General features: G+C 60.6%; 50 protein-coding genes (1 of these 50 running past the window's edge). 30 read left to right on the top strand and 20 right to left on the bottom strand.

All coding sequences use genetic code 11. The features are described from left to right. The 3 genes in view from MA884_RS19890 to zwf are tightly spaced (at most 17 nt apart) and all read right to left on the bottom strand, a layout consistent with a single transcriptional unit that may run on beyond the window. Positions 1 to 173: the beginning of a bifunctional 4-hydroxy-2-oxoglutarate aldolase/2-dehydro-3-deoxy-phosphogluconate aldolase gene (locus MA884_RS19890; RefSeq protein ID WP_256232085.1), read on the bottom strand. It extends 493 nt beyond the left edge of the window; the window shows 173 of its 666 coding nt (coding positions 1–173); the start codon lies at positions 171 to 173; its stop codon lies off the left edge, out of view. Positions 174 to 190: 17 nt separating this feature from the next. Then, entirely contained in the window at positions 191 to 904 is a 714-nt protein-coding gene (gene pgl / locus MA884_RS19885) for a 6-phosphogluconolactonase (protein WP_256232084.1), read from the bottom strand. Next, on the bottom strand, positions 891 to 2,360 hold the full coding sequence (zwf, locus tag MA884_RS19880; RefSeq protein ID WP_047228356.1) for a glucose-6-phosphate dehydrogenase: 1,470 nt from the start codon (positions 2,358 to 2,360) through the stop codon (positions 891 to 893). Before zwf ends, pgl begins: the two co-directional genes overlap by 14 nt. Before the next feature lie 196 nt (positions 2,361 to 2,556). Between zwf and MA884_RS19875 the strand changes: the two genes are divergently transcribed. Further along, positions 2,557 to 3,417 carry a MurR/RpiR family transcriptional regulator gene (locus MA884_RS19875; RefSeq protein WP_171061416.1) on the top strand — a complete coding sequence of 287 codons (861 nt, stop codon included), beginning with the start codon at positions 2,557 to 2,559 and terminating at the stop codon, positions 3,415 to 3,417. A 139-nt stretch (positions 3,418 to 3,556) separates the two neighbouring features. Here the strand turns inward: MA884_RS19875 and MA884_RS19870 are convergent, their stop codons facing one another. From MA884_RS19870 to edd, 11 genes are all read right to left on the bottom strand, one after another. Then, positions 3,557 to 4,411, bottom strand: coding sequence for a D-hexose-6-phosphate mutarotase (locus tag MA884_RS19870; RefSeq protein WP_256232083.1), 855 nt, complete (start codon positions 4,409 to 4,411; stop codon positions 3,557 to 3,559). Positions 4,412 to 4,693: 282 nt separating this feature from the next. Next, a complete protein-coding gene (locus MA884_RS19865; protein ID WP_256232082.1) occupies positions 4,694 to 6,046 on the bottom strand; it encodes a carbohydrate porin in 1,353 nt (450 codons plus the stop codon). 224 nt (positions 6,047 to 6,270) lie between these two features. Then, positions 6,271 to 7,431: an ABC transporter ATP-binding protein gene (locus MA884_RS19860; protein WP_256232081.1), complete on the bottom strand. Its 1,161-nt coding sequence runs from the start codon at positions 7,429 to 7,431 to the stop codon at positions 6,271 to 6,273. A gap of 2 nt (positions 7,432 to 7,433) precedes the next feature. Further along, on the bottom strand, positions 7,434 to 8,279 hold the full coding sequence (locus tag MA884_RS19855; RefSeq protein ID WP_047228360.1) for a carbohydrate ABC transporter permease: 846 nt from the start codon (positions 8,277 to 8,279) through the stop codon (positions 7,434 to 7,436). After that, positions 8,272 to 9,180, bottom strand: coding sequence for a carbohydrate ABC transporter permease (locus MA884_RS19850; protein ID WP_256232080.1), 909 nt, complete (start codon positions 9,178 to 9,180; stop codon positions 8,272 to 8,274). The genes MA884_RS19855 and MA884_RS19850 overlap by 8 nt, the downstream gene beginning before the upstream one ends. A 109-nt stretch (positions 9,181 to 9,289) precedes the next feature. Beyond that, the gene (locus tag MA884_RS19845; protein ID WP_256232079.1) at positions 9,290 to 10,591 is read right to left on the bottom strand and encodes an ABC transporter substrate-binding protein; all 1,302 of its coding nucleotides are present in this window, start codon (positions 10,589 to 10,591) and stop codon (positions 9,290 to 9,292) included. 116 nt (positions 10,592 to 10,707) lie between these two features. Continuing rightward, positions 10,708 to 11,967 carry an AGE family epimerase/isomerase gene (locus MA884_RS19840; RefSeq protein ID WP_256232078.1) on the bottom strand — a complete coding sequence of 420 codons (1,260 nt, stop codon included), beginning with the start codon at positions 11,965 to 11,967 and terminating at the stop codon, positions 10,708 to 10,710. A 248-nt stretch (positions 11,968 to 12,215) separates the two neighbouring features. Next, positions 12,216 to 13,685 (bottom strand): ATP-binding protein, encoded by a 1,470-nt coding sequence (locus MA884_RS19835; RefSeq protein WP_256232077.1) that lies wholly within the window; start codon positions 13,683 to 13,685, stop codon positions 12,216 to 12,218. After that, positions 13,675 to 14,406 (bottom strand): response regulator, encoded by a 732-nt coding sequence (locus MA884_RS19830; RefSeq protein WP_024616920.1) that lies wholly within the window; start codon positions 14,404 to 14,406, stop codon positions 13,675 to 13,677. The genes MA884_RS19835 and MA884_RS19830 overlap by 11 nt, the downstream gene beginning before the upstream one ends. A 167-nt stretch (positions 14,407 to 14,573) precedes the next feature. After that, complete coding sequence (locus MA884_RS19825; RefSeq protein WP_256232075.1) at positions 14,574 to 15,524, bottom strand: glucokinase; 951 nt, start codon at positions 15,522 to 15,524, stop codon at positions 14,574 to 14,576. Continuing rightward, positions 15,521 to 17,347 carry a phosphogluconate dehydratase gene (gene edd, locus MA884_RS19820; RefSeq protein ID WP_256232074.1) on the bottom strand — a complete coding sequence of 609 codons (1,827 nt, stop codon included), beginning with the start codon at positions 17,345 to 17,347 and terminating at the stop codon, positions 15,521 to 15,523. The genes MA884_RS19825 and edd overlap by 4 nt, the downstream gene beginning before the upstream one ends. A 219-nt stretch (positions 17,348 to 17,566) precedes the next feature. Between edd and gap the strand changes: the two genes are divergently transcribed. The 7 genes from gap to MA884_RS19785 all read left to right on the top strand — a co-directional run bounded on the left by gap (position 17,567) and on the right by MA884_RS19785 (position 25,705). After that, on the top strand, positions 17,567 to 18,568 hold the full coding sequence (gap, locus tag MA884_RS19815; protein ID WP_188252317.1) for a type I glyceraldehyde-3-phosphate dehydrogenase: 1,002 nt from the start codon (positions 17,567 to 17,569) through the stop codon (positions 18,566 to 18,568). A 177-nt stretch (positions 18,569 to 18,745) separates the two neighbouring features. After that, positions 18,746 to 19,252, top strand: coding sequence for an RNA polymerase sigma factor (locus MA884_RS19810; protein WP_256232073.1), 507 nt, complete (start codon positions 18,746 to 18,748; stop codon positions 19,250 to 19,252). 138 nt (positions 19,253 to 19,390) lie between these two features. Then, positions 19,391 to 20,296: a FecR domain-containing protein gene (locus tag MA884_RS19805; RefSeq protein WP_305519268.1), complete on the top strand. Its 906-nt coding sequence runs from the start codon at positions 19,391 to 19,393 to the stop codon at positions 20,294 to 20,296. Positions 20,297 to 20,414: 118 nt separating this feature from the next. Further along, positions 20,415 to 23,009 carry a TonB-dependent receptor gene (locus MA884_RS19800; RefSeq protein ID WP_256232071.1) on the top strand — a complete coding sequence of 865 codons (2,595 nt, stop codon included), beginning with the start codon at positions 20,415 to 20,417 and terminating at the stop codon, positions 23,007 to 23,009. A gap of 169 nt (positions 23,010 to 23,178) precedes the next feature. Next, positions 23,179 to 23,769: a biliverdin-producing heme oxygenase gene (locus tag MA884_RS19795; protein ID WP_256232070.1), complete on the top strand. Its 591-nt coding sequence runs from the start codon at positions 23,179 to 23,181 to the stop codon at positions 23,767 to 23,769. 175 nt (positions 23,770 to 23,944) lie between these two features. Next, the gene (locus tag MA884_RS19790; protein WP_256232069.1) at positions 23,945 to 24,331 is read left to right on the top strand and encodes a YbaN family protein; all 387 of its coding nucleotides are present in this window, start codon (positions 23,945 to 23,947) and stop codon (positions 24,329 to 24,331) included. A gap of 27 nt (positions 24,332 to 24,358) precedes the next feature. Continuing rightward, positions 24,359 to 25,705 carry a CoA transferase gene (locus MA884_RS19785; protein WP_256232068.1) on the top strand — a complete coding sequence of 449 codons (1,347 nt, stop codon included), beginning with the start codon at positions 24,359 to 24,361 and terminating at the stop codon, positions 25,703 to 25,705. A gap of 179 nt (positions 25,706 to 25,884) precedes the next feature. Here the strand turns inward: MA884_RS19785 and arcD (MA884_RS19780) are convergent, their stop codons facing one another. Then, entirely contained in the window at positions 25,885 to 27,312 is a 1,428-nt protein-coding gene (arcD, locus tag MA884_RS19780; RefSeq protein WP_256232067.1) for an arginine-ornithine antiporter, read from the bottom strand. 398 nt (positions 27,313 to 27,710) lie between these two features. Here arcD (MA884_RS19780) and arcD (MA884_RS19775) point away from each other — a divergent pair, with 398 nt between their 5' ends. The 6 genes from arcD (MA884_RS19775) to MA884_RS19750 all read left to right on the top strand — a co-directional run bounded on the left by arcD (MA884_RS19775) (position 27,711) and on the right by MA884_RS19750 (position 33,467). Then, the gene (gene arcD / locus MA884_RS19775) at positions 27,711 to 29,138 is read left to right on the top strand and encodes an arginine-ornithine antiporter (RefSeq protein WP_256232066.1); all 1,428 of its coding nucleotides are present in this window, start codon (positions 27,711 to 27,713) and stop codon (positions 29,136 to 29,138) included. Between the two features lie 33 nt (positions 29,139 to 29,171). Beyond that, positions 29,172 to 30,428 (top strand): arginine deiminase, encoded by a 1,257-nt coding sequence (gene arcA / locus MA884_RS19770; protein WP_256232065.1) that lies wholly within the window; start codon positions 29,172 to 29,174, stop codon positions 30,426 to 30,428. 69 nt (positions 30,429 to 30,497) lie between these two features. After that, complete coding sequence (locus tag MA884_RS19765; RefSeq protein WP_256232064.1) at positions 30,498 to 31,508, top strand: ornithine carbamoyltransferase; 1,011 nt, start codon at positions 30,498 to 30,500, stop codon at positions 31,506 to 31,508. A gap of 226 nt (positions 31,509 to 31,734) precedes the next feature. Further along, positions 31,735 to 32,664, top strand: a complete 930-nt coding sequence (gene arcC / locus MA884_RS19760; RefSeq protein WP_256232063.1) for a carbamate kinase — start codon at positions 31,735 to 31,737, stop codon at positions 32,662 to 32,664. Positions 32,665 to 32,729: 65 nt separating this feature from the next. Then, complete coding sequence (locus tag MA884_RS19755; RefSeq protein WP_256232062.1) at positions 32,730 to 33,089, top strand: DUF5064 family protein; 360 nt, start codon at positions 32,730 to 32,732, stop codon at positions 33,087 to 33,089. Between the two features lie 201 nt (positions 33,090 to 33,290). Continuing rightward, positions 33,291 to 33,467, top strand: coding sequence for a hypothetical protein (locus MA884_RS19750; RefSeq protein ID WP_256232061.1), 177 nt, complete (start codon positions 33,291 to 33,293; stop codon positions 33,465 to 33,467). 7 nt (positions 33,468 to 33,474) lie between these two features. On the opposite strand, the gene MA884_RS19745 is transcribed toward MA884_RS19750, so the two are convergent. Next, the gene (locus MA884_RS19745) at positions 33,475 to 34,368 is read right to left on the bottom strand and encodes a helix-turn-helix domain-containing protein (RefSeq protein WP_256232060.1); all 894 of its coding nucleotides are present in this window, start codon (positions 34,366 to 34,368) and stop codon (positions 33,475 to 33,477) included. A gap of 163 nt (positions 34,369 to 34,531) precedes the next feature. Here MA884_RS19745 and pobA point away from each other — a divergent pair, with 163 nt between their 5' ends. Together pobA and MA884_RS19735 are read left to right on the top strand one after the other, a co-directional pair. Beyond that, positions 34,532 to 35,722 carry a 4-hydroxybenzoate 3-monooxygenase gene (pobA, locus tag MA884_RS19740; protein WP_256232059.1) on the top strand — a complete coding sequence of 397 codons (1,191 nt, stop codon included), beginning with the start codon at positions 34,532 to 34,534 and terminating at the stop codon, positions 35,720 to 35,722. Positions 35,723 to 35,771: 49 nt separating this feature from the next. Further along, positions 35,772 to 37,307, top strand: coding sequence for an MDR family MFS transporter (locus MA884_RS19735; protein ID WP_371134794.1), 1,536 nt, complete (start codon positions 35,772 to 35,774; stop codon positions 37,305 to 37,307). 138 nt (positions 37,308 to 37,445) lie between these two features. On the opposite strand, the gene MA884_RS19730 is transcribed toward MA884_RS19735, so the two are convergent. Then, positions 37,446 to 38,795 (bottom strand): MFS transporter, encoded by a 1,350-nt coding sequence (locus MA884_RS19730; protein WP_256232057.1) that lies wholly within the window; start codon positions 38,793 to 38,795, stop codon positions 37,446 to 37,448. A 364-nt stretch (positions 38,796 to 39,159) separates the two neighbouring features. Between MA884_RS19730 and MA884_RS19725 the strand changes: the two genes are divergently transcribed. Beyond that, entirely contained in the window at positions 39,160 to 41,337 is a 2,178-nt protein-coding gene (locus tag MA884_RS19725) for a hypothetical protein (protein ID WP_256232056.1), read from the top strand. A gap of 275 nt (positions 41,338 to 41,612) precedes the next feature. On the opposite strand, the gene MA884_RS19720 is transcribed toward MA884_RS19725, so the two are convergent. Further along, positions 41,613 to 41,918, bottom strand: coding sequence for a DUF2288 domain-containing protein (locus MA884_RS19720; protein WP_256232055.1), 306 nt, complete (start codon positions 41,916 to 41,918; stop codon positions 41,613 to 41,615). A 337-nt stretch (positions 41,919 to 42,255) separates the two neighbouring features. Here MA884_RS19720 and MA884_RS19715 point away from each other — a divergent pair, with 337 nt between their 5' ends. The 9 genes from MA884_RS19715 (at position 42,256) to MA884_RS19675 (ending at position 49,998) form a co-directional block, all read left to right on the top strand. Next, positions 42,256 to 43,383: a branched-chain amino acid ABC transporter substrate-binding protein gene (locus MA884_RS19715; RefSeq protein ID WP_256232054.1), complete on the top strand. Its 1,128-nt coding sequence runs from the start codon at positions 42,256 to 42,258 to the stop codon at positions 43,381 to 43,383. Between the two features lie 230 nt (positions 43,384 to 43,613). Continuing rightward, a complete protein-coding gene (gene livH, locus MA884_RS19710; RefSeq protein WP_047228386.1) occupies positions 43,614 to 44,537 on the top strand; it encodes a high-affinity branched-chain amino acid ABC transporter permease LivH in 924 nt (307 codons plus the stop codon). Next, positions 44,534 to 45,790 (top strand): high-affinity branched-chain amino acid ABC transporter permease LivM, encoded by a 1,257-nt coding sequence (locus MA884_RS19705; RefSeq protein WP_256232053.1) that lies wholly within the window; start codon positions 44,534 to 44,536, stop codon positions 45,788 to 45,790. The genes livH and MA884_RS19705 overlap by 4 nt, the downstream gene beginning before the upstream one ends. Then, the gene (gene livG, locus MA884_RS19700; protein WP_047228388.1) at positions 45,787 to 46,554 is read left to right on the top strand and encodes a high-affinity branched-chain amino acid ABC transporter ATP-binding protein LivG; all 768 of its coding nucleotides are present in this window, start codon (positions 45,787 to 45,789) and stop codon (positions 46,552 to 46,554) included. The genes MA884_RS19705 and livG overlap by 4 nt, the downstream gene beginning before the upstream one ends. Next, the gene (locus MA884_RS19695; RefSeq protein ID WP_256232052.1) at positions 46,555 to 47,256 is read left to right on the top strand and encodes an ABC transporter ATP-binding protein; all 702 of its coding nucleotides are present in this window, start codon (positions 46,555 to 46,557) and stop codon (positions 47,254 to 47,256) included. Between the two features lie 301 nt (positions 47,257 to 47,557). Beyond that, a complete protein-coding gene (locus MA884_RS19690) occupies positions 47,558 to 47,863 on the top strand; it encodes a DUF2282 domain-containing protein (protein ID WP_256232051.1) in 306 nt (101 codons plus the stop codon). Between the two features lie 25 nt (positions 47,864 to 47,888). After that, on the top strand, positions 47,889 to 48,758 hold the full coding sequence (locus MA884_RS19685; RefSeq protein ID WP_256232050.1) for a DUF692 domain-containing protein: 870 nt from the start codon (positions 47,889 to 47,891) through the stop codon (positions 48,756 to 48,758). Then, positions 48,755 to 49,525 (top strand): DUF2063 domain-containing protein, encoded by a 771-nt coding sequence (locus tag MA884_RS19680; protein ID WP_256232049.1) that lies wholly within the window; start codon positions 48,755 to 48,757, stop codon positions 49,523 to 49,525. The genes MA884_RS19685 and MA884_RS19680 overlap by 4 nt, the downstream gene beginning before the upstream one ends. Then, entirely contained in the window at positions 49,522 to 49,998 is a 477-nt protein-coding gene (locus tag MA884_RS19675) for a DoxX family protein (RefSeq protein WP_256232048.1), read from the top strand. The genes MA884_RS19680 and MA884_RS19675 overlap by 4 nt, the downstream gene beginning before the upstream one ends. Before the next feature lie 126 nt (positions 49,999 to 50,124). On the opposite strand, the gene MA884_RS19670 is transcribed toward MA884_RS19675, so the two are convergent. Beyond that, a complete protein-coding gene (locus MA884_RS19670; protein ID WP_256232047.1) occupies positions 50,125 to 51,039 on the bottom strand; it encodes a LysR family transcriptional regulator in 915 nt (304 codons plus the stop codon). Positions 51,040 to 51,143: 104 nt separating this feature from the next. On the opposite strand from MA884_RS19670, the gene MA884_RS19665 reads away from it, so the two are divergent. From MA884_RS19665 to MA884_RS19655, 3 genes are all read left to right on the top strand, one after another. Beyond that, on the top strand, positions 51,144 to 51,743 hold the full coding sequence (locus MA884_RS19665) for a short chain dehydrogenase (protein WP_256232046.1): 600 nt from the start codon (positions 51,144 to 51,146) through the stop codon (positions 51,741 to 51,743). Between the two features lie 59 nt (positions 51,744 to 51,802). Beyond that, complete coding sequence (locus MA884_RS19660) at positions 51,803 to 52,477, top strand: COG3650 family protein (RefSeq protein WP_256232130.1); 675 nt, start codon at positions 51,803 to 51,805, stop codon at positions 52,475 to 52,477. A 74-nt stretch (positions 52,478 to 52,551) separates the two neighbouring features. Then, positions 52,552 to 54,165 (top strand): NAD(P)/FAD-dependent oxidoreductase, encoded by a 1,614-nt coding sequence (locus tag MA884_RS19655; protein ID WP_256232045.1) that lies wholly within the window; start codon positions 52,552 to 52,554, stop codon positions 54,163 to 54,165. Between the two features lie 154 nt (positions 54,166 to 54,319). Here MA884_RS19655 and MA884_RS19650 read toward each other — a convergent pair whose 3' ends face one another. Further along, a complete protein-coding gene (locus MA884_RS19650; RefSeq protein WP_256232044.1) occupies positions 54,320 to 55,414 on the bottom strand; it encodes a PLP-dependent cysteine synthase family protein in 1,095 nt (364 codons plus the stop codon). 268 nt (positions 55,415 to 55,682) lie between these two features. On the opposite strand from MA884_RS19650, the gene nhaA reads away from it, so the two are divergent. After that, the gene (gene nhaA, locus MA884_RS19645) at positions 55,683 to 56,873 is read left to right on the top strand and encodes a Na+/H+ antiporter NhaA (protein WP_256232043.1); all 1,191 of its coding nucleotides are present in this window, start codon (positions 55,683 to 55,685) and stop codon (positions 56,871 to 56,873) included. The last annotated feature ends 798 nt before the right edge of the window (positions 56,874 to 57,671 follow it).

Below are 57,671 nucleotides of genomic sequence, written 5' to 3'. Positions count from 1 at the left end.
CGCAAGGTCACTTCCAGCGCCGTCAGGCCACCGGCGGCCAGGGCATCGGCCAGCGGCAGGATGTCCTGCTCACGGGCAATGGTGATCACCGGCAGGATCCGCGCCTTGGCACAGAGGCTGTCGATCAGGGTAATTTTGTCCGCCATGGAAACGGTCGGGGATGGGTTTGTCATAGCGGCTGATCCTTGGTTCATGGGCACCAGTAAATCTCTAACGTTGGTTGCAAAAACGCGCGAACCGGCATTTCGGCGACGTTGTCACCGGCCACCGCAGCGTTCAGGGTGGTCAATTTCGACTGACCGGAAATCGACAGCACTTTGTGTTTCGCCGATGCCAGCAAGGCGCGACTCATGGTCAGGCGCTGGTGCGGCACGGTGGGCGCCAGCATCGGCCAGCAGCGGCGAGCGCCATTGGCATCCAAGGCCTGGGCCAGGTTCGGGCTGTTGGGGAACAGCGAGGCGGTGTGCCCGTCATCGCCCATGCCCAATACCAGTACGTCAATGGGCGGCAACTCGGCCAGCAAACGATCGGCCTGCTCGGCTGCGGCTTCCAGGTCAGCGCTGGCGCTGTACAGGCTCAGGAACTGGGCCTTGGCCGCCGCACCTTGCAGCAGATAACGCTTGAGCAGACCGGCGTTGCTGTCAGCGTGCTCAACCGGCACCCAGCGCTCGTCAGCCAGGCTCACCACCACGTTCGACCAGTCCAACGCCTGTTTGGCCAGGCTCTGGAAAAACGCCACCGGGCTGCGACCGCCGGAGACCACCAGGGTCGCCGTGCCGCGCGCCTCGATTGCCGCGCGTAATTGCTCGGCCACTTTCAACGCCAAGCCCTCGGCCAGCAGCACCGGGGTTTTGAAGGCGTGGGCGGTGACGCCCTGCGGCAGTTTCACTTCAGATATCGCCATACCATGACCTCCCATCCCGCGTGATCAGTGCAATGGAGCTCATCGGCCCCCAGGACCCGGCCGCATACGGCTTGGGCGCATCGCCGGATTTCTTCCACCCGGCAATCAACTGGTCACACCACGTCCACGCGGCTTCAATTTCATCTTTACGGACAAACAGGTTCTGATTGCCGTTCATGACTTCCAGCAACAACCGCTCGTAGGCATCGGGAATCCGCGCGCTACGGTAGGTGTCGGAAAAGTTGAGTTGCAACGGACCGCTGCGCAATTGCATGCCCTTGTCCAGGCCTTGCTCCTTGGTCATCACCCGCAAGGAAATGCCTTCGTCCGGTTGCAGGCGGATGATCAGTTTGTTGCTGATCTGCAAGCGCTGCTCGGGGGCGAAGATGTAGTGGGACGGTTCCTTGAAGTGAATAACGATCTGCGACAGTTTCTGCGGCATCCGCTTGCCGGTGCGCAGGTAAAACGGAACCCCGGCCCAGCGCCAGTTGCGAATGTCGGCGCGCAGGGCCACGAAGGTTTCGGTATCGCTCTGGGTGTTGGAGTTGGGCTCTTCCAGATAACCCGGCACCGACTTGCCTTCGCTGTGGCCGGCGATGTACTGGCCGCGCACCACCTGGGTGGTCAGGCCTTCCGGGCTGATGGGCGCCAGGGCCTTGAGCACTTTGACTTTCTCGTCGCGAATGCTGTCGGCGGACAGGTCGGCCGGCGGGTCCATGGCAATCAGGCAGAGCAACTGCAACAGGTGGTTCTGGATCATGTCGCGCAGTTGGCCGGCCTTGTCGAAATAGCCCCAGCGGCCTTCGATGCCGACCTTCTCGGCGACGGTGATTTCCACATGGGAAATGTAATTCTGGTTCCACTGGGTTTCGAACAGGCTGTTGGCGAACCGCAGCGCGATCAGGTTCTGTACCGTCTCTTTGCCCAGGTAGTGGTCGATGCGATAGGTGCGGTTTTCCGGGAAAAACTGCGCCACCGCGTCATTGACCTTGCGCGACGATTCCAGGTCCGAGCCGATGGGTTTCTCCAGCACGACACGGGTGTTTTCACACAAGCCGACCTTGGCCAGGTTCTCGCAGATTGCTCCGTACACCGCCGCAGGGGTGGCAAAATAGGCAATGACTTGCTGGGCCGAACCTGCCTGTTCGGCCAGGGCGACATAGTCCTCGGCCTTGAGGAAATCCACGTGCAGATAAGTCAGTCGCCCCAGGAAGCGTTCGACCACGGTTTCGTTCAGGTCCTTGTCGCCCACATAGCGGCGCAACTCAGCGGCGATGAACGCCAGGTGCTGCTGCTCGCTACCGGGTTCCCGGGCCAGAGCAATGATCCGCGTGTCCTCGTGCAGCAGGTCCGCGCCATCAAGCTGGTAAAGGGCAGGAAACAGCTTGCGCAAGGCCAGGTCGCCCAACGCGCCGAACAAGGCGAAGGTGCACGGTTCAACCGTAATCGAATGCATGATGTTTGTTCTTTTATCAAGTTAAGCTACAAATACCTTTTTTCAAGGCATCACTCAAGGAAAAATGTAGTAATAACCACAACATTTTCCGAAAATACCGATTCCGAGTGGTGGTACACCGGAGCCATCAGTAGGATAGGCCACCGCAAAGGGTCGTATCAAAGACCCGTCTTTCTAGGAATCTTGTATGGACCGCGTGCGAAATTTACTGGAACAGATCCAGAGTCGCCTTGAAGACCTGAACAAGGCAGAACGCAAAGTGGCCGAAGTGATCCTGCTCAACCCACAGCAGGCCACCCGCTTCAGCATTGCTGCCCTCGCCCAGGCCGCTTCGGTCAGCGAACCCACCGTCAACCGCTTCTGCCGCTCATTCGGCGTCAGCGGCTACCCGGAACTCAAGCTGCAACTGGCCCAAAGCCTGGCCAGCGGCGCCGCTTATGTCAGTCGGGCGGTGGAGGCCGACGACAACCCGGAAGCCTACACCCGGAAAATCTTTGGCAGTGCCATTGCCTCATTGGACAGCGCCTGCCAGGCCCTTGATCCCAATTTGATCAGTCGCGCCGTGGATCTTCTGATCCAGGCCAGGCAGATCCACTTCTTCGGCCTCGGTGCTTCGGCACCGGTGGCACTGGATGCGCAGCACAAGTTTTTCCGCTTCAACCTGGCGGTGACCGCCCACGCTGATGTGCTGATGCAGCGCATGATCGCGTCAGTGGCCCATACAGGGGAGCTGTTCGTGATCATTTCCTACACCGGACGCACCCGCGAGCTGGTGGAAGTGGCGCGTATCGCCCGGGAGAACGGCGCGTCGGTACTGGGGCTGACTGCTGAAGGTTCGCCCCTGGCCAAGGCCAGCACCCTGAGTCTGAACATCCCGCTGCCCGAAGACACCGACATCTATATGCCGATGACCTCGCGGATCATCCAGCTCACCGTGCTGGACGTGCTCGCCACCGGCATGACCTTGCGCCGCGGCGTGGACTTCCAGCCGCATTTGCGCAAGATCAAGGAAAGCCTCAATGCCAGCCGGTATCCGGTGGGGGATGAGTTCAACTGACCTGACTTGGGTGTTTGATCGCCTGACAGGCCGTCATCGCGAGCAGGCTCGCTCCCACAATGGATCTGCGCCCAATGAAGATCTACTGTGGGAGCGAGCCTGCTCGCGATGGGGCCAACTGCTACACCCCAACCCTTGATTATGCCCCCACCCGCGCCTGCAAACTCAAATGCGCCCGCTCCCCCGGGGCCAGGCACAAGCTGTCGGTGCCGCCGCTGGCCGCTTCGACGCAGACGAATTCGCTGACTTCATCCCAGCTCACCCCCAACAAAGGCCGGGCCCCGGGATGCCATACCACGGTATCGGCGCTGGCACCGGTGTCGATGCACAGCTCACGCTGCCAGGCGTGGTCCTTGAGCTGCAATTCACCTTCATGCTGAAAGACCCGCTGACAACCGCCCTCAACCCGCAAATCACCTTCCTGCTGGCAAACCGCACGGTTCAGTTGATCGTAACCCTGCGCGCCCTCGAGCCCAGACAGCGCTATCTCTCCGACGTCACCAATACGCCAATAGGCGTGCAGAGCCTGGCTCAATTGGCACGGCAGACTGTCTTGATGCTCGGTGCTCAAGCGTAATTCCATGCGCTCGCCCAGATCGGCGTACAGATCGACCTGCCAGTCGCACAACTGGAGCTGCCAGTGCAGGTGCACACCGTCTGCATCGCTGCGGCTGTCGAGCAGTTTCCAGTCGATCAACCGTGCCCAGCCATGGGACGGCCAGGCGTTTTCACTCGGATGACGGCCATACCACGGCCAGCACACCGGCACCCCACCGCGTATCGCCCCGACCTGTGGCCACTTGGCCGCACACCACAACCAGGGCTTCTGACCCCGCGGCTGGAAGTGCAATAGCTGCGCGCCCTGGCGACTGAACACCGCCTGACACAGCGGATGATCGATCACCAGCACATCGCGTTGCTGATAGCGCTCCCACGCAAACACCGGGCGCTCGCGCAAAGATCTGAAAAAGCGTTGTAGCGGATGCTCATGCATGAGCTGCGGTCCTGGAAATCATTGAGTTGCTCATCTGTTTGCAACGCATTTTTTGTGGCGAGGGAGCTTGCTCCCGCTCGGCTGCGAAGCAGTCGTAAACAAGGCAAATGCGGTCTAGCTGAGGCACCGCAGTGAATGGCTTTGGGGTCGCTTCGCAACCCAGCGGGAGCAAGCTCCCTCGCCACAAGTCCAGCGTCCAACCAAACACACTCCGCAAAAAAAAGCGGACAGCCTTGGCCATCCGCAATATGCGCACATTGAGAGAAGCTTATCGCAACAGCGTTAGAACACCGACTGAATTTTCAGACCGGCGACCAGCGCATCGTCGACTTCATTCACACCACCCGGATGAGTGATGTATTGCAGGTTAGGGCGTACGGTCAGCCAGTTGGTCACGTGGAAACCATAGTTGATCTCGTAGTTGTATTCGGTGCCACGCAACGGCGAGAACAACGGATCGTCGTAGTCGCTGACACCATTGGCTGCGTTGACCAGCTCGGCGTTTTTCTTCACATCTTCGTTGACATGGATACGGGAGAAACCGATCCCGACGTCATCCTTAGGACGCGCATTGAACGGTCCCTTGTACACGAACATCAGCGACTGGTAGTTGTCGACGACGTTGGTTTCCTTGTCATGGAAGGTGGCGTTGGCCGCAATGTTCAGACCGCGCGAGGCGTCACCGTTGTGGGTGGTGAGCTGTTGCTGCGCCACGAACCAGTAGCCATCCTTGCTGCTGTGACTACGGTAGGCGTTACCGGTTGTCGCGGCATCCTGGCCATTGTCATCTTCGCGGACGTCATCAGCCTTGGCCGTACTTTTGTAGTAACCGATACGGTATTCGCCTGGCAGGCTATTGAGCTTGGGCGACCAGACCAACTCGATCGGAATGAGCGTGCCCTTGGTGCCACTGCCGCTGAGCTTGTAGCGGTTTCCGTTTTCCAGCTGCGAAGGGTTCTGGTTGTAGGCACCAATCTGCGCATAGAGCTCGGGCGTGAGGTTGTACTTGACGCGAATCGCCGCCTGCATGATCGGCCAGTTGTACCAGATGCCGGTTGCCCAGTTACCCGCTTGCGAACCGCAGAACGCCAGGTTCTGGAACTCGCACGGGAACGTGTTGAAGTCTTCGCCGACCCCGTAATAACCGGCTTTGACATCCAGCTTGTTGTCGAAATACTGCTGTTTGATCCACAACTGCGTCAGACGGGTGGTTTGCCCACGGCCCCAGACTTCCTGGGAAGAGCTGAGGGTGCCGGCACGTGGATCACCGATACGGTCGTTGGAGATGTTGCGACCGTCACGGCGAGTGAATTGAATCTTGGCCGTGGTGTCACCCCAACCTGCCAGTTTTTCCAGGTCGAGGGCTACGCCCAAGCCAAACTGCTGGGACCAACGCGCAGTCTTGTCATCGTTGTAACCGCCGTCGAGGTTGGCCCCCATCTCACCGACGAAGTCAGCCTTGATGTCGATACCTTGCTCGATCAGCCTGGTCCGCTCGCCACCCCAGTCGCCCGTCATCCACTGCGAGTCGGCGCTGAAAGCGTCAGCCGCGTGCACGCCGCCAGCCAAAGTCATCGCCGCCGCAAGCGCCGAAAGTTGGCAGATGCGCCGGGCGTTGGTGTTGTTCTTCTTCATCCCTACTTCCTCGTCTTTATTGTTATTAACTGTTTTTATCTAACGCGGTTTACAACGATTGCGCCGGATGGTCCCCCACTCGCCGCATACTCCTTCCGGCGGGAAAGAGCTTGTGTGGGAGCTGAGCTTGCTCGCGATGAAAGCGCCTCGGTCTTTCGAATGACCGCGCTATCGTTCATCGCGAGCAAGCTTTGCTCCCACAAGCCCCCTCCCCCATTTGTTCTTCATCGGCCTTTGAACTGCGCCACGTTGGCGCTCCGGGCGTCGGCTTGCGGCTGGCCGGCAACGCCCAGGCGTTCGCCGGACTTGGCGTCGAACAGCAGAACTTTTGATGGATCGAATTGCAGCGTGAGGGTCTCCCCTACCTGCGGCGCCATGTCCGGTGCCAGGCGGCAGCAAACCTTGGTCTCGTTAAGGTTGACGAACACCAGGGTGTCCGGCCCGGTAGGTTCGGTGACCTGGACTTCGGCGCGAATGGTTGGCAAACCATTGGGCTCGTTGCCCGCCAGCATGATCTGTTCCGGGCGCAGGCCGAGGATCACTTCGCGGTCTTCCAGGCCTGCGTCCTGCATGCCCATCGGCAGCTCGCAACGGGCCTGGCCACTGTCGAGCAGTGCCAGCAGGCGGCCGTCCTTGCGTTGCAGGCGCAAAGGGATGAAGTTCATCGGTGGCGAACCGATGAAACTCGCCACGAACAGGTTGGCCGGGTTGGTGTAGATGTCTTTCGGCGTGCCGAACTGCTGGATGATGCCGTCCTTCATCACTGCCACTTTGTCGCCCAGGGTCATGGCTTCGATCTGGTCGTGGGTGACGTACACCGTGGTGGTCTTCAGACGCTGGTGCATCAGTTTCATTTCGGTGCGCATCTCGACCCGCAGCTTGGCGTCGAGGTTGGACAGCGGTTCGTCGAACAGGTAGATCTTCGGCCGCCGCGCCAGCGCCCGGCCCATGGCCACGCGCTGTTGCTGACCACCGGAAAGCTGGCCGGGCTTGCGGTTGAGCAAATGTTCGATCTGCAACAGCTTGGCCACGCGGGTGACTTCTTCGTCGATGGCCGACTGGCCCATCTTGCGAATCTTCAGGCCGAACTCGATGTTCTCGCGCACGCTCATGGTGGGGTACAGCGCGTAGGACTGGAACACCATGGCGATGTCGCGATCCTTCGGGCTCATGCCGCTGACGTCCTGGTCACCGATCATGATCGCGCCGCCGGTAATGGTTTCAAGGCCGGCGATGCAGTTCATCAGCGTCGATTTTCCGCAGCCCGAAGGACCGACAAGGATCAGGAACTCACCGTCCTTGATCGACAACTCGATGTTCTTCAGGGTGTCCGGCAGGCCGGCACCATAGGTCTTGTTTACGTTGCGAAGTTCGAGCGTTGCCATGATTACCCCTTGACTGCGCCGGCCGTCAGACCGCGCACGAAATACTTGCCTGCCACCACATAGACCAGCAGGGTCGGCAGCCCGGCGATCATCGCCGCCGCCATATCAACGTTGTATTCCTTGGCCCCGGTGCTGGTGTTGACCAAGTTGTTCAGCGCCACCGTGATGGGCTGCGAATCGCCGCTGGAGAACACCACGCCAAACAGGAAGTCGTTCCAGATCTGAGTGAACTGCCAGATCAGGCAGACCATGATGATCGGCGTGGACATCGGCAGGATGATCCGCCGGAAGATGGTGAAGAAACCCGCACCGTCCAGCCGCGCCGCCTTCACCAGCGCATCGGGAATGCTCACGTAGTAGTTGCGGAAGAACAGCGTGGTGAACGCCAGGCCGTAGACCACATGTATGAACACCAGACCCGTGGTGGTACTGGCCAGGCCCATCTTGCCGAGGGTGAACGAGGCTGGCAGCAGGACGGTCTGGAACGGCAGGAAGCACCCGAACAGCAACAGGCCGAAGAACAACTGCGAACCGCGAAAGCGCCACATCGACAACACGTAGCCGTTCAATGCACCGATCGCGGTGGAGATCAGCACCGCCGGGACGGTGATCTTGATCGAGTTCCAGAAGTACCCATCAACCGTGGCCCAGGCCTTGACCCAACCGATGCCGGTGACCACGGTCGGCCAGCTCAGCAGGTTGCCGGTGCTGATGTCTTCCGGTGTCTTGAAGCTGGTCAATAGCATGACCACCAACGGCACCAGGTAAAGCAATACGGCGAGGATCAGTACCGCATAGATCGCGATGCGACTCAGGCTGATGGATGGTTTTGCAGCGAGACTAGTCATGGCGCTTGGTCCTCAGCTCGGAGTACAGGTAAGGCACGACGATTGCGAGAATCGCACCGAGCATCAGAATCGCACTGGCCGAGCCCATGCCCATCTGGCCGCGACTGAAGGTGAAGGAATACATGAACATCGCAGGCAGGTCAGAGGAATAACCCGGGCCGCCGGCCGTCATCGCCGCCACCAGGTCAAAGCTCTTGATCGCGATGTGCGCCAGGATCATTACGGCGCTGAAGAACACCGGGCGCAGGCTTGGCAGCACCACTTTCCAGTAGATGCGCGGCATGCTCGCGCCATCGATCTGCGCGGCACGGATGATCGATTGATCCACCCCACGCAGGCCGGCCAGGAACATCGCCATGATGAAGCCCGAGGCCTGCCACACCGCGGCGATCACCAGGCAATACACCACACGGTCCGGGTCGATCAGCCAGTCCAGGCGAAAGCCTTCCCAGCCCCAGTCACGCAACAATTTGTCCAGGCCCATGCCCGGGTTGAGCAACCACTTCCAGGCCGTACCGGTGACGATCATCGAGAGCGCCATCGGGTACAGGTAAATGGTGCGGATGAAACCTTCACGACGAATGCGCTGGTCAAGAAACACCGCCAGCAGCACGCCGATCACCAGGGTGATGCCGATGAACATGCCGCCAAAGAGCGCCAGATTCTTGCTCGCCACCCACCAGCGGTCGTTGTCCCATAGCCGCGCGTATTGCGCCAGGCCAGCCCATTTGTAGTTCGGCAGGAAGGTCGACGTGGTGAACGACAGGACAAACGTCCACAAGATATAACCGTAGAAGCCCACCAGAACGATGAACATGCTCGGCGCCAGCACCAGTTTCGGTAGCCAGCGCTGCAATGCATCGAACGGCGAGGCCTTGCTGAACACAGCAACAGAACTCATGGGAAGATCCAGTACAAGAGAAAGACTAAGGGCAGCTACAAGTGACAAGCTGCAAGCGGCAAGATAAGCAGTGCCCCTTGCAGCTTGTAGCTTGTAGCTTCTAACTGCTTTACTTGGCCGACTGCACTGCTGCGCCAAGCTTCTTGGCGGCGTCGGCAGGGTCGGCTTTCGGGTCGTTGATGAAGTTGGTCACCACATCGAAGAACGCGCCCTGCACCGCCAGCGTGGTCGCCATGTTGTGCGCCATGCTCGGCTGCAAGCCACCGGACTTGGCGTCAGCCAGGAAGTCCTTGGCGGCGGTCTGGGCGCAGGAATCGAAACCGTACTTGGCCATGTCGGCCAGCATGTCGTTGCGCACCGGGATCGAACCCTTGTTGATGCTGAAGACTTTCTGGAAGTTCTCACCCAGCACGACCTTGGCAATATCCTTCTGACCGGCCGCGGTGCCTTCGTCTTTCTGCTTGAACACCGCCAGGGAGTCGATGTTGTAGGTGAAGGCCTTGTCAGTGCCCGGGAAAGCTACGCACTCGTAGTCCTTGCCGGCGACTTTCTTCGCGGCGGTCCATTCGCTCTTGGCCCAGTCACCCATGATCTGCATGCCGGCCTTGCCGTTGATGACCTTGGCCGCTTCCAGGTTCCAGTCCTGCCCCTTGCCGTCAACGTCCATGTAGGTCGCGACTTTCTTGAGCTCGGTCAACGCCTTGACCATGTCCGGGCCGGTCAGGGCTTTGTTGTCCAGATCGACCAGGGCTTTCTTGTAGCCATCGACGCCCATGACCGAGAGCACCACGGCTTCGAACACGGTGCTGTCCTGCCAAGGCTGGCCGCCGTGGGCCAGCGCAATGAAGCCTGCGGCCTTGAGCTTGTCGCCAGCGGCGTAGAATTCTTCGAGGGTGGTCGGGTTTTTGGTGATACCGGCTTTCTTGAAGACTTGCGGGTTGATCCACAGCCAGTTGACGCGGTGGATGTTCACCGGCACGGCGACGTAATCACCTTCGTACTTCACGGTATCGGAGACTTTCTTGTCGAGCAGGCTGTCCCACTTCTCTTCTTTGGCAACATCTTTCAGGACGTCGGTGTCGAGCAGTCCGGTAGACGCCCACTCCTGGATGTCCGGGCCTTTGATCTGGGCTACACCCGGTGGGTTACCGGCCACGGCACGGCTCTTGAGTACGGTCATGGCAGTGGAGCCACCACCACCGGCAACAGCGCCATCCTTCCAGGTAAAGCCGTCTTTCTCTACCTGGGCCTTGAGCACATCGACCGCGGCTTTTTCGCCACCGGACGTCCACCAGTGAACGACTTCCACACTGCCTTTGGATTCGGCGGCAAGGGCGCTGACAGGGAATGCTGCGACGGGAAGCAGGGAAGCAAGAGAAATGACAGTAGCGAGGCGAGAAATCGCATTCATCTAGAAGTACCTTTCTTGTTGTTATGCATGCAAGTCTGATGCTTGCGCTGCATGGATTCTAAACAGGGGAAATCCCTTCGCAGGTAACGAAGGGACGCGTAAATGTCACGGCATGGTTACACAGGTGCGGGACTGGAGAGTTTCGCCAACGCCGTCGCCATGCTGGGCGCCAGGGGCAAGCGTGGAATCAGCACCGCCTGCCAGGCGTGATACAGGTCCGGTTTGCCCGGCCAGATGTCGGCGCTGGGACGGTTTTGCGGATCGAGCTCGTGGTGCCAACTGCCGTCGCAACGGTCGATGAAATGTTTGTCACAGAACTCCCATAACCGTCGGTACCAGGCTTCGTATTGCGCCTCATCGGTGCGCTTGAGCAAGGCGCTGGCGGCGGCCGCTGCTTCGGCATGCACCCAGTGCAGGCGATGGCGAACTACGGCGCGGTTGTCCCAGTCCAGGGTGTAGACAATGCCTGGGGCACCATCGACCTCCCAACCGTGACGGCAGTTCTGCTCAAAAAGTTTTTGCGCATCCTGGGCCAGCCAGCCGGGCGTCAACATGCCGATCTGCACCCGTGCGGCTTCAAGGTGCAACAGCAGCCGCGCCCATTCGAAACCGTGGCCGGGCGTGGTGCCGTAAGGGCGAAAACCGTCGGCAGGATTGTCGTGGTTGTACTCGCGCAACGGCTGCCAGTCGCGGTCGAAATGCTCCACCACCAGATAGTCATTGGCGGCGGCGTGACCATGGATGACCCGTTCAACGATACGCAGTGCACGGACCAGCCAGCGAGGATCATCCGTGACATCGGCCAGGGCCATGAAGGCTTCGGTGGCGTGCATGTTGCTGTTGGCGCCACGATAGGCTTCTTCGCCGCTCCAGTCGCGGTCGAAGGACTCGCGTAGGGCACCCTCCTCTTCACTCCAGAAGTGCGCATCAATCACTCGCACGGCTTCATCCAGCAGCGCCTGGGCGCCGGGACGTTGGGCCACCACCGCGGAACTGGCCGCCAAGGCGACAAATGCATGCAGGTAGGCCGCCTTGCCGGTGTCGTTCTCATGGGGTTGCGCCGTGGCGAACCAGCCGCCGTGCTCGGCGTCCCGCAGGGGGCCACTGAGGGCCTCGATACCGTGATCCACCAGTTCGGAGAAACCCGGCAAACCCTGGATGTGGGCCATGGCGAAGCTATAGGTCATGCGCGCGGTATTCATGGTTTCGGCCCGGGCATCGTCCGGCAGACGGCCCTGGTCGTCCAGGTTGCCAAAGCCGTCCGGCAGCTTCGATGCCTTGGCGAACGCCAGCAGACGCAAGCCTTCAGCGGCAAGCCATTGCTGATGGGCAGGCGCATTCAGCCAACTGCTGAAGGCCGGTTGGAAGGTGTCCATTGGGTGGTACCTTTTTTTGTTGTTTTGACGCAAGGAGTCTAAACAAGGGTTGGCGAGGGGCAGGTAACGAAAGGGGTGAGTTATGTCACCGAGCTGTGACATTCCCCTTGAGAGCTGTGTTGAGGCTAATGACGCCATCGCGAGCAGGCTCGCTCCCACATTGAGCTCCAGGGTGTACACAGTTTTTGTGTCCACCACCGAACCCTGTGGGAGCGAGCCTGCTCGCGATAAACGCCAACGCGGTCTGACTAATCGACACTACGGGGCAACTGCAACGTCACCCGCAACCCACCTTCGCGCAGGTTCTGCAGGCTGACTTCGCCGCCATGGCTATGGGCGATGTTGCGGGCGATGCCCAGCCCCAATCCATACCCCTGCTGCTGCCCGGCCAGGCGAAAGTGCGGCTCGAAGACTTGCTCCAGACGCTGCTCCGGCACGCCCGGCCCCTCGTCGTCAACGTGCAGGATGAACACGGTTTCATCGTCATCGATGTGCAGGTGGGCGTTCTGTCCGTATTTCAGGGCGTTATCAATCAGGTTACCGATGCAGCGCTTGAGGGCCAGCGGCTTGCCGGGGTACGGCGCCAGCGCCCGACCATCCTGGGTCACCCGACCGTTGCCGTTGGGCGCCAGGTACGGTTCGACCAGGCAGTCGAGCACATGGTTGAGGTCCACCGGCTCGATGTTTTCGTGGATGTCGGTGTCCTTGACGCATTGCAGAGCGCCTTTGACCAGCAGCTCCAGTTCGTCCAGGTCACGACCAAACTTGGCCTGCAGGTTTTCGTCTTCCAGCAACTCTACCCGCAGCCGCAGACGGGTGATGGGCGTGCGCAAGTCGTGGGAAATCGCGCTGAACAATTGGCTGCGTTCGGTCAGGTAACGGCTGATGCGCTCACGCATGGCATTGAATGCCCTGCCCACTTCCACCACTTCGCTGCCGCCGCCTTCGGCTACCGGTTCCACTTCGGCGCCCAGGGACATGTCGCGTGCCGCCCGGGCCAGGCGTTTGAGGGGCCGGCTCTGCCAATGCACCAGCAAACCGATGAACAGCAACAACAGGCTGCTGGTCAGCACGATAAAGCCAACCTGCTGCGCTGGCAGGTCCTGTTCTTCAAGGCTGGTGTAGGGTTCGGGCAGCAGCGAAGCGATGTACAGCCATTCGCCCGGGGCCATCTGGATTTGCGTGACCAGCACCGGCGGATTCACCGGTTCGAGCGTCAAGGCGTAATGGGCCCAAGAGCGCGGCAATTCATCAAGCTTCAGGCCGCCGTTGAAAATCCGCAGGTCTTCGGGGCTGACAAACTTCACCGAGATGTCGGCGCTATTGCCCAGGGACTTGCGTAGTACGTCGTCCACCGCCTTGAGCACCGCCAGTTTGCGCGGGGTGACCGGCAGCACGTCCATGCCCAAGGGTTTGTCGTTGAGCGTCACGACAAACCGCGTGCCGCCCATGCTGCGCAATTGATCCAGCACCAATGGCCGGTAAGCCACCGGCAACGAGCGCAGATAGCTGACACTGGCGGTCATCGAATGGGCCAGGCTACGGGCGCTGGTGACCAGGCCTTCGAGCTGGGTGGCGCGCAGTTGCGAGACCCAGATCAGACTGGACAGGGTCTGGGCGAACAGCACCACCAACAGCGTCAGCAGCAGCATTCTTCCGAGCAACGAACGCGGCACCGGCACCCGTCGGGCGATTTTCTTGACCCAGTCAATGACCATTGCTGGCAACCACACTGGCCGCCAGTTGATAACCACTGCCGCGCACCGTGCGGATCAGCCGTGGCGGCTTGTCGGTGTCACGCAGGCGCTGGCGCAGGCGACTGACCGCCATGTCGACGATTCGGTCCAGGGGCATCAACTCCCGGCCGCGAGTGGCGTTGCCGATGGTGTCGCGGTCGAGGATTTCCTGGGGATGGTCAAGAAACAGCTTGAGCAAGGCGAAATCGGCGCCGGAGAGAATCACTTCTTCGCCGTCGGCATGGAACAGCCGATGACTGACCATGTCCAGCCGCCACTCGTCGAAGGCCAGCACTTCGCCGCCGGCGCGTTCCTGGCCAAACTGCGCCCGACGCAGCAAGGCCTTGATGCGCGCCTGTAATTCCCGCGGACTGAAGGGTTTGCCCAGATAATCATCGGCTCCCAGCTCCAGGCCAATGACCCGGTCAGCCTCGTCGGAACTGGCGGTGAGCATGATGATCGGCACGTGGGCCTGGCGCGGGTGCTGGCGAACCCAGCGGCAGAGGCTGAAGCCGTCCTCGTCGGGCAGCATCACGTCGAGGATCACCAGATCGCTGGGGGCGTCGTTCAGTGCCTGGCGAAACCCGGCGCCATCAGGGGTAGTACGCACCTGGAAACCCGCGCGACTGAGGTAGGTGTCCAGCAGTTCGCGAATCTCCTGGTCGTCGTCGACCAACAAAATCGATTTGTTCACTGAACTCACGGGGCCTCGTCCTTGTTGTTTGGGTTGGGGCGGATTATGCCTGATGGACGGAATCTACAAACACCACAGAACCTTTGTGGGAGCGGGCTTGCTCCCACAGTGCTCACCCGCAAGATCACGCACATCTTGTGGGAGCAAGGCTTGCCCGCGATGCAAGCGACTCGGTCTTAACTTTGCTCCAACGCCACACCCGCGCCCATCAGCCCGGAATACGGCGCCGTCACCAGCCAGACCGGGATGCCCTTGAAGTAATCGCTCATGCAGCCCTTGTCGGCGAAGCAGCGGGCGAAACCACTTTCAAGGAAAAAGTCGGCGAACCGCGGAACCACCCCGCCGACGATGTATACACCGCCCCGCCCGCCCACCGTCAACACGTTGTTACCGGCAACGCGCCCCAGCCAGCGGCAGAACTGCTCGAGTACTTCCAGGGCAATGGGGTCTCCGGCCAGGCCGGCGGCGGTAATGGATTCGGGCGTATCGAGCACCGGCGTATGACCATCCACCGCGCAGATGGCGCGGTACACCCGAGGTAACCCGCTGCCGCTCAGGGCGGTTTCGGCGCTGACATGACCGATCTCGTTGTAGATGTGTTGCCAGAGCTGGGTTTCCCGCGGGCTGCTCATGGGCAGGTCGACATGGCCGCCTTCGCCCGGCAACGCCGCAAACCGGCCCTCACCCAAGTCCAGCAACGTACCGACACCCAACCCGGTGCCAGGACCAATCACCACCGCCGGACGTAACGGCTCCGGCGTGCCCTCGCAGACAACCCGGTATTCATCGGGGCGCAAGCACGTCATGCCCAGGGCCATGGCCGAAAAGTCATTGACCAGCAGCAACTGCTCGACCTCAAGGGTCTTGCAAAATGCCAGGTTGCTCAGGCGCCAGTGATTGTTGGTGAAGCGAAACTCATCGCCGCTGACCGGCCCCGCCACCGACAGGCACACCGAACCGATCGAACCCGGTTTCATGCCCATACCGCTCAGGTAAACCTTGATGGCATCTTCGGGGCAGGCGTAATCCGCGGTCGCCAGCACCTGGATATTTTCCAGGTTGTGGTTCTTCCACAAGGCGAACCGTGCGTTGGTCCCCCCGATGTCACCGACCAAAGCCAGTTTCAATTAAGCGTCTCCAGGGCAGAAGTGAAGGCGCTGGCACCCTGCTCTGCAGAGCTGAAGGCCATGCGCATGAAACCAAACAGCTCGCGACCGGTGCCAATGTTGTTGCCCAACAAGCCCTTGGCCGGTGTGCGCGCAGCGAATTCCTCGGCGTCCACCTTCAACTCCAAGGTGCCTTTGACGCCATCGACGCGGATGATATCGCCCTCCTGCACCCGGGCCAATGCGCCGCCGACATAGGCTTCCGGGCTGACGTGGATAGCCGCCGGAATTTTCCCCGACGCGCCGGACATGCGTCCATCCGTCACCAGCGCCACTTTGAAACCGCGATCCTGCAACACGCCGAGGAACGGCGTCATCTTGTGCAGCTCCGGCATGCCGTTGGAGCGCGGGCCCTGGAAGCGCATCACCGCGACAAAATCTTTTTCCAGCAGGCCGGCCTTGAACGCATCGGCCAGGTCCTGTTGATCCTGGAAGACCATGGCCGGGGCTTCGACGACCTGGTTTTCCAGGGCCACCGCCGAGACTTTCATCACGCCACGCCCCAGGTTGCCTTCCATCACCCGCAACCCGCCCTCGGCTGAGAACGCTCGGGCCACCGGGCGCAGGATGTTCTCATCGAGGCTTTCGATCGGGCCTTCGCGCCATACCAGTTCACCGTCTTCGAGAAACGGTTCCTGGGTGTAGCGGCTCAGGCCGTGACCGAGCACGGTGTTGACGTTTTCGTGGAGCAAGCCGGCTTCCAGCAATTCGCGGATCAGGAACGACATGCCGCCCGCCGCCTGGAAGTGGTTGATGTCGGCCTTGCCGTTCGGGTAGACGTGACTCAGGGTCGGCACCACCTCGGAGAGGTCGGCCATGTCCTGCCAGGTAAGCTGGATGCCAGCGGCCATGGCGATGGCCGGCATGTGCAGCGTGTGATTGGTGGAGCCGCCGGTGGCGTGCAGCGCGACAACTGAATTGACCAGCGACCGCTCATCGACGATTTCGCCGATGGGCATGAAATTACCGCTTTGCTTGGTCAGGCGCGTGACCTGGAACGCCGCTTCACGGGTCAGGGCATCACGCAGCGGCGTGTTCGGGTTGACGAACGAGGCGCCCGGCAAGTGCAGCCCCATCACCTCCATCAACAACTGGTTGGTGTTGGCGGTGCCGTAGAAGGTGCAGGTGCCGGGGCTGTGGTAGGACTTCATCTCCGACTCCAGCAGCTCCTCGCGGGTAGCCTTGCCCTCGGCATAGCGCTGACGCACATCGGCTTTTTGCTTGTTGGAAATGCCCGAGACCATGGGCCCGCCTGGCACGAAAATCGTCGGCAAATGACCGAAGCGCAGCGCGCCCATCATCAGGCCTGGCACGATCTTGTCGCAGATGCCGAGCATCAGTGCACCGTCGAACATGTTGTGGGACAACGCCACCGCCGTGGACAGCGCGATCACTTCGCGGCTCGGCAGGCTCAGCTCCATTCCCGCCTCACCTTGGGTCACGCCATCGCACATGGCCGGCGTACCACCGGCGAACTGGCCGACCGAACCGATCTCGCGCAGGGCCTTCTTGATCTGTTCCGGGAAGGTTTCGTAGGGCTGGTGGGCCGAAAGCATGTCGTTGTAGGAGGACACGATGGCGATGTTGGCGGCGTTCATCATCCGCAGGTGATGCTTGTCTTCGGTGCCGCAACCGGCCACGCCGTGGGCAAAGTTGGCGCATTGCAACTGGCCGCGCATCGGACCGTCGCTGGCTGCACCGCGGATCAATGCAAGGTAAGCCTGACGCGTGGCGCGGCTGCGGGCGATAAGCCGTTCGGTGACCTCAAGAACGCGGGGATGCATGTGTAGAACTCCAGGCTAACGGGTGTGGCGACCTGATTGTCTATGCTGGTCAAAACCCCGCCACGCATTGGGCGACAGCGGATTTCTTGACCATTCGGACCAGTTGATTCAGGTCACTCGTTGTAGATAAAACAAAATATTGCCACTAAAAAGGCTTGTTTTCTATTTTTATGCGAATAATCTTGTAATTCCAACAACAAATCGACGGCGGCGCAGTTAATGACTCTTCGAATCGCAATCAATGGTTTTGGCCGCATCGGCCGCAACGTCCTCCGTGCACTGTATACCCAAGGCTATCGTCGCGACTTGCAGATCGTCGCCATCAACGACCTGGGCGACAGTGCAATCAATGCTCATCTGCTCAAGTTCGACACGGTCCATGGCACCTTCGATGCCGAGGTGCAGCACGATCACGAAAGCCTGACGGTCAATGGTGACCGTATCTCGGTCAGCGCCATCCGCAACCCGGCCGAACTGCCTTGGGCCGCCGAAAAGATCGACGTCGTGTTCGAATGCACCGGTTTGTTCACCGACCGCGCCAAGGCCGCCGCGCATATCAGCGCCGGCGCCCGCAAGGTAATCATCTCGGCCCCGGCCAAGGGTGCCGACGCCACCGTGGTGTATGGCGTGAACCACGACATCCTGCGCCAGTCCCACCAGATTATTTCCAACGCTTCGTGCACCACCAACTGCCTGGCCCCGGTGGCTCAGGTGCTGCACCGCGAGCTGGGCATCGAAAGCGGCCTGATGACCACTATCCATGCCTACACCAATGACCAGAACCTGACCGACGTCTATCACAGCGACCCGTACCGCGCCCGTTCGGCGACCCAGAACATGATCCCGAGCAAGACCGGCGCCGCCGAGGCGGTGGGCCTGGTGTTGCCGGAACTGGCAGGCAAGCTGACCGGCATGGCCGTGCGCGTGCCGGTGATCAATGTGTCCCTGGTGGATTTGACCGTGCAGCTCAAGCGTGAAGCGTCGGCCGAAGAAGTCAACGAACTGCTGCGCCAGGCCAGCCAGCATTCGAAGATCCTCGGCTACAACACCCTGCCGCTGGTCTCCAGCGATTTCAACCATAACCCGCTGTCGTCGATTTTCGACGCCAACCACACCAAGGCCAGCGGCAAGCTGCTCAAGGTACTGGCCTGGTATGACAACGAATGGGGCTTCTCCAACCGCATGCTGGATAACTGCCTGGCGCTGTGTAACGCCGAATAATGTTCGGCACCGTAGGAGCTGCCGAAGGCTGCGATCTTTTGATCTTGATGTTTCGCTTGCGACTCAATTGAGCCGGAAAAGATCGCAGCCTGCGGCAGCTCCTACATGAAATCAGGCCTTGACCATCGCGGTAGATGATAAGCATTATCATCCAGTCAAACCGGATCGGGCCCTACCGTGAGTCAATCGCGCTTTCATCACGTCTTCCTTGCCCAGCGTACGCCACTGCTGCGCACCCTCCAGCGCATGGTCAACAACCCCAGCACCGCCGAAGACCTGCTTCAGGAAACCTACCTGCGGGTCACTCGCGCCTTGGGCGAGCGTACGGTCGAGCATCTCGAACCCTTCGTTTTCCAGACCGCCCGCAACCTGGCGCTGGACCACTTGCGAGCGCGGCGTATTCAATCCCGCACCCTGCTGGACGACGTGCCGCAGGAAGTTGTCCACAACGTGGTCGCTCCCCAAAGCAGCGCCGAGGACGCCGCCCATGCCGAGCAGATGCTCGAACGCCTCAATCTCAGCCTGCAAGCGCTAAGCCCGCGACAGCAGCAGATTTTTATCCTCAGTCGCCTGCATGGCCACAGCTACCAGGACATCGCCAAACAACTGGACGTGTCGCTGAGCACCGTGCAGAAGGAACTGAAGCTGATCATGGCGATCTGTGTGGGGCAATTGCAGCTATGAGCTTCAAGCTTCAAGCTGTGCACGAACTTTGTGTCTTGCGGCTTGTAGCTTGTAACGAGCCGCTAAATCCGAGGAACCACCGTGACAGACAAACAACGTGCCCCTGAGCACGCTGCGGCGCAGGACACCGCCCATGCCATGGAACAGGCACTGGATTGGCTGATTCTGCTGGACAACCCCAGCGAGGAGCAGACCCGGCAGTTCCAGGCCTGGCTGGCGGCCGATCCGCGCCATGGCCAGGCATTCAAGCGAGCCCAGGCAATCTGGAACGGCCCGCAAGTGATGCAAAGCGCCCGGCAACTCAAAGCCCGTCCCCAAACCGGCGCACTGTCACGCTTGCGCGCCCATTGGAAACCCTTGGCCACCGCTGCCGTGCTGTTTCTCGGGCTGTTCAACTTCAGCGACCTGCCCCTGCGTCTGCAGGCCGATCACCTGACCGTGGTCGGTGAACGCCAGCGCCTGCAACTGGAGGATGGCTCCAAGGTCCTGCTCAACACTGATTCGGCCTTCTCCAGCACGTTCAACGAACAACAGCACATGGCCCGGTTGTACAAAGGCGAGGCGTTTTTCGACGTCCCGGACACTCGCAACCTGCCTCTGCAAATCGACGCCGGGCCGGTCATCGCCAGCGTCAGCGACACCACGTTCGCGGTGCGCTACCTCGATGGCGTGACGCAAGTGCAGGTGCAGCGCGGTGATGTGGATTTGCGGGCCACGCGCTATGACGCCCACATCAGGTTGTCGGCAGGCGAGAGCATCCGCATCGGCCCCAACGGCTTCGACCGCCCTGCCCGGATGGATGCCAGCACCGATCTGGCGTGGGTCCAGGGACGACTGGTGTTCGAGAATCGACCGCTGAACCAAGTACTGGCCGAGCTGCGACGTTACTACCCCGGCTGGATCATCAACAACAACGAGCAGTTGGCCCAGGTCGCAGTGACCGGCAATTACCGCCTCGACCAGCCGCTGGACGTGGTCCGCTCTTTGGCCCACATCACCTCTGCCCGCCTCCAGGAGTTCCCGGCGCTGGTGATTCTGAACTAAATGAGAATTATTTTTACTCGATAGGCTTCGCTGGTTCGTCTCGTTATAGCCAATGCAATTGATTCGCATCTAGCGAGATCATCTGCACCTATAACAGATGCGACACGGAGCGCTATCGATGTCCTCTCGTCTTACCCGCCGGGCCCTTGCCCCTGCCTGCACGCTGTCGTTGCTGACCGCCGCCATCCTGATGGCCGGCACCGCGCCGGCCGCACTCGCCGACACCACCGTGCAACCACCTGCGCGCAATATCGGTGACTACACCTTTGCCATTGCCCAGCAACCGCTGGTCTCGGCGCTGAATGCGTTCACCGCCGTCACAGGCTGGCAGGTCGGCTTGCCCGCAGAACTGGCCGAAGGCGTTGCGTCGCCGGGCGTCAACGGCTCGCTGCCAGCGGAAACAGCCCTGGAGCGCCTGTTGGTGGGGACCCACCTGAGCTACCGCAAGCTGGGCAACACCAGCATTGTTCTGCAAAAACGCAGCGCCAGCGGCGTACTGAACCTGCAACAGGTGACCATCAGCGCCACCCGTCAGGAGCAGGACATCACCAGCGTACCCAGCAGCGTCAGCGTCCACGAGCGGCGCGAACTGGACCGCAACAACGTCAACACCCTCAAGGACCTGGTGCGCTATGAACCCGGCGTTTCGGTGGGCGGGGCGGGCCAGCGCGGCGGGATCAGCGGCTACAACATTCGCGGAATCGACGGCAACCGGGTCCTGACGCAGGTCGACGGGGTGGAAATTCCTGATGGCTTCTTCAACGGCCCATACGCCAAGACCCAACGCAATTACGTGGACCCGGAAATCGTCAAGCGCGTAGAGATCCTTCGCGGCCCGGCTTCGGTGCTGTACGGCAGCAACGCCATCGGTGGCGCTGTCAGCTACTTCACCCTCGACCCGGACGACATCATCAAGCCTGGCAAGGACGTCGGCGCCCGCCTGAAGACCGGCTACAGCTCCGCCGACGAAAGCTGGCTCAAATCCGCCACCCTCGCAGGTCGCAGCGGGCCGTTCGACGGCCTGTTGCATTACAGCCAGCGCGACGGCCATGAAACCGAGTCCTACGGCAATAACAACGGCACCGGCCTGGACCGCACCACGGCCAACCCGCAAGACGTGCGCACCCACAATGTGCTGGCCAAGCTCGGCTGGAACTACAACGATGACTCGCGCCTGGGCCTGGTCTACGAGAAGTACAAGGATGACCGGGACACCGATCTGAAAAGCGCCTATGGCGGCCCCTACTCCAACGGCCAGCCGGCGATTCCTGACTTTGTGCTGCCCGGCGGCATGTATCAGTGGCGCACCGGTAACGACACCATCAGCCGCGAGCGCTTCGGCCTGGAGCATAGTTTCGCCCTCGACAGCCTGCTGGCCGACAACGTGAAGTGGAGCCTGAACCACCAGATCGCCAAGACCGACCAGAGCACCGCCGAGTTTTACTTCCCCCTCACCCGCCAGGTGCTACGCACCCGAGAAACCCTCTACGAAGAAAAACAGTGGGTTTTCGACGCCCAGCTGGACAAGGCCTTCAGCCTCGCCGACACCGATCACGCGCTGACCTACGGCACCACGATCAAGCAGCAGAAAGTCACTGGTTCGCGCAGCGGCAATGGCGTCTGTCTGGCCGTCGGCGCGGGTTGCTCCGCCGTCGGTGCCACCAGCACCCGGGACGTGCTGGAAAAAGCCAGTGACTTCCCGGACCCGACCATCAACACCTACAGCCTGTTCGCCCAGGACCAGATCAGTTGGAACCGGTGGACTTTCACGCCGGCCCTGCGTTACGACTACACGCGGCTCAAGCCGCACCTGACCGAGGCATTCCTCAATACCGTGGACCCCACCAGCGGCGGCGAAGTCAGCGACAAGAACAAGACCTGGCATCGCGTCTCGCCCAAGTTCGGCCTGACCTATGCCTTGAGCGACCAGTACACCTGGTACGGCCAGTACGCCGAAGGTTTCCGCACGCCAACCGCCAAGGCCCTTTACGGTCGTTTCGACAACCCCGACGCCGGCTACAGCGTGGAACCCAACCCCGATCTGGAACCGGAAAAAAGCAAGAGCTATGAGACCGGCCTGCGCGGCCGTTTCGATTCCGGTTCATTCGACGTGGCAGTGTTCTACAACAAGTACCGTGATTTCATCAACGAGGACGCCATCACCCCCGGCGCCGACCAGTTGACCTTCCAGAGCAATAACATCAAGCACGCCACCATCAAGGGCGCCGAAGTCAAGGGACGTCTGGACCTGGACGTGTTTGGCGCACCACAAGGCCTCTACACCCAAGGCTCGGTGGCCTATGCCTACGGTCGCAACAACGACACCGGCGAGCCGGTCAACAGCGTCAACCCGCTGACGGGCGTATTCGGCCTGGGTTACGAACGGGACCGGTTCGGCACATTGCTTAACTGGACCTTGGTCAGGAAAAAAGACCGCGTCGACGACAGCAATTTCAATTCGCCCGATGGCGTCAGCAGCCAGTTCAAGACCCCGGGCTTCGGCATCCTCGACCTGAGCGGTTTCTACAAGGTGACCGACGACATCACCGTCAGCGGTGGTCTCTACAACCTCACCGACAAAAAGTACTGGCTGTGGGATGACGTGCGCGGCTACGACAGCGTTGGCGAAGCAGCGGCACTGAACCCCGCCAACCTCGACCGTCTGACCCAGCCCGGGCGTAACTTCGCGGTCAATCTGATCTGGGATATCTGATCCAGCGTTCAGGCAAAACAAACTACCTGTGGCGAGGAGCGTCATGTGGGAGCAAGGCTCGCCCGCGATGAACGTGATGCGCTCTTTGAAGAAATCGAGGCGCCTGTTCGCGAGCAAGCTTTGCTCCCACAGCCCCACGCCACAATGTCCTAATTCGAAGGAATTTTTCATGACCACACAACGCCCCGTTTCACGCGCCCAACGCCTGAACCAGATCACCCACGAGCCCCACAGCAAGCTCGACGCGCTGGTCAAGGCGCATGCCCCGTTCGAAACCCCGGCCAGCTTCGCCCGTTTCGTCGTCGCCCAGTACCTGTTCCAGTCGGAGCTGGTGGCGCTGTACAACGACGCAGAACTCTCCGCGCTGATTCCCGACCTGCCGGCCCGTTGCCGGGCAGAAGCAGCCAAGGCGGATCTGGCAGACCTGGACACCGCAGTGCCTGCACCGGTGGCCGGCGCGGTAAAACATCCGACCCAGGCCGAAGCCCTGGGCTGGCTGTTTGTCTCCGAAGGCTCCAAGCTCGGTGCTGCATTTTTGATCAAGCGTGCCGTGGGCCTGGGGCTGAGCGAAACCTTCGGCGCCCGGCATTTGGCAGAGCCTGCTGGCGGGCGCGCCGAAGGCTGGAAAACCTTCACCCGCACCCTCGACGACCTGGCCTTCACCGAACAGCAGGAAGCCGAAGCGGACAAAGGCGCGATGGATGCCTTCAATCGGTTTACGGTGTTGCTAGAGCATGCCTATGAAGCTGAACTGGCCTGAAAATTCACCACTATTCCCTGTGAGAGCGGGCTTGCTCCCGAAGGCGGAGTGTCAGTTAGCGAATATGTTGGCTGACACACTGCCTTCGCGAGCAAGCTTTGCTCCCACACTCAATCTCCAGTGAACACAAAATTCAATGTCCGACACAGAACCACTGTGGGAGCAACTGTCTTGGATGATTTATTTAGCCATCGTCGTGCCCGGCCTGCCGACCACCGAGTTCATCCTCCTGGCCGCCTGGGCCGCGACCCGCAGTTCGCCGCGCCTGAGCACCTGGCTGGAGAACCATCGGCTGTTCGGGCCGATGCTGCACAACTGGCGCAACGGCAAGGTCATCCCGCGCAGGGCCAAGGTCGGGGCTACCGCCAGCATGCTGTTCTGCGCCGGTTTGATGCTGCTGATGCTCGACCACGGCTGGCCGGTTTACCTGGTGCTCGCGGGCATGGGCCTGGGCAACCTGTGGATCTGGTTCCGCCCGGAACAGGTGCGGGGGCTTGCTGTGGCGAGGGAGCTTGCTCCCGCTGGGCCGCAAAGCGGCCCCCAACGCGATTTTGAACTATGATCGCCCTCTCGTACTGGAGGGCTTTCGATGTCAGATCTGCTCACGTCCATGCAAGCCGCGCTTGGTTTGCCCACGACCCCGATCACCTTTACCGGCAACGGAGGCCTGCCCTCGGCGTTCGCTGTCACGGAGCTGGCTTGCGCCAGTGTCGCCGCAGCCGGCCAAGCCGCCGCCGAGCTGATCCGCCAGCAAACCGGTCGCCTGTCGCCTGTCGAAGTCGACCGACGCCTGGCCTCGTTCTGGTTTTCCACCTCCCTACGCCCCATCGGCTGGAGCGTACCGCCGATGTGGGATCCGGTGGCCGGCGACTACCCCACCGCCGACGGTTGGATTCGCCTGCACACCAACGCGCCGCATCATCGTCTGGCCGCGCAAACAGTCCTCGGCACCTGCACCGATCGCGCCGACATGGCGGCCAAAGTGGCCCTCTGGAACAAAGCCGAACTGGAACACGCAGTAGTCGATGCCGGCGGTTGCGCCGCCGAAATGCGCGCGTGGCAGGCGTGGCAGATTCATCCCCAAGGCAGGGCGGTGAATGCCGAACCGCTGGTTCATCTGGACGCCACCGCCGGTCAACAGCCCAAGCCCTGGCTCGGCACCGTGGCCCAGCCATTGGCCGGCCTCAAGGTGCTTGACCTGACCCGCGTGCTGGCAGGCCCCATCGCCAGCCGTTTCCTTGCAGGCCTGGGAGCCGACGTCCTGCGCATCGACCCGCCGGACTGGAACGAACCCGGGGTGGTGCCGGAAGTCACCCTCGGCAAACGCTGCGCCCGCCTCGACCTGCATCAGCCGGGCGACCGCGCTGCGTTTGAGGCGCTGCTCAAAGACACCGATATTCTGCTCCATGGCTACCGCGCGGATGCGCTGGAACGCTTGGGTTACGGCGCCGAACAACGCCAGCGAATAGCCCCTGGCCTGATCGATGTCAGCCTCAACGCCTACGGCTGGAGCGGCCCATGGCAGAACCGCCGCGGCTTCGACAGCCTGGTGCAGATGAGCAGCGGCATCGCCGAAGCCGGCATGGGCTGGAAACAGACAGACAAGCCGACCCCGCTGCCGGTGCAGGCCCTGGACCACGGCACCGGATACCTGATGGCCGCCAGCGCGATTGTGCTGTTGTCCCGACGATTGATGAGCGGCCAGGGCGGCTCGGCACGTTTGTCACTGGCGCGCACAGCGAAACTGCTGATCGAGCATGGCGCGGGGAACCCGACCCCATTGCGGGCCGAGGTCGAGGATGATCAGGGATTGGTGGTCGAACAGACGCCGTGGGGACCGGCTCATCGACTGCAGGTGCCCTTGAAAATCACCGGGACGCCGCTGCAATGGACCTTGCCGGCGGCTGAACTGGGCGCGCATCGGGCACGGTGGTGACGACCGTCCGTTGTGGCAAGGGGATTTATGTGGGAGCAAGGCTTGCCCGCGATGCAGTTTCTGTGGGAGCAAGGCTTGCCCGCGATGGTATCGCCTCGGTCTATCCGCTACACCGAGGTATTTGCATCGCGGGCAGCCTTGCTCCCACAGCCCCACCTCAACTCCAGGTGACCTTCGCCTCAAAGCGCCAAAAACCCACTGTACAACCCATACGCCGCCACGCCCGCCCCAGACATCACACACGCAAAGACGCCCTTTTCCACAGGGGTGAACAAGGGCTGTCCCTGTTCTCGCTTGGCTTGGGCAAACAGGATCACCCCGGGGGCATACAACAGCGCCGACAACAGCAGGTATTTCACCCCGCCGGCGTACAACAGCCACACGGCGTAGCACAACGCGACGCCACCAATGCACAGGTCTTTCATGCGCCGGGCCGAGGCCTGCTCGTAGGTTTCACCCCGGGCGCATAGCAGCACCGCATAGGCCGCCGACCACAGGTACGGCACCAGGATCATCGAGGATGAGAGGTAGATCAGGCTGGTATAGGTACCGGCGGAAAACAGCGTGATCAGTAAGAACAGCTGGATCATCCCGTTGGTCAGCCACAGCGCGTTGACTGGCACATGGTTGGCGTTCTCCCTGGCCAGGAATGCCGGCATGGTCTTGTCCCGGGCGGTGGCGTAGAGGATTTCCGCGCACAGCAGTGCCCAGGACAGCAATGCACCCAACAAGGACACCGCCAACCCCAGGCTGATCAGCAACGCGCCCCAGGGCCCGACAATGTGCTCCAGTACCCCGGCCAGGGACGGATTCTGCAACCGCGCCAGTTCCGGCTGGCTCATGATGCCCAACGACAACACGTTTACCAGCACCAGCAGCGCCAGCACCCCGAGAAACCCGATGACCGTCGCCCGGCCTACGTCCGCACGCTTGTGCGCCCGCGCCGAATACACGCTGGCCCCTTCTATGCCGATGAACACGAACACCGTCACCAGCATCATGTTGCGCACCTGATTCATCACGCTGCCCAGGTCCGGGTTCATCGTCCCCCAGATATCCCGGGAAAACACCTCGGCCCTGAACGCCACCGCGGCGATGACAACGAACATCACCAGCGGTACCACCTTGGCGATGGTGGTCACCAGGTTGATGAACGCGGCTTCCTTGATGCCGCGCAGCACCAAAAAATGCACGGCCCACAGCAGCAACGACGCGCAAGCGATGGCCACCGGCGTGTTGCCCTGGCCGAACACCGGAAAGAAATACCCCAAGGTGCTGAACAGCAACACGAAGTAACCGACATTGCCCATCCAGGCGCTGATCCAGTAACCCCAGGCCGACGAGAAGCCCATGTAGTCGCCGAACCCGGCCTTGGCGTAGGCGTACACGCCCGAGTCCAGTTCCGGCTTGCGATTGGCCAGGGTCTGGAACACGAAGGCCAGGGTCAACATGCCCACCGCGGTGATCCCCCAACCGATCAGCACCGCACCGACATCAGCGCGGGCCGCCATGTTTTGCGGCAGGGAAAAGATCCCGCCGCCAATCATCGAGCCCACCACCAGTGCGATCAATGCACCGAGTCGGAGCTTTTGCATCGGCTGTGCCATATTTTTCTCGCTACTAATTAATCAGATAAAGCGTCATAACTTTTTTAAATAATGACATCCATTTAAAGTCTGTAAGTTTATTAACACAGTTAATAGTCAACAATAACACTGGAAAAGACCTGGATGGCTAATTCACTCTGTCATGAAAGCAACCTTCAAATAATTGCAAATTCGTAAAAGCCAACTAGCGTGAATATTCCGATACGCGACAGGACGGCTTGCCTGCCCTGGCAAACCTCTCTGAATCGGACATTACAGCCCCACCTTGATCGTCCCCGAGGGAGCATTAAGTCTTTCATCAACAATGGAATGTTGTCATGCACTGATCCAGATCAGCTATTCAATTTTAAAATCGACTTAGTCTGTTGACTCTCTTCTCCTGCACTGGAGTTTTGCAAATGTCTGATGCCCGCGGAAAACTTCGACTGGGTGCGCTGGTTGCTCTCGTGGTCGGTTCAATGATCGGCGGGGGAATCTTTTCCTTGCCACAAAACATGGCCGCCAGTGCCGATGTCGGCGCCGTCCTGATCGGCTGGGCGATTACCGCCGTCGGCATGCTGACCCTGGCCTTCGTGTTCCAGACCCTGGCCAACCGTAAACCCGATCTGGACGGCGGTGTATATGCCTATGCCAAGGCCGGTTTTGGCGACTACATGGGCTTCTCGTCGGCCTGGGGTTACTGGATCAGCGCCTGGCTGGGCAACGTCGGTTATTTCGTGTTGTTGTTCAGCACCTTGGGCTACTTCTTCCCGATTTTTGGCGAGGGCAACACCGTAGCCGCGGTGATTGGCGCCTCGGTATTGTTGTGGGCGGTGCATTGGCTGGTGCTGCGCGGCATCAAGGAAGCCGCGTTCATCAACCTGGTAACCACCGTCGCCAAGGTCGTGCCGCTGGTGCTGTTCGTGCTGATCGCAGTGTTCGCCTTCAAGCTCGATATCTTCACCGCCGACATCTGGGGCCTGAAGAACCCAGACTTGGGCAGCGTGATGGATCAGGTACGCAACATGATGCTGGTCACCGTGTGGGTGTTCATCGGCATCGAGGGCGCGAGTATTTTTTCTGCCCGCGCCGAAAAACGCACCGACGTGGGCAAGGCCACCGTCATCGGCTTCATCACCGTGCTGCTGTTTCTGGTGCTGGTGAACGTGCTGTCGCTGGGGATCATGACTCAGCCTGAACTGGCAAAACTGCAAAACCCGTCCATGGCTGCGGTGCTGGAGCATGTCGTCGGCCATTGGGGCGCGGTGCTGATCAGCGTCGGCCTGATCATCTCGCTGCTCGGTGCCCTGCTGTCCTGGGTGCTGCTGTGCGCCGAGATCATGTTCGCCGCGGCCAAGGACCACACCATGCCCGAGTTCCTGCGCCGCGAGAACGCCAACCACGTACCGGCCAACGCCCTGTGGCTGACCAATGCAATGGTCCAGCTGTTTTTGATCATCACTTTGTTCTCGGCCAGCACTTACCTGTCACTGATCTACCTCGCCACCTCGATGATCCTGGTGCCGTACCTGTGGTCGGCGGCTTACGCAGTGCTGTTGGCGGTACGCGGCGAGACCTACGAAGGCTTCGCGGCCGAGCGGCGCAAGGACCTGACCATCGGCGCCATCGCCCTGATCTACGCGGTGTGGCTGCTGTATGCCGGCGGGATCAAATACCTGCTGCTTTCCGCCCTGCTCTATGCCCCCGGCGCGATCCTGTTCGCCAAGGCCAAGCGCGAGCTGGGCAAACCGGTTTTCACCTCTGTCGAGAAGCTGATTTTCGCCGCAGTGATCATAGGCGCCCTGGTGGCTGCCTATGGGCTCTACGACGGCTTCCTGACTCTGTAACCGACTGATTGTTTTATCTGGAGGATCTTTGTAATGACCACGGAAAAAGTAAAGTACGGCGTCCATTCCGAAGCCGGCAAACTGCGCAAAGTCATGGTCTGCTCCCCAGGCCTGGCCCATCAGCGGCTGACCCCCAACAACTGTGACGAGCTGCTGTTCGACGATGTGATCTGGGTCAACCAGGCCAAGCGCGACCACTTCGACTTCGTCACCAAGATGCGCGAGCGTGACGTCGATGTGCTGGAGATGCACAACCTTTTGACCGACATCGTCGCCATCCCCGAGGCACTGGACTGGATTCTTGAGCGCAAGATCACCCCCAACTCGGTGGGCCTGGGCCTGGTGCATGAAGTCGATTCGTGGCTGCGCAGCCTGGAACCGCGCCACATCGCCGAATTCCTGATCGGCGGTGTTTCCGCCGATGACTTGCCGGACAGTTTCGGTGGCAAGACCATCCAGATGTTCCGCGACTTCCTCGGCCACTCCAGCTTCATCCTGCCGCCGCTGCCCAACACTCAGTTCACCCGCGACACCACTTGCTGGATCTACGGCGGCGTGACGCTCAACCCGATGTATTGGCCGGCGCGCCGCCAGGAAACCCTGCTGACCAGCGCCATCTACAAATTCCACCCCGAGTTCACCCAGGCTGACTTCCAGATCTGGTACGGCGACCCGGACCAGGAGCATGGCAACGCCACCCTCGAAGGCGGCGACGTGATGCCCATCGGCAACGGCGTGGTGCTGATCGGCATGGGCGAACGCTCGTCCCGCCAGGCCATCGGCCAACTGGCGCTGAACCTGTTCAAGAACAAGGCCGTGGAGCGAGTGATCGTCGCCGGCCTGCCGAAGTCCCGCGCAGCCATGCACCTGGACACCGTGTTCAGTTTCTGCGACCGCGACCTGGTCACGGTATTCCCCGAAGTGGTGAACCAGATCGTCGCATTCTCCCTGCGCCCCGACGAGAGCAAACCCGGCGGTATCGACGTGCGCCGCGAGGAAGGCAGTTTCCTCGATACCGTGGCCGCCGCCCTCAAGTTGCCAGCGCTGCGCGTGGTGGAAACCGGCGGCAACAGTTTTGCCGCCGAACGCGAGCAATGGGACGACGGTAATAACGTGGTGGCCCTGGAACCGGGCGTGGTGATCGGCTACGACCGCAACACCTACACCAACACCCTGCTGCGCAAGGCCGGCGTGGAAGTCATCACCATCAGCGCCAGCGAGCTGGGCCGAGGCCGTGGCGGCGGCCATTGCATGACCTGCCCGATCATTCGCGACCCGATCGACTACTGACCTTTGAGCCCGGGTTGCTGTTTATCCAACACAACCCAGGGGATAACCGAACCCAAGGAGATCCACATCATGGCTTTCAACATGCGCAACCGCAGCCTGCTGAGTTTGATGCACCACACCAACCGCGAGCTGCATTATCTGCTGGACCTGTCCCGGGACCTCAAGCGTGCCAAATACACCGGCACCGAGCAGCCACACCTCAAGGGCAAAAACATCGCGCTGATCTTCGAGAAAACCTCGACCCGCACCCGCTGCGCCTTCGAAGTCGCGGCCCATGACCAGGGCGCCCACGTCACCTACATCGACCCCGTCTCTTCGCAGATCGGCCACAAAGAGAGCATGAAAGATACCGCCCGGGTGCTGGGACGGATGTTCGACGCCATCGAGTATCGCGGCTTCGAGCAGGAGATCGTCGAGGAGCTGGCCAAGTTCGCCGGCGTGCCGGTGTTCAACGGCCTGACCGCTGAATTCCACCCCACCCAGATGATCGCCGACACCCTGACCATGCGCGAACACAGCGATAAACCACTGCACGCCATCAGCTACGCCTATCTGGGCGATGCCCGCTACAACATGGGCAATTCGCTGCTGATGATCGGCGCCAAACTGGGTATGGACGTACGTATCGGTGCGCCAAGAGCCCTGTGGCCGCACCAGGATTTCATCGACCAGTGCCAGGCCTTCGCCGCCGAAAGCGGCGCACGCATCACCATCACCGAAGACCCGCAGGAAGCCGTCAAGGGCGTGGACTTCATCCACACCGACATCTGGGTGTCGATGGGGGAACCGGTGGAGGCATGGGACGAGCGCATCGAGCAACTGCTGCCGTATCAGGTCAATGCACAAATGATGAAAGCCTCGGGCAACCCCCGGGTGAAATTCATGCACTGTCTGCCGGCTTTCCATAACAGCGAGACCAAGGTCGGCAAAGACATCGCCGCGCGCTATCCGAATCTGGCCAACGGCGTGGAAGTGACCGAGGAGGTGTTCGAATCCCCGGCCAACATCGCCTTCGAGCAAGCAGAAAATCGCATGCATACCATCAAGGCGATCCTGGTGTCGGCGCTGGCGGATATCTAAACCCAACACAGCTTGCTCTCCGTGTAGAAGCAGATCTCTGGGAGCAAGGTCTGTGGGAGCTGACCTGTGGGAGCAAGGCTTGCCCGCGATGGCATCGCCTCGGTCCATCAGCTACACCGAGGTGCCTGCATCGCGGGCAAGCCTTGCTCCCACAGCCTTGCTCCCACAGGTCAGCTCCCACAAGGGGACCGAGTCGTCCGATATTTCTCTGTTAGAGGACAGCATTATGCGCATCGTCGTAGCCCTGGGCGGGAACGCCCTCTTGCGTCGGGGTGAACCCATGACCGCCGACAACCAACGCAGCAACATCCGCACGGCGACCGAACAGATCGCCAAAATCCACCCCGGCAACGAGTTGGTCATCGCCCACGGCAACGGCCCCCAGGTCGGCCTGCTGTCGCTGCAGGCCGCGGCCTACACCTCGGTTACGCCGTATCCGCTGGACGTGCTCGGCGCCGAGACCGAGGGCATGATCGGCTACATCATCGAACAGGAACTGGGCAACCTGCTGGACTTCGAAGTGCCGTTCGCAACGCTATTGACCCAGGTCGAAGTGGACGCCAACGACCCGGGCTTCCAGAACCCCACCAAGCCCATTGGCCCGGTCTACACAAAGGCCGAGGCGGAAAAACTCGCGGCCGAAAAAGGCTGGGCGATTGCCCCGGACGGTGACAAGTTCCGCCGCGTGGTCGCCAGCCCCAGGCCCAAGCACATCTTCGAAATCCGCCCGATCAAGTGGCTGCTGGAAAAGGGCAGCATCGTGATCTGCGCCGGCGGTGGCGGCATTCCCACGATGTACGACGCCGACGGCAAGCTACAGGGCGCGGAGGCGGTGATCGACAAAGACTTGTGCTCGGCGCTGCTGGCTGAACAATTGGAAAGCGATCTGCTGGTGATCGCCACCGACGTCAACGCGGCGTGCGTCGACTTCGGCAAACCGACCCAGAAAGCCATTGCCCGGGCCCACCCTGATGAAATGGATAAGCTGGGGTTTGCCGCCGGCTCCATGGGGCCAAAAGTCCAGGCCGCCTGCGAATTTGCCCGCAACACTGGCAAGGTCGCGGTGATCGGCTCACTCTCGGACATCGAAGCCATCGTCCAAGGCACCGCCGGCACCCGTATCAGCACGGCCCAACCTGGCATCGTTTATCGATAACAGGAAACTTGCGAGGCAGCTTCACGGTCTGCCCTACACCCCACGCCTTCCACGGAGAGTCGTTTATGGCCATGTTCGAACCCGGTCACCTGCACATGGAACGCCACGCGCTGAACAAGGATGATTTCAGCTACAACCTGTGTATCGACTATGAGCTTGCGCAAGACCCCGAGGAGGGTCAGGGCATGTCATTCCGGTTGCACGGCGCGATCGAAGACAAAACCGTGAACGAGACTTTTTTCCTGGCCAAGGACCAGGCCTTCGACTTCGCCCGCCATGCCACGCGCATCGCTCAGACATACGGCATGCCCAAGAGCGCCAGCATTGGCTCGATGCACAAGTATTACGACGAGATGTTCGAAGACATACGCAAGCAACTGGACGTTAAACCGGGCGACCCGATGAAGCCTGAGCACCTGGAATAATCACCCGAAAGCCCCCTATTCCCTGTTTGTGGGAGCAGGCCTGTGGAGCAAGGCCTGCTCCCACAGGTCTGCTCCCACCAACAAGGAGTTATCAGCGTTCTGAATATCGGGTTACACACAAAGCCTGCCTGACTGGCAACCCGCTACGGCTGACCTATGCTGAAAGTAGTACCCCCGGGTATTCGTTCAGAGGTCACCGCCATGAACATCAAAACAAGAAGACGCCTCGCCATTTTTGTCACCTGCACTGCCACGCTTGCGCTGTATGGCACGGCGGCCTATCGGGTCGAACAGGCCAGGCAGTTACCGCGTGAATACGCCAGTTGCAACTTCGAACGCTGCATTCCTCACACAGCGACCCTGAACGCCCTGCGCTGAGGCGTGCTCAGTCGTCCGGCTGATCGGTCTTGAGCCGGTCACGGAAAGCCTTGGGGGAAATACCAACCCGCCGGCGAAACAACCGGGTGAAATTGGTCGGGTCGGAAAAGCCGAGCATTTCGGAAATCTCGTAGATGGTCATGCCCGTGTAGGTCAGCAGCCGCTTGGCTTCCAGCAACTGGCGCTCATGCATGATCTGCAAGGCCGGCTGCCCCGCCAGCTCCCGGCAAGTGCCGTTGAGATGCGATACCGAGATGCCCAGGCGATGGGCCAGGTCTTCGACCTTGACATGCTGACGATAGGTTTCTTCCACCAACTGAATGAACCCGTTGAGGTACTCGCGCGCGCGTTGTGGGCGCTGGGCCTGCGTACGCCGCTGCATCACCTGACGACTGACCCAGACCATGATCACGCTGACCAAGGCATGCATCAGCATTTCCCGGGCCGGCTGATGCCCCATGTATTCAGCCTGCAAGGCACTGAACAGGCTATTGAGGTACTCGGCATTATCAACGGCCGGGTAGTTTTCGGCCTGGGCCAGCACGTTGACCGAATGGCCCAGCTGCGATTGCAGGTGCGTCACCAGCGGTGCCGCCAGGGTCACCACGTAACCTTCCACATCCTCGGAAAAACGGAAGCCATGCACCGACAATGGCGGCAGGATCTGCACCGCCGGCTCGTCGAGCTGTGTTCGCCGGCCTTCGATTTCCAACTCCGCCTGCCCCTTGAAGACAAACAACAACTGACAGAGATCGGCATGCCGATGGGGTTTGATCTCCCATTGGTGCTCACGGCTGCGCTTGGAAATGGTTTCACAGTGCAGAAGGTCCGGAGTCGGCCAATCCTGGCTCTCGCCGTAGAGTTTGAATACCGGGATCGAAGGCAGGTCTGTTTTTTTCATCACGAGGATCGGCCTGGGGTTGCGGGCGATAATCGCACCGATTGGTAGAAAGTACAGGTATCGGCTCAGTTTTCCCCTTCAATTGACAGATCCGCAAGCGAAAAATGCAAGCACCCAAACAACACCGACCTTGGTCGCGTGCCTCGTGCGAGTCATAACAACAATGAAAACCCTCAAGACCCAAGTTGCCATTATCGGTGCCGGCCCCTCTGGCCTGCTGCTCGGCCAGTTGCTGCACAATGCCGGAATTGACACGGTCATCCTCGAACGCCAGACCCCGGACTACGTGCTCAGTCGCATCCGCGCCGGTGTGCTGGAGCAAGGCATGGCCGAACTGCTGCGCCAGGCCGGCGTCGGACAGCGCATGGACGCCGAAGGACTGCCCCATGACGGCTTTGAGCTGGCGCTCAACGGTCGTCGGGTGCACATCGATCTAAAGGGGCTGACCGGCGGTAAAAACGTCATGGTCTACGGCCAGACCGAAGTTACCCGCGACCTGATGGCCGCCCGTGAAGCCGCCGGCGCCCGCACGCTTTACCAGGTCGGCAACGCCCAGCCCTGCGACATGCAAACCGACAGCCCTTTCGTGACCTTCGAGCACCAAGGGCAAACCTGGCGCCTGGACTGCGATTACATTGCCGGTTGCGACGGTTTCCATGGTGTGGCGCGCCAATCGATTCCCGCGGAAAAACTCAAAGTCTTCGAGCGGGTCTACCCGTTCGGCTGGCTCGGCATCCTGGCCGACACCCCGCCGGTCCACGAGGAGCTCGTCTACGCCCGTCACGAACGTGGTTTTGCCCTGTGCAGCATGCGCTCCAAAACTCGCACCCGTTATTACCTGCAAGTGCCCGCCGAGGAGCAAGTGGCCGATTGGCCGGACGAGCGCTTCTGGTCTGAACTGAAAAACCGCCTGCCAGCCGACCTGGCCCAAGCACTGGTGACCGGTCCCTCCATCGAGAAAAGCATCGCGCCGCTGCGCAGCTTCGTGGTCGAGCCGATGCAGTATGGACGGATGTTCCTGGTGGGTGATGCGGCCCACATCGTCCCGCCCACCGGCGCCAAGGGACTGAACCTGGCCGCCAGCGACGTCAGCACGCTGTTCAACATTCTGCTCAAGGTCTATCGCGACGGCCGTACGGACTTGCTGGAAAAATATTCCGCCATTTGCCTGCGACGGGTGTGGAAAGCCGAGCGCTTCTCTTGGTGGATGACTTCCATGCTGCACCGCTTCGACGACGACGCCTTCAACCAGCGCATCAGCGAAGCGGAGCTGGAATATTTCGTCGATTCTGAGGCCGGTCGAAAAACCATCGCGGAAAACTACGTCGGACTTCCTTATGAGGCTATCGAATAGCCGGCTATCGATTTAAACTGCGGGCAGTCCCCTTCGCCACCCAGGCGTGATGCCCGCAGGTTCTGCCTTGACTCAAGCCCATACCCCCCAAGCTCCACAGCCCGCCATCCGTAGTGTGCTGGTGGCCCTGATGCTGGCGATTTTTCTCGGCGCACTGGACCAGACCATCGTCGCCGTCTCGATGCCGGCCATTTCCGCCCAATTTGGCGATGTTAGCCTGCTGGCCTGGGTGATCTCCGGCTACATGGTCGCCATGACCGTGGCGGTGCCGATCTACGGCAAGCTCGGAGATCTCTATGGTCGGCGGCCGTTGATGCTGTTCGGCATGGGGCTGTTCACCCTGGCCTCGCTGTTCTGTGGCCTGGCGCAAAACATGGAACAACTGGTGCTGGCGCGCATTTTCCAGGGCATCGGCGCCGGCGGGATGATTTCCGTGAGCCAGGCCATCATCGGTGACATCGTGCCGCCGCGCGAACGCGGCCGCTACCAGGGGTATTTCAGTAGCATGTACGCGGTAGCCAGCGTGGCCGGGCCGGTGTTGGGTGGCTACATGACCGAGTATCTGTCCTGGCGCTGGGTATTCCTGATCAACCTGCCCCTGGGCCTGGGTGCCTGGCTGATTGCCCGGCGCACCCTCGTCGGGTTGCCGGTGCCGCACCGTAAGCCGATCATCGATTACCTGGGCACCGTGCTGCTGATCATCGGCCTGACCGCATTGCTGCTGGGGATTACCGAGGTCGGCCAGGGCCACGCCTGGCACAGCCGCGACGTCCTGGGGCTGCTGGGTTGCGCCGTGGTGGCGTTGGGAGTGTTCGTCTGGCAGGAGCGCCGGACCCGGGAACCGTTGTTACCGATGCACCTGTTCCTCAACCGCAGCGCGGTGTTGTGTTGGTGCACGGTGTTTTTCACCAGTTTTCAGGCCATTTCCCTGACAGTGCTGGTGCCGTTGCGCTATCAAAGCGTGACAGGTGCGGGTGCCGACAGCGCAGCGTTGCACCTGTTGCCATTGGCGATGGGGTTGCCGATGGGTGCGTATTTCGCCGGACGCCGGACCTCGATCACCGGTCACTACCAGCCGATGATCCTCAGCGGCGCCCTGCTCTTCCCGTTCGCCATCCTCGGCATGGCCTTCACCCCGCCCGGCGCGTTCTGGCTGAGCAGCCTGTTCATGCTGCTCAGCGGCATCGCCTCCGGCATGCAGTTCCCGACATCGCTGGTGGGGTCGCAAAATTCAGTGCAACAGCACGACATTGGAGTCGCCACCAGCACCACCAACCTGTTCCGCTCCCTCGGTGGCGCCGTGGGCGTGGCGCTGATGTCGGCGTTGCTGCTGGCCTTGCTGCAGGACTCAGGCTTTGCCCAACTCGCCGGTTCGTCGCCGATGGGTGAAGGACATTCCGGCAATGTGTTGCTGGATGGATTGAACGCTGCACCCGGCGAAGCACTGCACGCCTTACGTCAGGAGTTGCAGACAACGTTCCGGCATTTGCTGCTGATCAGCGCAGCGGTGTCGTTGTTGGGGCTGGCGGCGGCAGTGGCGATGCCCAATCGCGTGTTGCGTGGGCGGGATGACAAGGCTCAATAACCTGTAACACACGATCTCTGTGGCGAGGGAGCTTGCTCCCGCTCGGTTGCGCAGCGACCGCAACATTTTTGGGGCCGCTTCGCAGCCCAGCGGGAGCAAGCTCCCTCGCCACAAAAGCATCATTGCCACAAAATCTCTTCAAGCCGGCGCCACCACTCCCTCCAGCGGCGCCAACCCACTCATCCCATTCTTCATCCGCTTGGCATCGCGCCCGAAACAGCGCGACGCCAGGAACAGGAACACCATGGTCAGGAACAGCGCCACCGGGATCAGGAACATCGCGTCATGCAAGCCAATGGCCTTGAACGCCTCGGTCATCTGCACAGAGCCGGCCGCAGCCATGGCCGAATGGGCAAAGTAGTCAGACAAACCACCCACCACCACCGGCCCCATGCCTCCGCCCAACAGATACAACCCGGCAAAGAACAACGCCATCGCCGTGGCCCGCAGGCGCGGTTCGACCACGTCCTGGATCGCCGTGTACACGCAGGTATAAAAGGTATAGGCAAACAGCCAGCCGACGCTGAACACCGCGACGAACACACCGATTTCAATCCGCCCGGCATACAACGCCCAAGCGGTGGTGGCCGTGGAGATCACCAGGCTGAAAGCGGCGAACAGCAGGCGTCCGTTGGGCACCCGTTGATGTATCTTGTCGGCGATCCAGCCGCCGAGGGTCAACCCGAACAACCCGGTCACGCCCACCATGATCCCGGTGGCAACTGCCGCATCGTGCAGCGGCATCAGGAAGTAGCGCTGCAGCATTGGCACCAGGAACGAGTTGCAGGCATAGGTGGCGAAGTTGAAGCACAGTCCCGCCAGCACCAGCCACAGGAAAGTTGGGATCGCCAACACCCGCCGGATCGGTCTGTCGATTTTTTCCTGGGAGATCTGCACAGATTCCGCCGCGCCGCGCTGGGGTTCCTTGATGAAAAACATGAACACCGCCAGCACCAGTCCCGGCACCGCCGCGATAAAGAACGGCGCGCGCCAGCTGTCGAAGGCCTTGACCATCGCCCCGATGGTAAAGAACGCCAGCAGCAAACCGATCGGCAGGCCCAGCATGAAAATGCCCATGGCCCGCGCCCGGCGGTGGGCGGGGAAAAGATCGCCGATCAGCGAGTTGGCCGCCGGCGCGTAGCTGGCTTCGCCGATCCCCACCCCCATACGTACCACGAGGAACGCCCAGAAACTGCCCACCAAACCATTGACCGCCGTCAGCCCGCTCCAGGTCGCCAGGCCCCAGCCCATCAACTTACTGCGCGAACCGGTATCGGCCATGCGCCCCAGCGGCAGCCCGGCGATGGCGTAGACGATAGTGAAAGCGGTGCCGATGATGCCGATCTGGAAGTCGCTCAGACTCCATTCCATGCGGATCGGCTCGATGATGATCGCCGGGATGGTGCGGTCAAAAAAGTTGAACAGGTTGGCCAGGAACAGCAGGAACAGAATGCGCCAGGCATTCGCCGCTTGGGTCGAGTTCTGCATGGGTCCGTCTCTTTATTGTTATGGGGCACGGCGAGGCATCCGAACCCGGAGCCTGCAATCTAGACAGCGGCGCGCGAGCTGTCTCCGATCATTCGCATGGCTGATACCCGACCATGGCGGGCGGCGTGTTTAGTGACTATGGTCAATTCCCTGAAGCAACTGCCATCATTTCGCCTTATTTCGACTAAAGATCGCCTTCTGATGGCCGATTCAATCTATCAGGAAAAGATTTTCCCGAGCGCTGCTCAGGCTGAAACCCTGAACGCTTGGGCCGACCTTCGCGCCACCAAGGGCGCGAGCTCCCATCCTCGACGGTCCGATGACAGCGCTCATCGAACCGACCAGTTCAGGCATATGGCGCACAATGACCTCTAAAAAAACAGCCACTGCAGTATCCGATCTGACGCTGAGCCCGGCGGCCAACGGCCCTAAAACCTCGACGCCATCGAGCCGCTCGCGTCCCCTGGCGACTCAGCAGTATCTGTACTTCACCGAAACCAACACCGACCGCATCCTCGACAACCTCGATGGCCTGCGTAACAGCGTGTTCCCGCGCCCGCCGCACCTGGTGGACGACGAAAGCGAACGCGACCAGCAGGAATTCCCGTCCGTGTGCCTGATCGGCCTGGGTCGCTGTGGCTCCAACATCGCTCTGGACGTTGCCGAGCTGGTGTACAACGCCCGCAAGTTCTATCTCAACGAATTCAACGCCGAAGACAAGGGCTACAACGACAAGGGCTACAGCCCGGCGCAGTGGATCCGCAACAACCTGCGCCTGGGCGCCAGCAAGGCGAGCAAACCGGTGTTCCTGGTCGAACCCCTGGTGATGCTCGGCGACCTGGACAAGGATATTGCCGGACGCATCCGTTTTTCGCGCAAAGGCGAAAAAAGCGGTTTCTTGCGCGACTACAGCAAAATGAAAATCATGGACCTGTCGGAAGTCCATGCCGGCGGCGCCGGTAACGCGCCGATCCTGGGGCAGTATCTGGCCAAGATCATCCTGAACAAAGACACCCAGCGTTTTTCCAGCCCCGACTGGAAAATGATCCACTCGTACCTGATCGACAGCTGCGGCATCAAGGCGAACCAGTCGCGCCTGTACTTCTCGATCTTCAGTGCCGGCGGCGGGACCGGTTCGGGCATGGCCTCGGAGTTCGGCCTGGCCCAGCAGTACTCGTACATGAACAAGACGTTCGACACCAAGCCGATGGACGAACACGACAGCAAGAGTGGTCATTCCTTCGTCTTCGAGCCGATCTTCACCAGCGGCATTTGCGTACTGCCGAACATTTCCGATCACCGCAGCGAAATGTCCGAGGCGCTGCACATCAACGCTGGACGCCTGCTGTGCAAATACCTTTCGGAAGAATGGGATTTCTCGTACAACTTCGCCAACGAAGACAGCAGCGAAGCCAGCGTCATGGGCCGAATTCGCCCCTGGAACGCGATGATGCTGATCTCCAACGACATCATGCGCTACGCCGAGGAGAGCGATGACGGCAACATCCAGAACATTGACGTCAATGCCATGGAGAAGCACGCCAACCAGTACATCTCCCAGCAGATTTTCAACATCCTGACCGCCCAGGCCGTGACCACCGACTACGACCAGAACTATTTCCGTCGTGCCGGCATCGACATTGGCGAGACCATCCGCCTGGACGCCAATGACCTGTTCATGAGCCTGGCCGGCCCGGTGGCAATTGCCTATGCCGAGTCCGTCGTTCCGGAAACCCCGGCGCCCAGCGGCGACAAGTTCAAGGTGTTCGAGAAAGAGCCGCCACGCCTGAATATCGATGACCTGTTCTTCCGCTCCATCGACCTGCCGCACTTCAACAAGGTCACCCAGGCCATCGAAGGCATCAGCCTGTTGCCGATCGAGTCCAAGCGCTACCGGGCCTCGCTGGAGCAGTACAAGAACTCCGGCTATGACGCCGCCGCGTTGCATGACCTGCACTTTTTCAAGAACTGTTCGTCGGTGGTCTCGATCGTCTCGTTGCCCAAGGACTACAAGCTGTCCTACATGGACCTGAACCGGCTCAAGACCCACCTCAACAGCCTGTTCCCCAACACCACCCTCAAGCGCTACGCACTGGTGATCGGCGCCTCGGCCAACCTGTCGCTGACCACCCTGATCGCTAAGAGCCCCTGCCTGTCGGATGATTTCCTGACCCTGATCGTGGCGTTCATCAAACGCTGCTTTGCCCGCACCCCGTACCGCTTCGATGACACCCTGGACAACTCGATCCTGGACTTCATCATCAATGAAGACTTCGACGAAGAACGTATCGACGATCTGCTCAACGAGTTCGAAAACCCGGCGAAGATCCTCGACACCAACTGGTACGCGATCAAGCCGATGTACGAGAAGAAATACCGCGAGCTGATCAGCGACAAAGACAAGTTCGTCTCGATCAACGACATCCGCCTGTCCCGCGACTGCGTGAAAAAGGCGATCAAGTATTTGCGTGAGATCTACCGTCACCGCATCGGCAAGACCAAGGTTATTTCGCTTAATAACCATACGGGCAAGACGTATTGAGGTAAGCCTTGAAAGATCGCAGCCTTCGGCAGCTCCTACAGGCTGCGGTTCACTTGAATTCGCGGCGCGCCCCTGTAGGAGCTGCCGAAGGCTGCGATCTTTTGATCTGCACAACATCCAGAAACAATTAAGCAGCCCACCGGCTGCCCCATAAACTGTTCCCGTTACGTATACGTCACCCTCCCCTGTGGCGTTTCACCACGGCAGGATGCCATCACGCTACTCACCTACACACTTTTAGCCCGGAGGAAATACGAACCAAGTTGGTGCGCAAATTAAATCGACGCCCTTTCCTGGATCATAATCCACGGCGAAACCACCACGGCCCATAGCTGCGGATCGCGCTCGAAAAAATCCAGCGCCCGCGTTTCAGAGAGCTTGGCGAGCTGGTCGGCAGCCAGCCAGGCGGCGACTTTGGTACCTTCGTCCCGGGCAACGGCCTCGGCAGCAACGATCAAATCCAGGGCCGGATCGACCCACAATAGGGCACCCTTGGCAAAGAACGGCTCCAGCTCCTTCCAGGTGATGGATGCGGTTTCACCAAGCAGTTTGGCATAGAGGGTGCTAGGTTCTTGATTCATGGGAGCTGTCCGGAAAAGAAATCGGCGCAAATGATAACGTCGGTGGTCTGGCAGAAAAACCCGGTAGCAATTGGAGTACCGATTGAAAAGCGCAGGAAAGCCAGGGATTGCCGATTTGTCCGACGAACCCCGCCGCCATTCTGTCTTTTTCTTTCAATTAAGCGACACCCTCAGGTTTTGCCCCCAAGCGCCAGCTTCCCTTGCCAACAATCGGCGCTCTACACTGTACCGGTACAGTTGCCGGGGCATTTTCCGCGAGGATATCCAAGATATCTGACCCGGTTCTGCTGCTTCGGCGCCAGGACTATAAAAACTACAACAGCATGAGTGGAGCACTATGACTAAGGCTACTAAGCAGATTTCCAAACTGTTTGCCGCTATGGTTCTGGCCGGGGTTGCCAGCCATTCGTTCGCCGCCGACACCATCAAGATCGGTATCGCCGGCCCTAAGACCGGCCCCGTAGCCCAATATGGCGACATGCAATTCAGTGGCGCCAAAATGGCCATCGAGCAGATCAACGCCAAGGGCGGCGTGAACGGCAAGCAACTTGAAGCCGTTGAATACGATGACGCCTGTGATCCAAAACAAGCGGTCGCGGTCGCGAACAAAGTCGTCAACGACGGCGTCAGTTTCGTGGTCGGCCACCTGTGCTCCAGCTCTACCCAACCGGCTTCGGACATCTATGAAGACGAAGGCGTGATCATGATCACCCCGGCCGCTACCAGCCCGGACATCACCGCTCGCGGCTACAAGATGATCTTCCGCACCATCGGCCTGGACAGCGCCCAGGGCCCTGCCGCCGGTAACTACATTGCCGACCACGTCAAGCCGAAAGTCGTCGCGGTCCTGCACGACAAGCAGCAATACGGCGAAGGCATCGCCAGTGCCGTGAAGAAAACCCTCGAAGACAAAGGCGTCAAGGTTGCCGTGTTCGAAGGCGTGAACGCCGGCGACAAAGACTTCTCCTCGATGATCGCCAAGCTCAAGCAAGCCAACGTCGACTTCGTCTACTACGGCGGCTACCACCCGGAGCTGGGCCTGATCCTGCGTCAGTCCAAGGAAAAAGGCCTGGACGCCAAGTTCATGGGTCCGGAAGGCGTGGGTAACGACTCGATCTCGCAGATCGCCAAGGAAGCTTCCGAAGGCCTGCTGGTGACCCTGCCGAAATCCTTCGACCAGGATCCAGCCAACATCGCCCTGGCTGACGCGTTCAAGGCCAAGAAGGAAGACCCGAGCGGTCCGTTCGTGTTCCCGTCCTACTCGGCCGTTCAAGTGATTGCCCAGGCCATCACCGAAGCCAAGAGCGAAGACACGGAAAAAGTGGCTGAAACCATCCACGCCGGTACCTTCAAGACCCCAACCGGTGACCTGAGCTTCGACGACAAGGGCGACCTGAAGGACTTCAAGTTTGTGGTTTACCAGTGGCATTTCGGCAAACCTAAAACCGAAGCTTCGCCTCAGTAAGGCCTGGCCTGACTGACTGCCAATAAAGCCCACGGCGTGCCGTGGGCTTTGTTTTAAATGTATTGGGCCGCGCTGGCGTGATCCGCCAGTCTCCCCACCTGAAAATCTCAAAACCGTCATCAGCGGTTCGCTGGCAAACCTCGTGCTCGAAGTGGATGCAGATCCACGGGGCCCGGGCGGGAAAATGACTCCACCAGTGAAATGCGTATCAGGTTTTTAGGAGCGCTGTAATGCCTGACATCTATCACTTCTTCCAACAGCTGGTTAACGGCCTGACCGTTGGCAGCACGTATGCCCTGATCGCCATCGGCTATACGATGGTTTACGGCATCATTGGAATGATCAACTTCGCCCACGGCGAGGTGTACATGATCGGCTCCTACGTGGCGTTCATCGCCATCGCCGGGCTGGCCATGATGGGACTCGACAGTGTCCCGCTGCTGATGACCGCGGCTTTCATCGCGAGCATCGTGGTTACCAGTTCCTATGGCTACAGCATCGAACGGATCGCCTACCGCCCCTTGCGCGGCAGCAACCGTTTGATCCCGCTGATTTCCGCCATCGGCATGTCGATCTTCCTGCAGAACACGGTTCTGCTATCGCAAGACTCCAAGGACAAATCCATTCCCAACCTGATTCCGGGTAACTTTACCTTCGGGCCAGGGGGGGCACAGGAAGTGCTGATTTCCTACATGCAAATCGTGGTGTTCGTGGTGACCCTGGTCGCCATGCTCGGCCTGACACTGTTCATCTCCCGCTCCCGCCTGGGCCGCGCCTGCCGCGCCTGTGCCGAGGACATCAAGATGGCCAACCTGCTGGGCATCAACACCAACAACATCATTGCCCTGACCTTCGTCATCGGCGCGGCCCTGGCGGCCATCGCCGCAGTGCTGTTGAGCATGCAATACGGTGTGATCAACCCCAACGCCGGTTTCCTCGTGGGCCTCAAGGCCTTCACCGCCGCGGTACTGGGCGGCATCGGCAGCATCCCCGGAGCCATGCTCGGTGGGCTGGTGCTGGGCGTCGCGGAAGCCTTTGGCGCCGACATCTTCGGCGATCAATACAAGGACGTCGTGGCGTTCGGCTTGTTGGTTCTGGTGCTGCTGTTCCGGCCGACCGGCATCCTGGGCCGTCCGGAGGTTGAGAAGGTATGACTAAACATCTTAAATCGGCGCTCTTCAGCGCGCTGTTGGTCTGGGCGGTCGCGTACCCGGTACTCGGCCTGAAACTGACCATCGTGGGCATCGACCTTGAAGTACACGGCACCAGCCCGACCATCCTGGCGACCATCGCCGTGTGTTCGGTGCTGATGTTCCTGCGGGTGCTGTTCAGCACGCAGATCAGCGCCGCCTGGAAGGCATCGCCCGGCCTGCCGATAGTCCCGGCCAAGGCCAGTAACTTCCTGACCCTGCCGACTACCCAGCGCTGGATCATCCTGGCCCTGGTCGTACTGGCACTGGTCTGGCCGTTTTTCGGTTCTCGCGGTGCGGTGGACATCGCCACGCTGATCCTGATCTACGTGATGCTGGGCCTGGGCCTGAACATCGTGGTAGGCCTGGCCGGTCTGCTGGACCTGGGTTACGTCGGCTTCTATGCCGTCGGCGCCTACAGCTACGCGCTGCTGTCCCATTACTTCGGCTGGAGCTTCTGGATCTGCCTGCCAATCGCCGGGATGATGGCCGCCACCTTCGGTTTCCTGCTGGGTTTCCCGGTGCTGCGCTTGCGCGGCGACTACCTGGCAATCGTGACCCTGGGTTTCGGCGAGATCATCCGTCTGTTCCTGCGCAACCTGACCGACATCACCGGCGGCCCGAACGGCATCAGCAACATCGAGAAGCCGACGTTCTTCGGCCTGACCTTCGAACGTAAAGCCGCTGAGGGCCTGCAGACCTTCCACGAGTACTTCGGGTTGCCCTACAGCTCGATCAACAAGGTGATTTTCCTCTACCTGGTGGCGCTGTTGCTGGCCCTGGCCGCATTGTTCGTCATCAACCGTTTGCTACGCATGCCTATCGGCCGTGCGTGGGAAGCGCTGCGTGAAGACGAGATCGCCTGCCGTGCCCTGGGTCTCAATCCTACGGTGATCAAGCTGTCGGCCTTCACCCTCGGTGCCGCTTTCGCCGGTTTCGCCGGTAGCTTCTTTGCCGCCCGTCAGGGTCTGGTAACGCCGGAATCCTTCACCTTCATCGAGTCGGCGATCATCCTCGCTATCGTGGTGCTGGGCGGGATGGGGTCGCAGTTGGGTGTGATCCTGGCGGCGATCGTGATGATCCTGTTGCCCGAAATGATGCGTGAATTCAGCGAATACCGCATGTTGATGTTCGGCGCCTTGATGGTGCTGATGATGATCTGGCGTCCTCAAGGTCTGCTGCCTATGCAACGCCCGCACATGGAGCTGCGCAAATGAGCCGCGAGATCCTGAAAGTCGAAAACTTGAGCATGCGCTTCGGCGGCTTGCTGGCGGTCAACGGCGTGGCCCTGACCGTGAAAGAGAAACAGGTCGTTGCATTGATCGGGCCCAACGGCGCGGGCAAGACCACAGTGTTCAACTGCCTGACCGGCTTCTACCAGCCTACCGGCGGCACCATCCTGCTGGACGGCGAGCCGATCCAGGGCCTGCCTGGTCACCACATCGCCCGCAAGGGTGTGGTTCGTACCTTCCAGAACGTGCGGCTGTTCAAGGACATGACGGCGGTCGAGAACCTGTTGATCGCCCAGCATCGTCATCTGAACACCAACTTCTTTGCCGGCCTGTTCAAGACCCCGGCGTTCCGCAAGAGCGAACGCGAGGCCATGGAGTTTGCCGAGTACTGGCTGGAGAAGGTCAATCTCAAGGAGTTCGCCAACCGTACCGCCGGAACCCTGGCCTACGGTCAGCAACGGCGCCTGGAAATCGCCCGCTGCATGATGACCCGTCCGCGGATCCTCATGCTCGACGAACCGGCCGCCGGCCTGAATCCGAAGGAAACCGAAGACCTCAAAGCGCTGATCGGCGTGCTGCGCGAGGAGCACGATGTCACCGTGCTGCTGATCGAGCACGACATGAAGCTGGTCATGAGCATTTCCGACCATATCGTCGTGATCAACCAGGGCACGCCGCTGGCCGACGGTTCGCCGGAACAGATCCGCGACAATCCTGAAGTGATCAAAGCCTACCTGGGGGAAGCGTAAATGCTGCAGTTCGAAAACGTTTCCACCTTCTATGGCAAGATCCAGGCCCTGCACAGCGTCAATGTCGAAGTCCGCCAGGGCGAGATCGTGACGCTGATCGGTGCCAACGGTGCCGGCAAATCCACGCTGCTGATGACGCTCTGCGGTTCGCCCCAGGCCCACAGCGGCAGCATCCGCTACATGGGTGAGGAGCTGGTGGGCCAGGACTCTTCGCAGATCATGCGCAAGAGCATCGCCGTGGTGCCAGAAGGCCGTCGGGTATTTGCCCGGCTGACCGTGGAAGAAAACCTCGTCATGGGCGGTTTTTTCACCGACAAGGGCGACTTTCAGGAGCAAATGGACAAGGTACTGCACCTTTTCCCACGCCTGAAAGAACGCTTTAGCCAGCGCGGCGGCACCATGTCCGGCGGCGAACAGCAGATGCTCGCCATCGGCCGTGCGCTGATGAGCAAGCCCAAGCTGCTGCTGCTCGACGAACCTTCCCTGGGCCTGGCGCCGATCATCATCCAGCAGATCTTCGACATCATCGAACAACTGCGCAAGGATGGCGTGACGGTGTTCCTGGTGGAGCAGAACGCCAACCAGGCGCTGAAAATCGCTGACCGGGCGTACGTGCTGGAGAACGGCCGCGTGGTGATGCAAGGCACCGGTGAAGCGCTGCTGACCGATCCGAAAGTACGCGAGGCCTATCTGGGCGGTTGAGTCTGTTGCTGCATGAGAAAACGGCCTTCGGGCCGTTTTTTTTTGCCCAATGTAGGAGCTGTCGAGCGAAGCGAGGCTGCGATCTTGTCCCGGACAATTGAGTCTAAAGCGAAAGATCAAGATCAAAAGATCGCAGGCTTCGCCAGCTCCTACAGGTCTCAGCGCGAGCTTGCTTCCTCGCCACAGGTTCCGGGGTCATTCAAAAAAATCATGCGCCCGTTGTAACACTCCTCCACCTCCCCTCTCTAGTTCAGCAGACCGGCGCTGTCGCCGGTTCATTTCCTGAACCTGGAGAATCATCATGACTGCTTCGACCCGCACCCTGTCCGCCGCCGCCCTGGCCCTGGCACTTGGCTCTGCCTTGAGCATGACAGGCGTCTCGACTGTCCATGCCGCTGACGACACCATGGAAAAATGCTTCGGTGTCGCCCTCAAAGGCAAGAACGACTGCGCCGCCGGCGCTGGCACCACCTGTGCCGGCACCGCGAAAATGGACTATCAGGCCAACGCCTGGAAATCGGTCCCTAAAGGCACTTGCACCACCAAGGAAAGCAAAACCTCCCCGACTGGTTTCGGCCAGCTCGAAGCGTTCAAAGCCAAGTCTTGATCGCACCTGCCTGAGGCCAATCTCCATGTCGAAAGCCCCCTCCCTCGCCACCGATACCCGGCTACCGCCAAGGGCTGGGTTGGGGCTCAAGACCGAGCATTTTCGTGAAGTGCTCCAGACCCGACCGGATCTGGGTTTCTTCGAAGTGCATGCGGAAAACTACATGGTGGCCGGCGGGCCGTTTCATCACTTCCTGGGGCGGATACGCGAACAGTATCCGCTGTCATTGCACGGCGTCGGGTTGTCGATCGGTGGAGAGGGACCGCTGGATGTTGCGCATTTGCAGCGCCTGGCCACACTGATCGAACGCTATCAGCCCCAGTCTTTTTCCGAACACCTGGCCTGGTCCAGTCATGGCCCGGTGTTTCTCAACGATCTGCTGCCCCTGGCCTACGATGAAACGACGCTCAAGCGCGTCTGCGAGCACGTCGATCAGGTCCAGTCCAGCCTCAAATGCACGCTGCTGCTGGAAAACCCAGCCACTTATCTGGCGTTCGAGGATTCAACCCTCGACGAGCCTGACTTCATCAGTGAGGTCATCCGTCGCACCGGCTGCGGACTGCTGCTGGATGTGAACAACGTCTACGTTTCATGCATCAACCATTGTCGTGATCCCTTGGCTTACCTCGACGCACTGCCACTGCAGGCCACCGGGGAAATTCATCTGGCCGGATTCGCCGAAGACACCGACAGCCTGGGCGAGCGTTTGCTGATCGATGACCACGGTGCGCCAATCGATAACGAGGTTTGGCGCTTGTATCGCACGGTATTGGCGCGGACCGGGCCGGTCGCCACGCTGATCGAGCGTGACAACCGCATCCCGGCGTTGGAAGTGCTGCTGGCCGAAGCCGGTCAGGCCGACCAACTGTTAAACGCCGCAGGGGGCCGGCCATGAGTCGCTACAGCGAATTTGCCGCCGCCCTGCTCGACCCGCGCAAGGCTTGTCCGCAGGGTTTGACCTGCGCCACTGGCGCCGATCCAGAGAGCCGGTTTGCGGTGTATCGCAACAACGTGCTCAGTTCATTGATCAACGCCCTGGCCGACAACTATCCGGTGGTGGCGCAACTGGTGGGCGAGGAATTCTTCGGCGCCATGGCCGGAATCTACGTCCAGTCGGCCGCACCGCGAAGCCCGGTGATGAGTGACTACGGTGCCGACTTTGCCGGGTTCATCGAACATTTCGAACCCGCCGCCAGCGTGCCGTACCTGGCGGATATCGCTCGACTGGAGCGCTTGCAGGTGCAAGCCTGGCACGCCGCCGACGCCCGGCCCATGGATGCACAACAGGTCATGCAAGTGCTGTCATCGCCCGCCACCCATGATCATCTGAGGGTCGGTCTTCACCCGTCACTGCACCTGTTGCAATCGCCCTTCGCCGTGGTGGCGATCTGGGCGGCCCATCAACAAGATCCCGTCGCGCCGTTCGACCCCTTCTCACCGCAATGCGCCCTGGTGCTGCGCAACAACCTGGACGTGGAAGTGTTTGCGATCAGTCCCGGCGCCCATGAGTTCATCAAGGACCTGCTGCAAGGGTTGTCCCTGGCCGCGGCCATTAATGCCGCAACCGGGCGCGACACTGAGTTGGAACTGGAACATACCCTGGCGCAGCTCATCAGCCACCAAGCCGTCACCCATCTGTTAGCCGAGCAGGTATTGCCATGAACGCCCTGATCACTCGCGCCATTCAATGGCTGGATAAAATCCCTCACAGCCTGATCGCCTTCGTGGGACGATTTTCCATCGCTGCGGTGTTCTGGAAATCCGGCCAGACCAAAATCGAAGGCCTGGCCATCGATCTGGTCGACGGCACCTTCCAGCTCGGCCTGCCGCGGCTGGCGGATTCAACCATTCCCCTGTTCAAAAGCGAATACGCCTTGCCGCTGCTGTCACCAGAACTGGCGGCACATCTGGCAGCCGTGGCCGAGCATGTGTTCCCGATCCTGATCCTGTTTGGCCTGGCGACACGCTTCTCGGCCCTGGCTCTGCTGGGCATGACGTTGACCATTCAACTGTTCGTCTACCCCGCTGCCTATCCGACCCATGGCACCTGGGCGGCGGTATTGCTTTATCTGATGGCGCGCGGGCCGGGCAAACTGTCAATCGACCACCTGATCGCCAGGCGCTACGCTTGCTGATCAAAGCCGGGAATCCTGTGGGAGCGAGCCTGCTCGCGATAGCAATATCAGCCTCAACGCCGTTGTTGACTGGCCCACCGCTATCGCGAGCAGGCTCGCTCCCACAAGGGCGTGTTTGACGCCTCGCTACCGCTGAAGCCGATCCAGCGCCTCGCCACTGCGCTTGAACCAGTCGATCAAATAATCGGCCAGCACCTGGGTGCGCTTGGGCAACCCGCCCTGGTACGGGTGCACGAGGTACATCGGCATGCGCCGGGTCTGAAAATCCCTTAGCAACCAGCGCAAACGTCCATCAGCCAATTCTTCATGCAACAGGTAAGACGGTAGCCGGGCGATCCCGGCGCTGGCCAGGGCGGCTTTTTTCAGCAGGCTGTAATGGTTGCTGGCAAACGGCCCCGATACCCGCACCCGCAGCAATTCGTGTTGCTGGTGATAGAGCCATTCCTCCCGGCCACTGTAATGACTGTTGAGCAGGCAACGGTGTTCCGCCAGCCCTTGGGGTGTCAGGGGTTCACCGTAGTGTTCGAGGTAGGCCGGGGTGGCGCACGTCAGCTCATGCCAGGCCAACAACGGACGCGCCACCAGGCGCTCATCGAGGGCTGCGTCGGAACGGATCGCCAGGTCGAAACCATCACGGGAAAGATCCCGGTAGCCGTTGTTGAGCTCCAGTTCGATCTGCACGTCGGGGTAGCGCTGGGCGAACTCCGTCAGCAAACCCTCAAAGAAAGTTTCGCCCAGCGACACCGGAACCGTCATACGCACCGGCCCGGAAATTTCATCCTTCAGGCGAGCCAGCGCCTGACGCGCCCTTTGCACCTGCATCAACAATGCCTGGGCCTGGGGCAATAACGCAGCCCCCGCAGCCGTGAGACTCAAGCGCCGCGTGGTGCGCTGCAGCAACACCACCGAAAATCGACTCTCCAGCAGGCTGATGCGCTTGGACAACTGGCCCTTGCTGCAGCCCAACTGCTGGGCCGCCAGGGTAAAACTCCCCGCCTCGATCAACACGGCGAACGCCGCCAGGTCGTCCATTTCGCTCATCAGATTGTTTCCAATTGAAAACCAAAGGTTGCCTATTACCACGATTATCAAGAGAAAGAACCTCTCTAGACTGCAATCTCATCCAGCCCATTGAGGAACAGCTAATGAAAATCCTGTTGATCGGCGCCAGCGGCACCATCGGTTCGGCCATTGATAACGAGCTGTCGCCGCGTCACGACATTGTCCGTATCGGCCGTCACAGCGGCGACCTGCATGTGGATATCAGCGACAGCACTTCGATCCGTGCCCTGTTCGAAAAGACCGGCCGCTTCGATGCGCTGGTCTGCGCAGCAGGCAACGTCACCTTCGCGCCCTTGGACGAGATGACGCAGGACAGCTTCGCACTGGGTTTGAAAGACAAACTGATGGGCCAGGTCAACCTGCTGCTGATCGGCCGCGAATTCGCCAACGACGGTGCGTCCTTCACCTTCACCACTGGCGTGCTCAGCCACGATCCGATCAGGAGCGGCGCCTCGGCGGCGCTGGTCAACGGTGCCCTGGACAGTTTCGTGCGTGCCGCGGCAATCGAATTGCCCCGGGGCTTGCGGGTCAACTCGGTGAGTCCGAACGTGCTCCTCGAAGCCATGGACAGCTATGCCCCGTACTTCCGTGGCTATAAGCCGGTGCCAGCGGCCGATGTCGCATTGGCCTACGCCAAGAGTGTCGAAGGCCTGCAGACTGGTCAGACTTTTCACGTAGGTTGACCCCTTGTGATGCAGGATCAGTCTGCGTAACGTGGCGGCACTTGTCTGGAGACTCAATGATGCGTGCCGCCCGTTCCCTGCTGTTTGTCGCCCTCCTGCCGCTCTTCGCCGGCTGCCAGTTGCTCGACGCTCCACACCAGAGCGTTTCCCATGCTGGCCAGATGCGCATGCAGGGCGAACTTACAGCAGCCGATGGCAAGCTGGTATTCCAGCCGTGCCAGGAACAGCGTCGCTACATCGTCAACGACAGCGGCGGCACCAGCGTGCTGCAAGAGGCCGCCAACCTGGCTGATGACCAGGGCAAACTGTTTGCCGATGTGCGCGGCCGTATCGTCACCAGCGCAGCGGCCGGCACCGACAGCCAATTGAACCTGGAACAACTGTATCGCCTGGAGCGTTCAGGCAACGCTTGCGACGACACTAACTTCAAGCGGCTGCTCCTGCGCGCCACCGGCCATGGCCCCGAGTGGAATCTGGACGCCGGCGGCAAGGGTCTGGTGCTCGAACGTGAGGGCCAGCCACCTCTGGCAGTGCCTTTCGTTGAAGAACAACTGGGCGATGGCCGCTTCAATCTCGGCACCGAAGCCAACGGCCAGAAAGTCGAGCTGTGGGTCACTCCCCAGCGCTGCGTTGACAGCGTGACCGGCAGCGTGCAGCACATGAGCGCCGAGCTGCGGGTCAACGGTCAGGTCCAGCGCGGCTGCGCTTACTTCGGCGGTGCGCGCAACGACTGATTCGAAGGTTTTTGGCTTATAATCGCCGCCTCACGCCCTGGCGCAGTTGTGCGTCCCGCGAACCGGATCCTGTCATGTTACGAATCACCGAACTCAAGCTGCCGATCGACCATCCCGAAGAAGACCTGCGCCCAGCCATCCTGCAGCGCCTGGGCATCGCCAGCGATGACCTGCTCGACTTCACCCTGTTCAAACGCAGCTACGACGCGCGCAAGAAATCCTCCGAACTGTGCTTCATCTACACCATCGACCTGACGGTGCGCGATGAAGCCAGCCTGCTGCGCAAGTTCGCCGATGACCGTAACGTCAACCAGGCGCCGGATGTCAGTTACAAAGTCGTGGGCCAGGCACCGGCCGACCTGAGCGAGCGGCCGATCGTGGTCGGCTTCGGCCCGTGCGGGATCTTCGCCGCCCTGTTGCTGGCGCAAATGGGCTTCAAGCCGATCATCCTCGAGCGCGGTCCCGAAGTGCGCCAGCGCACCAAGGACACTTGGGGCCTGTGGCGAAAAAGCGTGCTCAACCCCGAATCCAACGTGCAGTTCGGCGAAGGCGGTGCGGGGACGTTCTCCGATGGCAAGCTCTACAGCCAGATCAAGGATCCCAAGTTCCTGGGTCGCAAAGTGCTGCACGAATTCGTCAAGGCCGGCGCGCCGGAAGAGATCCTCTACGTCAGCAAGCCGCACATCGGTACGTTCCGTCTGACAGGCGTGGTGGAAAACATGCGTGAGCAGATTCGCGCCCTGGGCGGTGAAGTACGCTTCCAGCAGCGGGTCACGGATGTGTTGATCGAGGACGGCCAGCTGGTCGGTGTTGAGCTGGCCAGTGGCGAACGTATTCATTCCAGACATGTGATTCTGGCCCTGGGCCACAGCGCCCGGGACACCTTCCGCATGCTCCACAGCCGCGGCGTGTACATGGAAGCCAAGCCGTTCTCTGTGGGTTTCCGTATCGAACACCCGCAATCGCTGATCGACAGCGCGCGCCTGGGCAAGTACGCCGGCCACCCGAAGCTTGGCGCCGCCGATTACAAACTGGTGCATCACGCCCGCAATGGTCGCTCGGTGTACAGCTTCTGCATGTGCCCGGGCGGTACCGTGGTGGCGGCCACCTCCGAGCCGAACCGCGTCGTGACCAACGGCATGAGCCAGTATTCACGCAACGAGCGCAACGCCAACTCCGGTATCGTGGTGGGCATTACCCCGGAAGTGGATTACCCGGGCGGCCCATTGGCGGGCATCGAATTGCAGGAGCGTCTGGAATCCCACGCGTTCGTGCTCGGTGGCAGCAACTACGAGGCCCCGGCGCAACTGGTGGGCGATTTCATCGCCGGCAAAGCGTCTACGGCGCTGGGCAGCGTCGAGCCGTCCTACAAACCGGGGGTGTCTTTGGGCGACCTGGCCCTGGCCCTCCCCGACTTCGCCATCGAAGCCATTCGCGAAGCCCTGCCGGCGTTCGAAAAGCAGATTCGCGGCTACTCGCTGCACGACGCCGTGCTGACCGGCATTGAAACCCGCACCTCGTCGCCGCTGCGCATCACCCGCGACGAAACGCTGCAAAGCCTGAACATCAAGGGCTTGTTCCCGGCGGGCGAAGGCGCCGGCTACGCGGGCGGGATTCTGTCGGCCGGCGTGGACGGGATCCGGATTGCCGAGGCGGTGGCACGGGATATCCTGGGCCTCCAGGCCTGACCCCTACCCACTGTGGGAGAAGCTTTGTGGGAGCTGGGCTTGCCCGCGATGCAGGCAACTCGGTCTATCAGGTGAACCGAGGTGATGCTATCGCGGGCAAGCCCAGCTCCCACACAAGCCCGCTCCCACAAGGGAATTCAGTGCTTTCAAATATTCAGATATTGGCCCGGAGCACACTTTCCGGCAGCGCCTCACCCCGCTCCACACTCGCCGCCACGGCGTCCATCAATCCACTCAACTCATAGCCCTGGGCCTTGAGCCACGCCGGATCGTAATAGGTCGTGGCATAGCGCTCTCCGCCGTCACACAAAATTGCCACGATCGAGCCCGTCTCCCCTGCTTCCACCATCTGCCTGGCGGCGATCAGCGCACCGATCAGGTTGGTGCCGCTGGATCCGCCGACCCGTCGGCCCAATCGCTGGGCCAGGTAGTGCATGGCTGCCAGGGACAAGGCATCCGGCACTTTGACCATCGCATCGATCACCTTGGGCAAAAACGACGCCTCGACCCTTGGCCGGCCGATACCTTCGATCCGCGAACCGCAATCCAGGCGCAGGCTTGCATCGCCGCTGCGGTAGTAGTCGAAGAACACCGAACGCTCGGCGTCGGCACACAGCACACGGGTACAGTGCTGGCGGTAGCGTACATAGCGTCCCAGGGTGGCAGTGGTACCGCCCGTGCCAGGGCTGGAAATCAGCCAGCTTGGCTCGGGATGCCGCTCAAAGCGCATCTGCTGGAAGATCGATTCGGCAATGTTGTTATTGGCGCGCCAGTCCGTGGCGCGCTCGGCGTAGGTGAACTGGTCGATGAAGTGGCCGTCATGCTCACGGGCCAAGCGCTCGGACTCGGCATAGATCTGTGTAGGATCGTCCACCAGATGACTCTGGCCACCATAGAAGGCTATCTGTGCGATTTTTTCCCTGGAAGTGGTTGCCGGCATCACCGCAATAAAGGGCAAGCCCAGCAGCCTCGCGAAGTAGGCCTCGGAAATGGCCGTCGATCCGCTTGAAGCCTCGATCACCGGGGCACCAGGCTTGAGCCAGCCATTACACAACGCGTAGAGGAACAGCGAGCGGGCGAGTCGATGCTTGAGGCTGCCAGTGGGGTGGCTGGACTCATCCTTGAAGTACAACTCGATACCCGCCAGTCCTGGCAGCGCCAACGGAATCAAATGGGTATCAGCGCTGCGCTGGAAGTCAGCCTCGATGATGCGGATCGCTTCGCGCGCCCACTGGCGGTGGTCATTCATGGTGTTTTCTCACTGGATCGAATCAACGCGGGGGTAACCTGATCGTCAGGCAGGCACGACTTGTCTCGGAAAAACCAGTCGCAAGCTTAGGAAAAAACCGACATCGCGCACAGGTACAGCTAAGGTCCAATATGGCCTGTCACTGCCTGACCACATGCTGCATGCGTTGTAACGACATATAACAAAAAAGAATATAACTTTTGTTTTAACAACTAACAGTACCGGTTAGGGTGGACCATCTTTTTGATTTGATCCATGGAGAGCAACCGTGCCTCTACGCAATACTTTGACCCGTTTCCTCCAGCTGGAAGCTGCCAGCGGCCTGCTGTTGATCGCCGCTGCCGCCTTGGCCCTGATACTCAATAACTCACCGCTGTCCTGGCTTTATACAGACTTTCTGGACACGCCCGTAGTGGCTCAGATCGGGGCGCTGAAAATCGCCAAGCCGGCGTTGTTATGGATCAACGACGGCCTGATGGCCATGTTCTTCCTGCTCATCGGCCTCGAAGTCAAACGTGAGGTTCTCGACGGGCAGCTGTCGAAACCTTCGCAAATCGTCTTGCCGGGTGCGGCAGCGATTGGCGGCATGGTCGTGCCCGCGCTGATCTACTGGTTCCTCAACCGCGACAATCCGGCTGCCCTCGCAGGCTGGGCGATTCCAACGGCCACCGATATCGCATTCGCCCTTGGCGTCCTGGCCCTGCTGGGCAAACGGGTGCCCGTGTCGCTCAAGCTGTTTTTGATGACCCTGGCGATCATCGACGACCTGGGGGCCATTATCATCATTGCCATCTTCTACTCGGGCGCCCTGTCGACCTTGTCACTGGTGCTGGCTGCCGCCTGCATCGCGGCACTGGTGGCAATGAACCGCGCGGGAGTGGTCAAGCTCGGCCCCTATATGGTTGTCGGCCTGATTCTCTGGGTCTGCGTGCTCAAGAGTGGCGTCCATGCCACCCTGGCCGGGGTCACCCTGGCGTTCTGCATTCCGCTGCGCACAAAAAATGCCGAGACCTCGCCGCTGCTGACCCTGGAACATGCCCTGCACCCCTGGGTGGCCTACGGCATCCTGCCGCTCTTCGCTTTCGCCAACGCAGGCTTGTCCCTGAGCGGCGTCACCGTCGAGAGCTTCACCCATCACGTGCCGATGGGCATTGCCATCGGCCTGTTGCTGGGCAAGACCGTGGGTGTCTTCGGCCTGACCTGGCTGGCGGTCAAGATCGGTATCGCCAGCCTGCCCGCCGGCGCCAACTGGGGGCAGATACTGGGCGTGGCAATCCTGTGCGGCATCGGTTTCACCATGAGCCTGTTCGTCGGCTCCCTGGCGTTCGCACCCGGCGCCAGCGAGTATGCCGGCATGGACCGGATGGGGATTCTCACTGGTTCGATCCTGGCGGCGTTGCTGGGTTATGCGGTGACAGCGGCGGCTAGTCGTAAGCAGACTGCATTTAAAGCCAACTAAAATCACCTGATCGTAGTGATGTTTGTTGTGTATTTATTGGTGTGTATATCCGCTTCTTCGGTGACGGCCACTTATGGTTCCGCTCTTACAGCGGGTCACTTTTGGAGGAGCGCCAAAAGTAACCAAAAACGCTTTGCCCCACCACTCGGCACCTCGCCTAGGCTCGGTGTGTCCTCACTCCGGCCTTGCTCCGTGGGCCCGCCGCGAAGGGCCATCCATGGCCCAGCGCGGCTATCCCGGCATCCATGCCGGGATGCCCACTGCGCAACGCCTGCGTTCGGCCAGCGTGGTTAACGGGGCGTCCAAGATCAACGTCCACCGCGAGGCGGCCTTATAGCCGACCTGATTTTTTGATGATCGCGTTTTTCCTGTGGGAGCGAGCCTGCTCGCGAAGAGGTCGACACATGCAACATCTTCGTCAACTGTGTAGCCGCCTTTTCAGCCTTGCGATAGTTCAGTTACATAGCGATTGAATGGACTGCCGTCATCGCGAGCAGGCTCGCACATTCGATCTTTCAGTGAGCACAAATTTATATCCAACACAGAACCACCGAGGGAGCGGGCTTGTTCGCGAAAAGGCCAACACACCCGACATTTTCATCGACTGTGATACCGCTTTCGTGAGCAAACCCGCTCCCACAGGAGAAACGCGGTCCGACCAAGAATCAGGCCGGCTATAAGGCCGCCTCGCGGTGGACGTTGATCTTGGTCGCCCCGTTAACCACGCTGGCTGAACGGAGGCGTTGTGGAGTGGGCAACCCGGCATGGATGCCGGGTTAGCCGCGCTGGGCCATGGAT

It is taken from the genome of Pseudomonas sp. Q11 (assembly GCF_024494355.1).
Taxonomy (GTDB): domain Bacteria; phylum Pseudomonadota; class Gammaproteobacteria; order Pseudomonadales; family Pseudomonadaceae; genus Aquipseudomonas; species Aquipseudomonas hefeiensis.
The sequence above is the reverse complement of the archived record's forward strand: the minus strand, read 5'-3'. Positions and strand labels throughout refer to the sequence as shown.

What these genes read in the sequence shown, in the direction of transcription:
- MA884_RS19765 (WP_256232064.1), top strand. Translation starts at nt 30,498, where the DNA reads ATGGCTTTCAACATGCGCAACCGCAGCCTGCTGAGTTTGATGCACCAC.
- livH (WP_047228386.1), top strand. Translation starts at nt 43,614, where the DNA reads ATGCCTGACATCTATCACTTCTTCCAACAGCTGGTTAACGGCCTGACC.
- arcD (WP_256232067.1), bottom strand. Translation starts at nt 27,312, where the DNA reads ATGGCACAGCCGATGCAAAAGCTCCGACTCGGTGCATTGATCGCACTG.
- MA884_RS19865 (WP_256232082.1), bottom strand. Translation starts at nt 6,046, where the DNA reads ATGAAGAAGAACAACACCAACGCCCGGCGCATCTGCCAACTTTCGGCG.
- MA884_RS19730 (WP_256232057.1), bottom strand. Translation starts at nt 38,795, where the DNA reads ATGCAGAACTCGACCCAAGCGGCGAATGCCTGGCGCATTCTGTTCCTG.
- MA884_RS19685 (WP_256232050.1), top strand. Translation starts at nt 47,889, where the DNA reads ATGTCGAAAGCCCCCTCCCTCGCCACCGATACCCGGCTACCGCCAAGG.
- MA884_RS19845 (WP_256232079.1), bottom strand. Translation starts at nt 10,591, where the DNA reads ATGAATGCGATTTCTCGCCTCGCTACTGTCATTTCTCTTGCTTCCCTG.
- MA884_RS19705 (WP_256232053.1), top strand. Translation starts at nt 44,534, where the DNA reads ATGACTAAACATCTTAAATCGGCGCTCTTCAGCGCGCTGTTGGTCTGG.
- MA884_RS19850 (WP_256232080.1), bottom strand. Translation starts at nt 9,180, where the DNA reads ATGAGTTCTGTTGCTGTGTTCAGCAAGGCCTCGCCGTTCGATGCATTG.
- MA884_RS19675 (WP_256232048.1), top strand. Translation starts at nt 49,522, where the DNA reads ATGAACGCCCTGATCACTCGCGCCATTCAATGGCTGGATAAAATCCCT.
- MA884_RS19680 (WP_256232049.1), top strand. Translation starts at nt 48,755, where the DNA reads ATGAGTCGCTACAGCGAATTTGCCGCCGCCCTGCTCGACCCGCGCAAG.
- MA884_RS19870 (WP_256232083.1), bottom strand. Translation starts at nt 4,411, where the DNA reads ATGCATGAGCATCCGCTACAACGCTTTTTCAGATCTTTGCGCGAGCGC.
- MA884_RS19660 (WP_256232130.1), top strand. Translation starts at nt 51,803, where the DNA reads ATGCGTGCCGCCCGTTCCCTGCTGTTTGTCGCCCTCCTGCCGCTCTTC.
- MA884_RS19860 (WP_256232081.1), bottom strand. Translation starts at nt 7,431, where the DNA reads ATGGCAACGCTCGAACTTCGCAACGTAAACAAGACCTATGGTGCCGGC.
- MA884_RS19665 (WP_256232046.1), top strand. Translation starts at nt 51,144, where the DNA reads ATGAAAATCCTGTTGATCGGCGCCAGCGGCACCATCGGTTCGGCCATT.
- MA884_RS19745 (WP_256232060.1), bottom strand. Translation starts at nt 34,368, where the DNA reads ATGAAAAAAACAGACCTGCCTTCGATCCCGGTATTCAAACTCTACGGC.
- MA884_RS19750 (WP_256232061.1), top strand. Translation starts at nt 33,291, where the DNA reads ATGAACATCAAAACAAGAAGACGCCTCGCCATTTTTGTCACCTGCACT.
- MA884_RS19690 (WP_256232051.1), top strand. Translation starts at nt 47,558, where the DNA reads ATGACTGCTTCGACCCGCACCCTGTCCGCCGCCGCCCTGGCCCTGGCA.
- livG (WP_047228388.1), top strand. Translation starts at nt 45,787, where the DNA reads ATGAGCCGCGAGATCCTGAAAGTCGAAAACTTGAGCATGCGCTTCGGC.
- MA884_RS19735 (WP_371134794.1), top strand. Translation starts at nt 35,772, where the DNA reads ATGCCCGCAGGTTCTGCCTTGACTCAAGCCCATACCCCCCAAGCTCCA.
- MA884_RS19805 (WP_305519268.1), top strand. Translation starts at nt 19,391, where the DNA reads ATGGAACAGGCACTGGATTGGCTGATTCTGCTGGACAACCCCAGCGAG.
- MA884_RS19855 (WP_047228360.1), bottom strand. Translation starts at nt 8,279, where the DNA reads ATGACTAGTCTCGCTGCAAAACCATCCATCAGCCTGAGTCGCATCGCG.
- MA884_RS19655 (WP_256232045.1), top strand. Translation starts at nt 52,552, where the DNA reads ATGTTACGAATCACCGAACTCAAGCTGCCGATCGACCATCCCGAAGAA.
- MA884_RS19840 (WP_256232078.1), bottom strand. Translation starts at nt 11,967, where the DNA reads ATGGACACCTTCCAACCGGCCTTCAGCAGTTGGCTGAATGCGCCTGCC.
- MA884_RS19670 (WP_256232047.1), bottom strand. Translation starts at nt 51,039, where the DNA reads ATGAGCGAAATGGACGACCTGGCGGCGTTCGCCGTGTTGATCGAGGCG.
- MA884_RS19715 (WP_256232054.1), top strand. Translation starts at nt 42,256, where the DNA reads ATGACTAAGGCTACTAAGCAGATTTCCAAACTGTTTGCCGCTATGGTT.
- MA884_RS19790 (WP_256232069.1), top strand. Translation starts at nt 23,945, where the DNA reads ATGATTTATTTAGCCATCGTCGTGCCCGGCCTGCCGACCACCGAGTTC.
- edd (WP_256232074.1), bottom strand. Translation starts at nt 17,347, where the DNA reads ATGCATCCCCGCGTTCTTGAGGTCACCGAACGGCTTATCGCCCGCAGC.
- pgl (WP_256232084.1), bottom strand. Translation starts at nt 904, where the DNA reads ATGGCGATATCTGAAGTGAAACTGCCGCAGGGCGTCACCGCCCACGCC.
- pobA (WP_256232059.1), top strand. Translation starts at nt 34,532, where the DNA reads ATGAAAACCCTCAAGACCCAAGTTGCCATTATCGGTGCCGGCCCCTCT.
- MA884_RS19650 (WP_256232044.1), bottom strand. Translation starts at nt 55,414, where the DNA reads ATGAATGACCACCGCCAGTGGGCGCGCGAAGCGATCCGCATCATCGAG.
- MA884_RS19800 (WP_256232071.1), top strand. Translation starts at nt 20,415, where the DNA reads ATGTCCTCTCGTCTTACCCGCCGGGCCCTTGCCCCTGCCTGCACGCTG.
- zwf (WP_047228356.1), bottom strand. Translation starts at nt 2,360, where the DNA reads ATGCATTCGATTACGGTTGAACCGTGCACCTTCGCCTTGTTCGGCGCG.
- MA884_RS19725 (WP_256232056.1), top strand. Translation starts at nt 39,160, where the DNA reads ATGACCTCTAAAAAAACAGCCACTGCAGTATCCGATCTGACGCTGAGC.
- MA884_RS19785 (WP_256232068.1), top strand. Translation starts at nt 24,359, where the DNA reads ATGTCAGATCTGCTCACGTCCATGCAAGCCGCGCTTGGTTTGCCCACG.
- MA884_RS19795 (WP_256232070.1), top strand. Translation starts at nt 23,179, where the DNA reads ATGACCACACAACGCCCCGTTTCACGCGCCCAACGCCTGAACCAGATC.
- MA884_RS19755 (WP_256232062.1), top strand. Translation starts at nt 32,730, where the DNA reads ATGGCCATGTTCGAACCCGGTCACCTGCACATGGAACGCCACGCGCTG.
- gap (WP_188252317.1), top strand. Translation starts at nt 17,567, where the DNA reads ATGACTCTTCGAATCGCAATCAATGGTTTTGGCCGCATCGGCCGCAAC.
- MA884_RS19835 (WP_256232077.1), bottom strand. Translation starts at nt 13,685, where the DNA reads ATGGTCATTGACTGGGTCAAGAAAATCGCCCGACGGGTGCCGGTGCCG.
- MA884_RS19695 (WP_256232052.1), top strand. Translation starts at nt 46,555, where the DNA reads ATGCTGCAGTTCGAAAACGTTTCCACCTTCTATGGCAAGATCCAGGCC.
- arcC (WP_256232063.1), top strand. Translation starts at nt 31,735, where the DNA reads ATGCGCATCGTCGTAGCCCTGGGCGGGAACGCCCTCTTGCGTCGGGGT.
- MA884_RS19720 (WP_256232055.1), bottom strand. Translation starts at nt 41,918, where the DNA reads ATGAATCAAGAACCTAGCACCCTCTATGCCAAACTGCTTGGTGAAACC.
- arcA (WP_256232065.1), top strand. Translation starts at nt 29,172, where the DNA reads ATGACCACGGAAAAAGTAAAGTACGGCGTCCATTCCGAAGCCGGCAAA.
- arcD (WP_256232066.1), top strand. Translation starts at nt 27,711, where the DNA reads ATGTCTGATGCCCGCGGAAAACTTCGACTGGGTGCGCTGGTTGCTCTC.